At 61.9% G+C, this 57094-nt stretch carries 57 protein-coding genes, 1 tRNA gene and 1 riboswitch (2 of these 59 cut by a window edge); of the genes, 24 read left to right on the top strand and 34 right to left on the bottom strand.

Annotated elements, in window-relative coordinates; genetic code table 11:
- From CLV85_RS10515 to CLV85_RS10505, 3 genes are all read right to left on the bottom strand, one after another.
- Positions 1-22: the 5' end (the start) of an alpha/beta hydrolase family protein gene (locus tag CLV85_RS10515; RefSeq protein ID WP_100389580.1), read on the bottom strand. Its footprint begins 1829 nt before the window's first position; 22 of the gene's 1851 nt are visible here — the first part of the coding sequence; its start codon is at positions 20-22; the stop codon falls past the left edge of the window.
- 86 nt (positions 23-108) lie between these two features.
- Positions 109-1626 carry a glycerol kinase GlpK gene (glpK, locus tag CLV85_RS10510; protein ID WP_100389579.1) on the bottom strand — a complete coding sequence of 506 codons (1518 nt, stop codon included), beginning with the start codon at positions 1624-1626 and terminating at the stop codon, positions 109-111.
- Positions 1627-1694: 68 nt separating this feature from the next.
- On the bottom strand, positions 1695-3467 hold the full coding sequence (locus CLV85_RS10505; RefSeq protein ID WP_100389879.1) for a glycerol-3-phosphate dehydrogenase/oxidase: 1773 nt from the start codon (positions 3465-3467) through the stop codon (positions 1695-1697).
- 151 nt (positions 3468-3618) lie between these two features.
- Here CLV85_RS10505 and CLV85_RS10500 point away from each other — a divergent pair, with 151 nt between their 5' ends.
- A complete protein-coding gene (locus tag CLV85_RS10500) occupies positions 3619-4650 on the top strand; it encodes a sugar-binding transcriptional regulator (RefSeq protein WP_100389578.1) in 1032 nt (343 codons plus the stop codon).
- Here the strand turns inward: CLV85_RS10500 and CLV85_RS10495 are convergent.
- Complete coding sequence (locus CLV85_RS10495) at positions 4647-6083, bottom strand: NAD(P)H-quinone dehydrogenase (RefSeq protein WP_100389577.1); 1437 nt, start codon at positions 6081-6083, stop codon at positions 4647-4649. The genes CLV85_RS10500 and CLV85_RS10495 overlap by 4 nt on opposite strands.
- Positions 6084-6247: 164 nt before the next feature.
- Between CLV85_RS10495 and CLV85_RS10490 the strand changes: the two genes are divergently transcribed.
- Both CLV85_RS10490 and CLV85_RS10485 read left to right on the top strand, forming a co-directional pair.
- Entirely contained in the window at positions 6248-7084 is an 837-nt protein-coding gene (locus CLV85_RS10490; RefSeq protein WP_100389576.1) for a purine-nucleoside phosphorylase, read from the top strand.
- Positions 7081-8748 carry a phospho-sugar mutase gene (locus tag CLV85_RS10485; protein ID WP_100389575.1) on the top strand — a complete coding sequence of 556 codons (1668 nt, stop codon included), beginning with the start codon at positions 7081-7083 and terminating at the stop codon, positions 8746-8748. The genes CLV85_RS10490 and CLV85_RS10485 overlap by 4 nt, the downstream gene beginning before the upstream one ends.
- Before the next feature lie 59 nt (positions 8749-8807).
- Here the strand turns inward: CLV85_RS10485 and CLV85_RS10480 are convergent, their stop codons facing one another.
- The 5 genes from CLV85_RS10480 to CLV85_RS10460 are packed head-to-tail and all read right to left on the bottom strand — an operon-like array spanning position 8808 to position 12569.
- Positions 8808-9080 carry a PTS sugar transporter subunit IIB gene (locus tag CLV85_RS10480; protein ID WP_100389574.1) on the bottom strand — a complete coding sequence of 91 codons (273 nt, stop codon included), beginning with the start codon at positions 9078-9080 and terminating at the stop codon, positions 8808-8810.
- A complete protein-coding gene (locus tag CLV85_RS10475) occupies positions 9077-9526 on the bottom strand; it encodes a PTS sugar transporter subunit IIA (RefSeq protein ID WP_100389573.1) in 450 nt (149 codons plus the stop codon). Before CLV85_RS10475 ends, CLV85_RS10480 begins: the two co-directional genes overlap by 4 nt.
- A 2-nt stretch (positions 9527-9528) precedes the next feature.
- Positions 9529-10650 carry an adenosine deaminase gene (locus CLV85_RS10470; RefSeq protein WP_100389572.1) on the bottom strand — a complete coding sequence of 374 codons (1122 nt, stop codon included), beginning with the start codon at positions 10648-10650 and terminating at the stop codon, positions 9529-9531.
- A 57-nt stretch (positions 10651-10707) separates the two neighbouring features.
- A complete protein-coding gene (locus tag CLV85_RS10465; protein WP_100389571.1) occupies positions 10708-11391 on the bottom strand; it encodes an IclR family transcriptional regulator in 684 nt (227 codons plus the stop codon).
- The gene (locus CLV85_RS10460; RefSeq protein ID WP_100389570.1) at positions 11391-12569 is read right to left on the bottom strand and encodes an adenosylhomocysteinase; all 1179 of its coding nucleotides are present in this window, start codon (positions 12567-12569) and stop codon (positions 11391-11393) included. The genes CLV85_RS10465 and CLV85_RS10460 overlap by 1 nt, the downstream gene beginning before the upstream one ends.
- A gap of 48 nt (positions 12570-12617) precedes the next feature.
- On the opposite strand from CLV85_RS10460, the gene uriH reads away from it, so the two are divergent.
- Positions 12618-13565, top strand: a complete 948-nt coding sequence (gene uriH / locus CLV85_RS10455) for a uridine-preferring nucleoside hydrolase UriH (protein WP_100389569.1) — start codon at positions 12618-12620, stop codon at positions 13563-13565.
- 66 nt (positions 13566-13631) lie between these two features.
- Here the strand turns inward: uriH and CLV85_RS10450 are convergent, their stop codons facing one another.
- From CLV85_RS10450 to CLV85_RS10415, 8 genes are all read right to left on the bottom strand, one after another.
- Complete coding sequence (locus CLV85_RS10450; RefSeq protein ID WP_205030372.1) at positions 13632-15167, bottom strand: MFS transporter; 1536 nt, start codon at positions 15165-15167, stop codon at positions 13632-13634.
- A 68-nt stretch (positions 15168-15235) separates the two neighbouring features.
- A complete protein-coding gene (locus CLV85_RS10445) occupies positions 15236-16552 on the bottom strand; it encodes a thymidine phosphorylase (protein ID WP_100389568.1) in 1317 nt (438 codons plus the stop codon).
- The gene (locus CLV85_RS10440; protein ID WP_100389567.1) at positions 16545-16961 is read right to left on the bottom strand and encodes a cytidine deaminase; all 417 of its coding nucleotides are present in this window, start codon (positions 16959-16961) and stop codon (positions 16545-16547) included. The genes CLV85_RS10445 and CLV85_RS10440 overlap by 8 nt, the downstream gene beginning before the upstream one ends.
- A gap of 4 nt (positions 16962-16965) precedes the next feature.
- Positions 16966-18246, bottom strand: coding sequence for an ABC transporter permease (locus CLV85_RS10435; protein WP_100389566.1), 1281 nt, complete (start codon positions 18244-18246; stop codon positions 16966-16968).
- A complete protein-coding gene (locus CLV85_RS10430) occupies positions 18246-19517 on the bottom strand; it encodes an ABC transporter permease (RefSeq protein WP_189621922.1) in 1272 nt (423 codons plus the stop codon). The genes CLV85_RS10435 and CLV85_RS10430 overlap by 1 nt, the downstream gene beginning before the upstream one ends.
- A complete protein-coding gene (locus CLV85_RS10425; RefSeq protein ID WP_100389565.1) occupies positions 19514-21028 on the bottom strand; it encodes an ABC transporter ATP-binding protein in 1515 nt (504 codons plus the stop codon). The genes CLV85_RS10430 and CLV85_RS10425 overlap by 4 nt, the downstream gene beginning before the upstream one ends.
- A gap of 123 nt (positions 21029-21151) precedes the next feature.
- Entirely contained in the window at positions 21152-22249 is a 1098-nt protein-coding gene (locus CLV85_RS10420; protein WP_244899827.1) for a BMP family lipoprotein, read from the bottom strand.
- Positions 22250-22379: 130 nt separating this feature from the next.
- Positions 22380-23501 (bottom strand): mannose-1-phosphate guanylyltransferase, encoded by a 1122-nt coding sequence (locus CLV85_RS10415; protein WP_100389563.1) that lies wholly within the window; start codon positions 23499-23501, stop codon positions 22380-22382.
- Between the two features lie 89 nt (positions 23502-23590).
- Between CLV85_RS10415 and CLV85_RS10410 the strand changes: the two genes are divergently transcribed.
- The 6 genes from CLV85_RS10410 (at position 23591) to CLV85_RS10385 (ending at position 28872) form a co-directional block, all read left to right on the top strand.
- Entirely contained in the window at positions 23591-24721 is a 1131-nt protein-coding gene (locus CLV85_RS10410; protein WP_100389876.1) for a glycosyltransferase family 4 protein, read from the top strand.
- Between the two features lie 69 nt (positions 24722-24790).
- Positions 24791-25225: a MerR family transcriptional regulator gene (locus CLV85_RS10405; RefSeq protein WP_100389562.1), complete on the top strand. Its 435-nt coding sequence runs from the start codon at positions 24791-24793 to the stop codon at positions 25223-25225.
- A gap of 214 nt (positions 25226-25439) precedes the next feature.
- Entirely contained in the window at positions 25440-25850 is a 411-nt protein-coding gene (gene sdhC, locus CLV85_RS10400) for a succinate dehydrogenase, cytochrome b556 subunit (RefSeq protein WP_373296763.1), read from the top strand.
- Between the two features lie 2 nt (positions 25851-25852).
- Positions 25853-26299, top strand: coding sequence for a succinate dehydrogenase, hydrophobic membrane anchor protein (sdhD, locus tag CLV85_RS10395; protein WP_100389560.1), 447 nt, complete (start codon positions 25853-25855; stop codon positions 26297-26299).
- The gene (sdhA, locus tag CLV85_RS10390; RefSeq protein ID WP_189621923.1) at positions 26300-28114 is read left to right on the top strand and encodes a succinate dehydrogenase flavoprotein subunit; all 1815 of its coding nucleotides are present in this window, start codon (positions 26300-26302) and stop codon (positions 28112-28114) included.
- Complete coding sequence (locus CLV85_RS10385) at positions 28114-28872, top strand: succinate dehydrogenase iron-sulfur subunit (protein WP_100389559.1); 759 nt, start codon at positions 28114-28116, stop codon at positions 28870-28872. Before sdhA ends, CLV85_RS10385 begins: the two co-directional genes overlap by 1 nt.
- Before the next feature lie 185 nt (positions 28873-29057).
- Here the strand turns inward: CLV85_RS10385 and CLV85_RS10380 are convergent, their stop codons facing one another.
- Together CLV85_RS10380 and ptsP are read right to left on the bottom strand one after the other, a co-directional pair.
- On the bottom strand, positions 29058-30674 hold the full coding sequence (locus tag CLV85_RS10380; protein WP_244899826.1) for a sigma-70 family RNA polymerase sigma factor: 1617 nt from the start codon (positions 30672-30674) through the stop codon (positions 29058-29060).
- A 608-nt stretch (positions 30675-31282) separates the two neighbouring features.
- Positions 31283-32929, bottom strand: coding sequence for a phosphoenolpyruvate--protein phosphotransferase (gene ptsP / locus CLV85_RS10375; protein WP_100389557.1), 1647 nt, complete (start codon positions 32927-32929; stop codon positions 31283-31285).
- Between the two features lie 54 nt (positions 32930-32983).
- On the opposite strand from ptsP, the gene CLV85_RS10370 reads away from it, so the two are divergent.
- From CLV85_RS10370 to ribH, 10 genes are all read left to right on the top strand, one after another.
- Positions 32984-34111 carry a YihY/virulence factor BrkB family protein gene (locus CLV85_RS10370; RefSeq protein WP_100389556.1) on the top strand — a complete coding sequence of 376 codons (1128 nt, stop codon included), beginning with the start codon at positions 32984-32986 and terminating at the stop codon, positions 34109-34111.
- A gap of 71 nt (positions 34112-34182) precedes the next feature.
- Positions 34183-35043 (top strand): exodeoxyribonuclease III, encoded by an 861-nt coding sequence (locus CLV85_RS10365; RefSeq protein WP_100389555.1) that lies wholly within the window; start codon positions 34183-34185, stop codon positions 35041-35043.
- A gap of 12 nt (positions 35044-35055) precedes the next feature.
- On the top strand, positions 35056-36066 hold the full coding sequence (trpS, locus tag CLV85_RS10360; protein WP_100389554.1) for a tryptophan--tRNA ligase: 1011 nt from the start codon (positions 35056-35058) through the stop codon (positions 36064-36066).
- Complete coding sequence (locus tag CLV85_RS10355) at positions 36066-36632, top strand: GNAT family N-acetyltransferase (RefSeq protein WP_100389553.1); 567 nt, start codon at positions 36066-36068, stop codon at positions 36630-36632. Before trpS ends, CLV85_RS10355 begins: the two co-directional genes overlap by 1 nt.
- 10 nt (positions 36633-36642) lie before the next feature.
- Positions 36643-37230: a GNAT family N-acetyltransferase gene (locus CLV85_RS10350; RefSeq protein WP_157847492.1), complete on the top strand. Its 588-nt coding sequence runs from the start codon at positions 36643-36645 to the stop codon at positions 37228-37230.
- Positions 37227-37982 (top strand): HAD family hydrolase, encoded by a 756-nt coding sequence (locus CLV85_RS10345; RefSeq protein WP_100389551.1) that lies wholly within the window; start codon positions 37227-37229, stop codon positions 37980-37982. The genes CLV85_RS10350 and CLV85_RS10345 overlap by 4 nt, the downstream gene beginning before the upstream one ends.
- A gap of 101 nt (positions 37983-38083) precedes the next feature.
- A riboswitch (FMN riboswitch) is annotated at positions 38084-38238 on the top strand.
- Between the two features lie 100 nt (positions 38239-38338).
- Complete coding sequence (gene ribD / locus CLV85_RS10340) at positions 38339-39403, top strand: bifunctional diaminohydroxyphosphoribosylaminopyrimidine deaminase/5-amino-6-(5-phosphoribosylamino)uracil reductase RibD (RefSeq protein ID WP_100389550.1); 1065 nt, start codon at positions 38339-38341, stop codon at positions 39401-39403.
- Positions 39404-39405: 2 nt separating this feature from the next.
- Complete coding sequence (locus tag CLV85_RS10335) at positions 39406-40029, top strand: riboflavin synthase (protein ID WP_100389549.1); 624 nt, start codon at positions 39406-39408, stop codon at positions 40027-40029.
- A complete protein-coding gene (gene ribB / locus CLV85_RS10330; RefSeq protein ID WP_100389548.1) occupies positions 40026-41318 on the top strand; it encodes a 3,4-dihydroxy-2-butanone-4-phosphate synthase in 1293 nt (430 codons plus the stop codon). The genes CLV85_RS10335 and ribB overlap by 4 nt, the downstream gene beginning before the upstream one ends.
- Positions 41318-41791 carry a 6,7-dimethyl-8-ribityllumazine synthase gene (ribH, locus tag CLV85_RS10325; protein WP_100389547.1) on the top strand — a complete coding sequence of 158 codons (474 nt, stop codon included), beginning with the start codon at positions 41318-41320 and terminating at the stop codon, positions 41789-41791. The genes ribB and ribH overlap by 1 nt, the downstream gene beginning before the upstream one ends.
- A gap of 34 nt (positions 41792-41825) precedes the next feature.
- Here the strand turns inward: ribH and CLV85_RS10320 are convergent, their stop codons facing one another.
- From CLV85_RS10320 to CLV85_RS10295, 6 genes are all read right to left on the bottom strand, one after another.
- On the bottom strand, positions 41826-42407 hold the full coding sequence (locus CLV85_RS10320) for an SMI1/KNR4 family protein (RefSeq protein WP_100389546.1): 582 nt from the start codon (positions 42405-42407) through the stop codon (positions 41826-41828).
- Positions 42408-42429: 22 nt separating this feature from the next.
- Positions 42430-42945 (bottom strand): barstar family protein, encoded by a 516-nt coding sequence (locus tag CLV85_RS10315; RefSeq protein ID WP_100389545.1) that lies wholly within the window; start codon positions 42943-42945, stop codon positions 42430-42432.
- Positions 42942-43388, bottom strand: a complete 447-nt coding sequence (locus CLV85_RS10310; protein WP_100389544.1) for a DUF6188 family protein — start codon at positions 43386-43388, stop codon at positions 42942-42944. Before CLV85_RS10310 ends, CLV85_RS10315 begins: the two co-directional genes overlap by 4 nt.
- Complete coding sequence (locus CLV85_RS10305) at positions 43381-44016, bottom strand: T6SS immunity protein Tdi1 domain-containing protein (protein WP_121626141.1); 636 nt, start codon at positions 44014-44016, stop codon at positions 43381-43383. Before CLV85_RS10305 ends, CLV85_RS10310 begins: the two co-directional genes overlap by 8 nt.
- Before the next feature lie 75 nt (positions 44017-44091).
- Entirely contained in the window at positions 44092-44646 is a 555-nt protein-coding gene (locus tag CLV85_RS10300; protein WP_100389542.1) for a hypothetical protein, read from the bottom strand.
- 91 nt (positions 44647-44737) lie between these two features.
- Positions 44738-45010 carry a DUF7957 family protein gene (locus CLV85_RS10295; RefSeq protein ID WP_121626140.1) on the bottom strand — a complete coding sequence of 91 codons (273 nt, stop codon included), beginning with the start codon at positions 45008-45010 and terminating at the stop codon, positions 44738-44740.
- 217 nt (positions 45011-45227) lie between these two features.
- Between CLV85_RS10295 and CLV85_RS10290 the strand changes: the two genes are divergently transcribed.
- The 3 genes from CLV85_RS10290 (at position 45228) to CLV85_RS10280 (ending at position 48079) form a co-directional block, all read left to right on the top strand.
- The gene (locus tag CLV85_RS10290; RefSeq protein WP_197107834.1) at positions 45228-45608 is read left to right on the top strand and encodes a YidH family protein; all 381 of its coding nucleotides are present in this window, start codon (positions 45228-45230) and stop codon (positions 45606-45608) included.
- The gene (locus CLV85_RS10285) at positions 45605-45970 is read left to right on the top strand and encodes a DUF202 domain-containing protein (protein ID WP_100389539.1); all 366 of its coding nucleotides are present in this window, start codon (positions 45605-45607) and stop codon (positions 45968-45970) included. The genes CLV85_RS10290 and CLV85_RS10285 overlap by 4 nt, the downstream gene beginning before the upstream one ends.
- 237 nt (positions 45971-46207) lie before the next feature.
- Entirely contained in the window at positions 46208-48079 is a 1872-nt protein-coding gene (locus CLV85_RS10280) for an ABC transporter ATP-binding protein (RefSeq protein WP_100389538.1), read from the top strand.
- A gap of 127 nt (positions 48080-48206) precedes the next feature.
- On the opposite strand, the gene CLV85_RS10275 is transcribed toward CLV85_RS10280, so the two are convergent.
- Genes CLV85_RS10275 through CLV85_RS10255 form a run of 5 tightly spaced genes read right to left on the bottom strand, consistent with a single transcriptional unit; the run spans position 48207 to position 52373 of the window.
- Positions 48207-49007, bottom strand: a complete 801-nt coding sequence (locus tag CLV85_RS10275; RefSeq protein WP_100389537.1) for a TrmH family RNA methyltransferase — start codon at positions 49005-49007, stop codon at positions 48207-48209.
- 1 nt (position 49008) lies between these two features.
- Entirely contained in the window at positions 49009-49569 is a 561-nt protein-coding gene (locus CLV85_RS10270; RefSeq protein WP_100389536.1) for a hypothetical protein, read from the bottom strand.
- A gap of 7 nt (positions 49570-49576) precedes the next feature.
- Positions 49577-50161, bottom strand: a complete 585-nt coding sequence (locus tag CLV85_RS10265; protein WP_100389535.1) for an isochorismatase family protein — start codon at positions 50159-50161, stop codon at positions 49577-49579.
- Positions 50162-50213: 52 nt separating this feature from the next.
- Positions 50214-51638 carry a D-alanyl-D-alanine carboxypeptidase gene (locus CLV85_RS10260; RefSeq protein ID WP_100389534.1) on the bottom strand — a complete coding sequence of 475 codons (1425 nt, stop codon included), beginning with the start codon at positions 51636-51638 and terminating at the stop codon, positions 50214-50216.
- A gap of 45 nt (positions 51639-51683) precedes the next feature.
- Complete coding sequence (locus CLV85_RS10255) at positions 51684-52373, bottom strand: hypothetical protein (protein WP_229820552.1); 690 nt, start codon at positions 52371-52373, stop codon at positions 51684-51686.
- A 476-nt stretch (positions 52374-52849) separates the two neighbouring features.
- On the opposite strand from CLV85_RS10255, the gene CLV85_RS10250 reads away from it, so the two are divergent.
- Positions 52850-53032, top strand: a complete 183-nt coding sequence (locus CLV85_RS10250; protein WP_147433368.1) for a hypothetical protein — start codon at positions 52850-52852, stop codon at positions 53030-53032.
- Between the two features lie 176 nt (positions 53033-53208).
- On the opposite strand, the gene CLV85_RS10245 is transcribed toward CLV85_RS10250, so the two are convergent.
- The 4 genes from CLV85_RS10245 to CLV85_RS10230 all read right to left on the bottom strand — a co-directional run.
- Positions 53209-53281: transfer RNA gene (locus CLV85_RS10245), tRNA-Thr, on the bottom strand.
- A gap of 79 nt (positions 53282-53360) precedes the next feature.
- Positions 53361-54929: an alpha/beta hydrolase gene (locus tag CLV85_RS10240; RefSeq protein ID WP_100389531.1), complete on the bottom strand. Its 1569-nt coding sequence runs from the start codon at positions 54927-54929 to the stop codon at positions 53361-53363.
- Between the two features lie 16 nt (positions 54930-54945).
- On the bottom strand, positions 54946-56493 hold the full coding sequence (locus tag CLV85_RS10235; protein WP_100389530.1) for an alpha/beta hydrolase: 1548 nt from the start codon (positions 56491-56493) through the stop codon (positions 54946-54948).
- Positions 56490-57094, bottom strand: partial view of a DNA polymerase III subunit delta' gene (locus tag CLV85_RS10230; RefSeq protein ID WP_100389529.1) — the 3' portion only. 562 nt of this gene lie beyond the right edge of the window; the window shows 605 of its 1167 coding nt (coding positions 563-1167); its start codon lies off the right edge, out of view; its stop codon occupies positions 56490-56492. Before CLV85_RS10230 ends, CLV85_RS10235 begins: the two co-directional genes overlap by 4 nt.

Here is a 57094-nt window from a genome sequence, read left to right as displayed (position 1 = left end):
TCTTTACTAACGAGGTTTTCATTGATTCCCTACCCCTTCGTGGGTATCGATTGCTGTGTGGTTATGGACGTGACTGACAGCACGCCCGTCATGGGTAAATCAGGCAGATCAGGTCTCCACGTCCTCATCAACCCAGCCCATGGTCTTGGTTACCGCCTTTTTCCAGTTGCGGTAAAGCTGATCTCTCTCGAGGCGAGCCATTTGCGGCTTCCACCTCTTGTCTTCGTTCCAGGTGGAGAGCACGTCGTGCTCGCTGCCCCAAAACTCGACCGCGATGCCGGCCGCGAATGCTGCGCCGAGAGCGGTGGTTTCGGTGATGCGGGGGCGGATGACGTCCACGCCCAGCTGATCAGCCTGAAACTGCATGAGAAGTTCATTGGCCACCATGCCGCCGTCGACGCGGAGTTCCGCGAGGTCGACTCCGGCATCCGCATTCATGGCGTCCATGACCTCGCGCGTTTGGTACGCGGTGGCTTCGAGCGCTGCACGAGCGATGTGGTTCTTGGTGACGTAACGGGTGAGTCCGAGGAGAGCTCCCCGAGCATCCGGTCGCCAGTAGGGGGCGAAGAGTCCGGAGAAGGCGGGCACGAAGTAGGCGCCACCGTTGTCTTCGACTTCGAGAGCGAGGCGCTCGACATCGGGAGCGTCGGAGAACATGCCGAGGTTGTCGCGCAGCCACTGGATGAGCGATCCCGTGACAGCGATCGAACCCTCGAGGGCGTACACGGGAGCGGCGTCGCCGATCTTGTAGCAGACCGTAGTGAGCAGGCCGTTGTTGCTGTGAACGCGCTTGTTGCCGGTGTTCAACAGCAAGAAGTTGCCGGTGCCGTACGTGTTCTTGGCCATTCCCTCGCTAAAGCAGGCCTGGCCGAACGTCGCCGCCTGCTGGTCGCCGAGGATGCCCGCGATGGGCACTCCGGGCAGCGAACCGTGGTCGCGGCAGTGGCCGAAGATCTCGCTGGAGGAGCGAATCTCGGGCAGCATCGACATCGGAATACCCATGTCTGCTGCGATGTCTTCGCGCCACTGGAGAGTGTCGAGATCCATGAGCATGGTGCGGGAGGCGTTGGTCACGTCGGTCGCGTGCACTCCCCCATCGACACCGCCGGTGAGGTTCCAGAGCAGCCAGGTGTCGATCGTGCCGAAGAGTAGCTCGCCGCGGTCAGCGGCTTCTTGAGCTCCGTCGACGTAGCGCAAGATCCACGTGACTTTGGGGCCGGCGAAGTACGGTGCCAGCGGCAGTCCTGTGATGGCCTTGTACTTTTCGAGACCCTCGGAGCCCGCAAGCTCGGTAATGATGTGCTGGGTACGAGTGTCTTGCCAAACGATCGCATTCGTGACCGGAAGGCCCGTGGTCTTGTTCCACACCACCGTGGTTTCACGCTGATTGGTGATGCCGACGGCGCCAATGTCTTGGTAGGTCAGGTTGGCCCGCGAGAGCGACAGCCCGACGGTCTCTCGAACGTTGTCCCAGATCTCCATCGGGTCGTGTTCGACCCAACCGGCACGAGGGAAAATCTGTTCGTGCTCGAGCTGACCGCTCGAAACGATACGCGCGTCGTGATCAAAGATGATCGAGCGTGAGCTCGTCGTTCCTTGGTCAATCGACAGTATGTACTGTGTCATCGTCGGCGTATCTCCATTGATCGTCTGTACTTCGTGAGGCGCTTGCGCGCCCAAATCCAGTAGTTCGGTTACTTTGTTTCGAGTGCTGCGGGGGTCACAAGCGGCACGATCTGCGGTGCTGCTTCGCGCACGTCGGATGCGCTTTCGTCATCGCGGGTGAGCGCAGCAGCTGCTACGGCCTCCGCCATCTGGGTGTAGACAGCGACTTCGTGAGCGGTGGTCTGCTCATCCCAGCCGAGAAGCTTCGCGGCAATTTCTGCCACCTCGGGTACAGCGGCCATTGCCTCGTTGAGGTACTCGTAGTTCATGCGGGTGCGACGAACCATGAGGTCTTCGAGGTGCAGGGCACCTTCGTGGGTGATCGCGTAGGCGATTTCGGCACGGAGGTAAGCGGAGGCCTGCGCCAGCGGCTTGGCCATCTCAGGCTCGGCCTCAGCGATGGCGGCGATCTCGGAGATCTTCGCGCCGTAACGGTGCAGCAGGTGGTCGATCATCTGATCGCTCCAGCCGAACTTCGCTCCGAGTGCCGCAGCACCGGCGGTTGCTTCCTCGAGTCCTTCAGCGCCCAACAGTGCGACAGTTTCGGTGGTTGAAGGGTTGGCCTTGGCCGCGTCCTTACCGATCGCGAAGTCAACGGCATCCTTCGCCATCACGCGGTACGTGGTGAACTTTCCACCAGCGATAACCGTGAGGCCCGGGATGGGCGACGCAACAGTGTGCTCTCGCGAGACCTTGGCCGAGTTTGTGCCTTCCATCGTGCCCGGCTGCAGCAAGGGGCGAAGTCCCGCCCAGGTGCCGATAACGTCGGTGCGGTCGATGGGGTTTGCGAGCACTGCGTTGGCTTCAGCAATGACGTAGTCAATGTCATCGGCGGTTGCCGCAGGGTTGAGAAGGTTCTCTTTCCACGGAGTGTCAGTGGTGCCGATGACCCAATAGCGTGACCAGGGAATCACGAAGAGCACGCTCTTGGAAGTTTGCAGGATCAGGCCGGCTTCACCCTTGATGCGTTCGCGAGGAACAACAATGTGGATGCCCTTGGAGGCCAGAACTTTGAGTCCGCCGCTTTCGTGGGCGAGGGCTTGAGTCTCGCCGGTCCAGACGCCGGTGGAGTTGATGACGGCCTTGGCGCGAACGGGGAATGTCTTTCCCGTTTCGAGGTCAACCATGACGGCGCCGTTGACGACACCCTCATCGTTCTTCGTGATCTCGACGACCTGCATGCGGGTAGCGGCGCCTGCGCCGTGAGCCGAGGCGGTGCGGATGACGCTCACGACGTAGCGAGCATCATCGACGTTGGCGTCCCAGTATTCGATCGCGCCGACAGCGGCATCGTGAGCGAGACCGGGGAAGCGAGCAGCGAGCTGCTTGCGCGACATGTGGCGGTGCCACGGAACGCTGCGCTTGCCCGAAGTGCTCTTGACGGTAACCGAAGCGAGGAAGTCGTAGAGAGCAATTCCGGCGCCGACGAAAGCGCGCTCCCACACGTGGTGACGCAGCGGGTAGAGGAACGGCAGCGGACGCACGAGGTGCGGTGCCACGTTGTTGAGCAACAGGTCGCGCTCGGTGAGTGCTTCGTGCACGAGCTTGAAGTCGAGCATCTGCAGGTAGCGAAGCCCGCCGTGGATGAGCTTGCTGGCGCGGCTGGAAGAGCCGGCGGCCCAGTCTTGGGACTCAACAACGACGGTGTCGAGACCGCGCGTGGCGGCATCCAGAGCAATTCCGGCGCCGGTAATTCCACCACCGATGACGAGAACGTCAAGTTCACGCCCCGGCTCTGCGCTCTCCATAAGACGCTGGATGGCGCTGTCGCGGGTTTCGCGGGTGAGGGACTGGTCAGCCATGAACACTGCTCTTCTATCGTGTGGTGGTGGTTACCGCCGAGGGCGGCTGTGAATCTTCTGGGATGATCCACTGCTCAGCAGCGTATTACGCTAGCTAGGGTCAATGACAAACTGAGCAGCACATCTGCACGAACGTGCAAGGATGGACGTTATGGAACGCGAAGAGGCAATGCTGGCCGCATCGTCGATGTACTACTTGCAAGACATCAAGATGGACACCATTGCGAACCACCTACATATGTCCCGCTCAAGCGTGTCCCGATTGCTGCGGGATGCCCGCGATAGCGGCCTCGTAGAAATCACGCTTCGTCCCACTCCCACGCGGGGCCCGGGTCTGGCCAAAAAGATCGAAACGTGCTTCGGAATCGCCACCCATGTCGTGCCCGTCGCTGACCTTGCCGACGAGACAGAACGGCTCGAGCAGGTAGCGAAAGCCACCGCTCGAATGGTCACCGGCTGGTTCGATTCCGACATGATCATGGGCGTGGCCTGGGGCACCACGTTGGCCGCGATCTCGCGCCATTTGGGCAAGAAACCCACCCGCGGAAGCGCCGTCGTGCAGCTCAATGGAGCGGCTAACGTTCGCACCTCGGGCGTGGAATATGCCGGCAACCTCATCGCCAACTTTGGCGACGCGTTCGACGCCCAAGTGCACTTATTCCCAGTGCCGGCGTTCTTCGATTACGCCGAAACACGCAATGCCATGTGGTCAGAGCGGTCAATTGTGCGCGTGCTTGAGTACCAGCGTCGCGCGGATATTGCGCTCTTCTCGATCGGCGCCATCGCCGGTGAAGTGCCCAGCCACGTCTACTCCGCCGGCTACCTCGAAGCGGGCGACATCGAAACGCTCGACAGCGAAGGCATTGTGGGCGACGTGTGCACCATCTTCCTTCGCGAAGATGGCAGCTACGAAGACCTCTCGATGAACGCACGTGCAACCGGCCCCACCCCGGCAGAACTGCGTGCGATCCCCCGCCGCATCTGTGGCGTGGCCGGCGATAACAAGGTCGTTCCGCTGCTCGCAGCACTGCGGGCGGGCGTCATCACCGACCTCGTGATCGATGAACAGACCGCCACGAAGCTCGTTGAACACGTCATGGAGCTGAAAGAAGGAGCAGCGTCAGCCGAAGAGCTAGCCTTCCAAGAACGCCAGAGCGCGGCAGAGCCAGCGACCGCGGGCTAGTGAACGACGTGCATGGCGCGTGCGGCATCCGTAATGCTGCCTGTCAGTGACGGGTACACGGAAAAAGCGCGGGCAATCTGGTCGACCGTGAGGCGGTGCTCTACTGCGAGCGCCATCGAGATGATGAGCTCAGAAGCATTCGGCGCCACGACGACGCCACCGATAACGGTGCCAGAGCCGGTGCGAGCAAAGAGCTTCACGAAGCCGTCCTTGATGCCCATCATCTTGGCGCGCGGGTTGGAGGCCAGCGGCAGCTTGTAGATGGTGCCCTGAGCGAGGCCGTCTTCGATCTGCTTTTGCGACCAGCCGACGGTGGCAATCTCGGGCTGAGTGAAGATGTTGGATGCCACGTTGCGCAGTTCGATCGGCGTAACGCCGTCGCCCATGGCGTGGAACACCGCAGTGCGGCCCTGCATTGCGGCGACCGAGGCGAGCGGGAAGAAGTCTGAGCAGTCACCGGCCGCATAGATCGACGGCATCGAGGTGCGGGCAACGCGATTGACGCGGATGTGGCCGGATTCGGTCAGCTGTACGCCAGCCTCTTCGAGGCCAAGACCTTCGGTGTTCGGCAATGAGCCGACGGCCATGAGGCAGTGCGAGCCCTCTACGGTGCGTCCGTCGCTGAGCGTCGCGATGACGCCATCCTTGGTGGTCTTCACGGATTCGGCGCGCGACTTGGAAAGAACGGTCATGCCGTTGCGCTTGAAAACGTCTTCAATCACGCGGGCGGCATCTTCGTCTTCCCCCGGAAGTACGCGATCGCGGGAGGAAATCAAAGTGACTTTGGCACCGAGCGCGGTGTAGGCCGAAGCGAACTCGGCACCGGTGACACCAGAGCCCACCACGATGAGGTGCTTGGGGGTTTCGTCGAGTGTGTAGAGCTGCGTCCACGTGAGGATGCGCTTGCCATCGGGCAGAGCGGAGTCGAGCACGCGCGGGCGTGCACCCACAGAGACGATGACGGTGTCAGCATCCACTTCGTCGAAGTCGGTGCCCGACTTACCCTTGCCGGTCGAGACAACGAGGCGCTGGGGGCCATCGAGACGCCCCTCGCCTTCAATGATGCGTACGCCGGCCTTGATCAGTTGCGACTTCATGTCGTCTGACTGCTGCTGGGCAAGGCGCATGAGGCGCGCATTGACGGCAGCAAGGTTCACGGTGATGTCGGGGCGAACGGCCCGCCCGGAGTCGGAGCGTGAGTAGAACTGCACGCCCAGGTCGGCGGCATCCCGAATCGCGTTCGTCGCTTCTGCCGTTGCGATCAGCGTCTTCGAGGGCACCACATCGGTGAGCACTGCTGAGCCGCCGACGCCGGCGCGCTCAACGAGAGTTACTTCGGCTCCCAACTGGGCACCCGCAAGGGCTGCTTCGTAGCCACCGGGGCCACCACCGAGTACTGCAATTCGTTGGGTGCGCTCAAACTCATAGGCCATGCCCTTATTCTCGCGCGGTTCTGCCCCAGCGACAAACCGTCGACGCACCGATGTGCATGCGGCTCTCATCGGCGGCTCAACAGCAGCGACACGCGCGCTTCGCTGCTCACATTCGCGCTCAACCGCTCGGTGAGTTAACTGCCCCAGCGTTTAGAGTGGATGCCATGTCACAGTCGCCACTCACAAACCCCCTCGACGACCCCACTGCAGACCCGTTTGAGGTCGCTAAGGAAGCCGCTGCCGCAATCGCAGCCGCGACCGGAGTCGAGAAGCACGACATTGCCCTCACGCTCGGTAGCGGCTGGGGCAAAGCCGCCGATCTGATCGGCGAAACTACTGCCACGATCCCCGCCTCCGACATCCCCGGTTTCTCCAAGCCGGCGCTTGAAGGCCACGTCGGCACTCTGCGGTCGATCCTGTTGCCGAGCGGCAAGCGCGCCCTCGTCATCGGCGCACGCACCCACTACTACGAGAACCACGGCGTTCGCCGCGTTGTTCACTCCGTGCGCACCGCTGCTGCTACCGGCGCCACGACCATGATTCTTACCAACGGTGCCGGTGGCATCAAGGAGACGTGGAAGCCGGGAACACCGGTGCTCATCAGCGATCACCTCAACCTCACGGCCGACTCGCCCCTTGAAGGTGCGACGTTCATCGACCTCACCGACCTGTACAGCAAGCGCCTGCGCGAGATCGCGAAGTCGATCGACTCGAGCCTCGACGAGGGTGTGTACACGCAGTTCCGCGGCCCGCACTACGAGACTCCCGCCGAAGTTCAGATGGCTAAGACCATGGGTGGCCACATCGTGGGAATGTCCACGGCGCTCGAAGCGATCGCGGCGCGCCAGGCTGGCATGGAAATCTTGGGAATGTCGCTCATCACCAACTTGGCGGCCGGCATCCAGACCACTCCCCTCAGCCACGAAGAAGTGATTCAGGCGGGCAAAGACGCCGAAGTGCAGATCAGCAACCTTCTCGCCCAGATTGTGAGCGCCCTATGAGTGCAGCACCCCTTGGCACCGACGAACTGATTGCCGCCGCCAATGCTTGGCTGGAGCAAGACCCTGACGCGGTTACGCACACCGAGCTCGAAGCCTTGATCACGGATGCCACCCAAGGCGACGAGGCCGCTATCGCTGGCCTCCATGACCGCTTTGATGCGCGGCTCGCCTTCGGCACGGCCGGGTTGCGCGGCGAATTGGGTGCCGGCCCGAACCGCATGAATCGGGTGCTGGTCACTCAGGCGGCTGCGGGACTTGCCGCCTACCTGCTCACCCACGAGCTGAGCCCCAGCATTGTGATCGGCTACGACGGGCGGGTGAACTCCGAGGTCTTTGCCCGCGATACCGCCACGATCATGGCGGGTGCCGGAGTGCGCGCCATTCTGTTGCCACGCCTGCTGCCGACACCTGTGCTCGCGTTCGCTGTTCGTCACCTCAACGTAAGCGCGGGCGTGATGGTTACCGCTAGCCATAACCCGGCGATTGACAATGGCTACAAGGTCTATCTGGGCGGCGACAACCACGGCTCGCAGATCGTCTCCCCCGCCGACGCCGACATCGCCCACGCGATTGATGTTGTAGCCAAGGGATCAATCGCCGATCTGCCGCGTTCAACCGATTTCGTCACGACCGACGACGGCGTTGTCGATGAGTACATCGCGCGCACGGCAGCTCTCGCAGGCCCGGTCAAAGACATCACTTACACGTACACCGCGATGCACGGTGTTGGTTGGGAAACCACTCAGGCTGTGTACGCGAAGGCTGGCCTCCCTGCCCCCGCGCTCGTGGAGGAACAGGCTCAGCCCGACGCCGCGTTCCCCACCGTTGCCTTCCCCAACCCTGAAGAGCCGGGCGCCATGGATCTCAGCTTCGCGAAAGCTCGCGAAGCTGGTGCCGACCTGGCGATCGCTCATGACCCGGATGCCGACCGTCTTGCCGTCGCCGTTCCCGGTCGTGATGGTGAATGGCGCCGCCTGAGCGGAAACGAAGTCGGCATGCTGCTCGGGTGGCGTGCCGCAGAGCGTTCGAATGGAACGGGAAAGCTCGCCGCGTCGATCGTCTCCTCTCCTGCCCTGCGCGCCATTGCCGCCGATTACGGCCTCGACTACTCCGACACCCTCACCGGTTTCAAGTGGATCTCTCGCATCGATGGGCTGATCTTCGGCTACGAAGAAGCCCTCGGCTACCTCGTCGACCCCGACAAGGTTCGCGACAAAGACGGCATTTCGGCCTCGGTCGATTTCCTGTCGATGGCGGCCGAACTCAAAGCCGAAGGCTCGACGATCCTCGACCGCCTCGACGCGTTCACCGCACGCTTCGGAGCCTTTGCTTCGCGCCAGGTCTCACTGCGCTTCGCTCAGATCTCGGAAATCGGCGACACCATGACGCGCTTGCGTGCCGCGGCACCCACGAGCGTCGGCGGCCTCGCGGTCGAATCGTTCGATGACTTCGAGAACGGCGTCGACGGGTTCGCCCCCAGCAACATCATCCGCTTGCAGATTGAGGGCGGCGCCCGCGTGATTGTGCGCCCCAGCGGCACCGAGCCCAAACTCAAGTTCTATGTGGATGCCTCCAGCACGGCAGGCGACGGCGCCGAACGGCAGGCTGCCGCAGAAGCCGTTGCGAGCCAGCTTGAGGCAGGCATGCGCGAGCTTCTCAGCTAGCGCTAGCGCGAGCGCGAGCGCTTACGCACAATCAGACACTCTCAGAGGGCGTCCTTGGTCTAGCCGAGGGCGTCCTCGAGTTTTTGTGCCAGTTCAGACGTGTCGAAGAGATTCACGATCACGATGACGTCGGCGTTCGTCTTACCGATCGCTTCAACGAATTCTTGGCTGGTGAGGATGATCTGGGCATCAGCGGCAACAGTGCGCACGGTGCTGACGTCGGCGGCGACCACAGTCGCTTCGAGGTCAAGAGCCTTGAGGGCACGTTCCGCGTTGATCTTGAGAACACCAGAACTGCCGATACCAGCACCACAGATGGTCACAATCTTCATTCGGGGGTCACTCCCATAATGCGCTGAACTTCGGCGGGGGTTGTTGCGGCAGCCAACTGGTCGATTGCCGAGGAGTCGTTGAAGATGTTCGCGACGGCAGCAACCGCGGCGAGATGCGCACCGGCTTCGGTGATGGCAAGGCCGAGAACGACACGAACCGGGTCGTTGTGCGCGTGACCGAAGCGAACGGGTTCCTTGAGTGTCACGATCGACAGCCCGTTCGCAATTACTTGCGGGCCGGGGCGTGCGTGCGCCAAGGCCAGGCCGGGTGCGATCACAACGTAGGGGCCGTGGTCCTCGATCATGCGGATCATCTCGTGGGCGTACCCGGGATGGGCCGCTCCAGAACGCGCGAGTGCTTCGCCAGACAGCGCAACAGCGGCACGCCAGTCCTTGGCACCCACACCAATTTCAATCGCTGATTCGGGCAGCGGGGGAAGTGACATCACTACGCTCTCTCGAAACCGACGCTGATTGCCTCGGAAAGCTCGTCGCGTTCTTCGATGGGCAAGAACGCTGCCGCAGCAGCATTGATCTGGAAAACCTCAAGGTCGGTGAGGTCGTATCCGAACGCTTCGGTGAGCAACGCAAGCTCGCGGCTGAGGGTCGTGGCGCTCATGAGGCGGTTGTCGGTGTTGACCGTCACCCGGAATCCAAGCTGGTACAGCAGGTCGAAGGGGTGGTCGATCATTTCGTCGCCCCACTGCTCGATAGCGCCGGTCTGCAGGTTCGACGAGGGGCTCAGTTCGAGCGCGATCTCGCGATCCTTGACCCACTGCGCCAAATCGCCGAGTGTGACGTAGGTGTTCTCGTCGTCTTCGTTCGCGATCGTGATGTCTTCAGCCAGGCGCACCCCGTGGCCGAGGCGAAGCGCGCGACCGTCAAAAAGGGCGCTACGGATGCTGTCGAGGCCATCCGCTTCACCCGCGTGCACGGTGGCGGGCATGTAGTTGTGCGCGAGCAGGTCGAAGGCTCCACGCATGCGGCTCGGCGGGAATCCCGCTTCGGGGCCGGCAATGTCGAACCCGATGACGCCGCGGTCGCGGTGACGAATCGCGAGCTCGGCGATATCGGTGCCGCGCTCGGTCTGGCGCATGGAACTGAGAAGCTGGCCAACGCGGATGCTGCGGCCGCTTGAGCGCACGGCATCCACACCCTCTTCGAGGCCCTGCTGCACGGCGCTGACGACCTGATCGAGGTCGAGCCCCTTCTGCAAGTGCTGCTCGGGTGCCCAACGGATTTCGCCGTAGATGACGCCGTCGGCGGCGAGGTCGTGAACGAATTCGCTCGCGACGCGCTTGAGGCCCTCAGTTGTTTGCATGACGGCGATGGTGACGTCGAACGTTTTGAGGTAGTCGACGAGAGAACCGGAGTCGGCCTGACTCGAGAACCACGACGTGAGTTTCGCAGCGTCGTTCTCGGGAAGTTGGTAGCCGATTTCGTCAGCCAGCTCCACGATTGTCTGGGGACGAAGCCCGCCATCAAGGTGGTCATGCAGGGAGATCTTGGGTAGCGCAGTGATGCTAGCGCCGCCTCCGGGCATTACGAAATTCTCAACAGCGGCGTTCATACCTACAAATCTACCGTGCCGATCACTGAAAGCGCCCTGTGGCTTCGCTGGATGACGTTACGATCCTGTGAAAGCTTCCTCGCTGAGCAAATTCGAGATTTCTTTCACCGCTGCTGTCGTCAGCTTTCGCACGCTTTCGGGGTCGACTTCGCTGAAGGTCGTGGCGACGTATGGCACCGTGAGAGCTGCGACGACGAGCCCGTTGGCTCCGATGATCGGCGCAACGACATCCGTGATTCCTGGCTGCAAGCTGTCGGCGTGCACGGAGGCTTCGGGGCGTTGACCGGCGGGCGCTGATAGCACCCCACCCGTTGCGGTCGTCGTGATGCCGAAGCCGGCTCCGACGCGCACCCGGAAGCCAAAGTCTGCTGGTGATTCAACCTGAGCGATGACCCGTACTTCGGTGCCATCAATGACTGAGAGATTGCATGACTGGCGCGCTGCTTCAGCGAGCCCCTGCATGATCGGCAGTGCGACGCTGATGAGACCGCGCAGCGGCGGATGCCGGTGAGCCAGTTCAAACAGCTTCATCGCCAGCACATAAAGCCCCGACTGCTTGTCGCGAAACACGTAGCCGCGTCGCTCCAGCGTCGCGAGCACGCGGAAGATCTGGCCGGTGCTGCGACCGGTGGCTTCGGCGATCTCTGATTGGCTCAACGAGCCGGAGGTCGCGGCGAGAAGTTCCAGGATGTCCAGCCCCTTGTCGAGGGCGGGAGCGGTGTATTCGGGAGCCTTTGACACTAGCGATCCGCCTTCATCGTGGCGAGCATCCGCCGGGCAATCTCACGGTTGATCGAGTCGGGCACGGGCTGCGCTCCGGCGACGAGCGTGTCAGTGGCGGTGGCAACCTGTTCGAGTGAGAGCACTTGCAAGAGGAAGCCGAGATCCATTGACTCGATCGAGTTGCCCTTGGGCTCGCGGCCAGCAAGGTTCATCATGCGGCCGTCGGCAATGAGCGTGACGTGCCGCTCGCCCGGCAGATCGATGCGCTCGATGGCGGTGTCGATTTCGGTGCTGCCGGTGGCCAGCGCCCGCAGTGCCGGAACGTCGATCTCCCACGGGAAGTGACCGCAGTTCACGAGCATGGCACCATCGGCGACCCGGTCAAAGAACTCGGCGCCCAGAATTTGTGGATGCCCTGTAGCCGTAATGAACACCTCGCCCCAGTCGGCAAGGTCGAGCACGTTTGCCACGCGGTAGCCGTCAAGCGCGGCTTCGAAGGCTTTGATCTCGTCGACTTCGACGATCGCAACTTTGCCGCCGAGCGCTCTCAGGTAGTGGGCGACTCCGCGACCGCACCAGCCGTAGCCCGCGACCACGAAGCGGCGACCGGGCACCATGAGGTTCGTGATGCGCATAAAGCTTTCCACCACCGATTGACCGACGGCGTGCTTGTTCTCACCAATTGCTTTCAACGGACTGTCGTTGATCACGATGACGGGATACGGCACCTGATCAGCAAGTTCGTCGCGCAGGCGGTAACCGCCGGAGGTGGTTTCTTCGGTGCCGCCCACGATCTGCGCGCCGCGACCGGCAGCCACGATGCCTGCGACAAGATCAGCACCATTGTCGAGAAGGATGTCTGGCTCAGCGGCCACAACGCTCGCGACGTTGGCGTGGTGCTGCTCAAGGGTGTCATCGCGCGCACCAAAGATGGTCATCCCCTGGTCGCGCAAGAAGGCGACGATGTCGTCTTGGGTAGAACCGTGGTTGCCGGTGGCCACGATCTCGGCTCCCCCGACGGCGAGGGTTTCGAGAAGTACGGCTGTCTTCGGCTCAAGGTGAAGAGACATTCCAATGCGGTGGCCGGCGAAGGGCTGGCTCTCGGCGAACCGCTCGCGCACGTCGGCCAGAAGGGCCATGCGAGAGCGAATCCACGTGAGACGGGCAGCAGCGCGAGCGATCAGTTCGTCAGTCATATCGTCACTCTACATATATGAAGAGAGTTTTCATATATGCTTTTTGCTATGGCTGAAAAAATTATTCTCGACTGCGACCCCGGGCACGACGACGCGATTGCGATCCTGCTCGCCCACGGCAGCCCCAACATCGAACTGCTCGGCGTGACCACCGTGGTGGGCAACCAGACCATCGAGAAAGTCACCCGCAACGCCCTTGCTGTTGCACGCGTCATCGGCATGACCGATGTTCCTTTCGCTCGTGGCGCCCACCGCCCGCTCGTTCGCGAGGTAGAGGTCGCGGAGTCGATCCACGGCGAGTCCGGCCTCGATGGCCCCGTACTGCCCGAGCCCACGATTGAACTCGACTCGCGTCACGCGGTCGACTTCATCATTGACACTGTGATGTCGAACGAGCCGGGAACCGTCTCGCTCGTTCCCACCGGCGCACTCACCAACCTCGCCCTCGCCGTGCGCAAAGAGCCCCGCATTGCTCAACGCGTCAAGCAGGTCGTCATGATGGGTGGTGGAGTCAACGTCGGCAACTGGAACGCGACGAGCGAGTTCAACATCGTCATTGACCCCGAAGCTGCGCACATCGTGATCAACGAGAGCTGGCCGCTCACCATGGTCGGCATCGACGTCACCCACGATGCTCTCGCTACTGAAGAAGTAGCCGCAAGCATCGCCGCTGTCGGCACCGGCCCGGCCCGTTTTGTGGGTGAGCTGCTCGAATTCTTCGGCGCCACTTACCTTGAAGCTCAGGGCTTCGAGCATCCTCCCGTGCACGACCCCTGCGCCGTGGCCTACCTCATCGACCCCACCGTCATGGAAACCGCCAAGGTGCCGCTGGATGTCGAACTCACCGGTTCCATCACCCTCGGTATGACTGTGGCTGATTTCCGCGCGCCGGCTCCCGCCGACTGCACGACTCAAGTTGCACGCAGCATCGACGTTCCCAAGTTCTGGGGAATGATCGTGGACGCCCTCGAGCGCATCGGCGAACCCAAGCTCTAAATCGCGTGAGCGTGACGGATGCGGCGACCGACTTCGGTTCGCCGCATCCGTCGTTTCCGGCGTGCTCTACGCGGTTGCGAATGTTCGTTCGCGCCGCTTGCGGGCGCCGAGGTCAACAACGCCAATGAGAATAGCGATGGCAAAAAACACCGTCGTCGCGATCATGCCCATGCCGTACGCGTGGTGGTACAGCTCAACGGTGCTTTCGCCGCTGTTGCGCTCGTTGTAGAGCGTTGAGTAAAACAGTGAGAGCGCTACGGCGGTGCCGATCGCGGTTCCGATGCGCTGCCCCAGTTGCCCCACGGATCCCGCCAAGCCGCCTTCGAGCGGCGGGATGTCGTGCAGCGTTAGCGTCTGGTTGGGCGAGATCACAAGGCCGCCACCCGCGCCGCCAATGAACATCGCCGCCGCCATCACGAACGGTGTGAGCGCCGGCGGAGTAAGAATTGCCGCGGCCATGAGTACGCCGATTCCGATCATCAGAATCGCGAGCCCCACGACCACGAGTGAGCGACCGTAGCGTTCAACGAGAATACCGCCGCGCCACGACGAGAACGCGCTCGTCAAGGCGAAGCCGATCGTCACCGTGCCAGCGAAGACAGGCGCGAGCCCCAAGCCCAGCTGCAAGTACAGCGTGGTCAAGAGGAACATCGCGGGCATCGCCGCGAAGTACACGGTCGCGAGTAGGGTGCCGTTGCGGAACGAGCTGATGCGGAAGAGTGTGAGCGGCACGAGGGGCGCGCGTCCGCCAGCCGCGTAGCGGCGCTCCCACCAGATGAACGCCGCGGCAAAAAGTACAAACAGCACCAGCAGCCACCAGCGGTTGGGGTCATCCGTCGGCGCACCGGTCGTGAAGAGGAAGGGCCACATGAGCGCCAGCACCGTGACGCCGAAGATGGCAATCCCCACCGGGTCGAGGTCGAGGCGGGCGTAGGTGGTCTTGGCGGTCGAGGGCAGGATGCGCCAGGCCAACACGAGAGCGATGATGCCGAGCGGAACGTTCATCCAGAAGATGTAGCGCCAGCCGTCTTGGGCGCCGCCGATAGCGATCATGAGGCCGCCGAGCGTGGGTCCGAAGGCGGTTGAGATGCCGATCATGGCACCGAACAAACCAAAGGCTCGCCCGCGTTCCGGGCCATGGAACAACTGCTGAATAAGACCAATCACCTGAGGCATCTGGATGCCGGCCGCGACTCCCTGCAGCAAACGGAACACGAGCAACATGGCCGCATTCGGCGCGAGAGCACAGGCGATACTGGCAACGGTGAAGACCGTCAACCCGATCAGAAACAGGGTTTTGCGCGAGCGCTGGTCGCCGAAGCGCCCGGCCGGCACGAGAATCAACCCGAAGGTCAGCACATAGCCCGAGACGATCAGTTGCAGTTGAGTTGAGGTTGCGCCGAGGGCGTCTTCAATCGAGGGCAGCGCCACATTGACCTTCGACAGGTCGAGAATCGTGATGGCTGCGACCACGACGCAGACCCAGAAGGCGCGCCATTTGGTGGAGTGGTCGATGTCTGTATCGCCAGGGGCAGGAGTAGTGCGCCCGGCAGCGTTCCGCGCTGGTTCAGCGCTGGGAACTGTCTCATCCGCTGTCGTCATTTCAACAACTGTACGTCAGCGGATGAGACCCCTCGTTCAGACGCAGAGTTGCGTCATTAGTGGATTCGTTAGTCGATGCGTCCGGCGATCAGCGGACCACCATCGTGCACGGTATCCCCCTCATCGCCGATGCGGTAAGCACCCTCGAGAGACTCGAGTGCACGCTCGAAACGAGCGGGTTCGTCAGCGTGCATCGTGAAGAGCGGCTCGCCCTTGCGTACGGTGTCACCGGGCTTCGCGTGCAGATCGATGCCAGCAGCGTGCTGCACGGGATCCTGCTTGCGGGCACGGCCGGCGCCCAGACGCCACGCGGCGATACCGAACGGCAGCGCTTCTTGTTCGACGAGAACGCCGTCGCGGTCAGCAGTAACAACGTGGCTTTCCTTCGGCTGCGGCAGGGCAGCATCCGGGTCTCCGCCTTGCGCGCTGATCATGCCGCGCCAGGCATCCATTGCCTGTCCGTTGTCGAGAGCAGCCTCGACATCGGCATCTTCGTGACCGACCTGAGCGAGCATTTCGCGGGCGAGAGCAATCGTGAGCTCACGCACGTCAGCAGGCCCGCCACCAGCGAGAACCTCAACAGATTCGCGCACCTCGTTGGCGTTACCGATGGCAAGACCGAGCGGCACGTTCATGTTCGTGAGCAGGGCAACCGTCTTGACGCCGGCATCCTTGCCCAAGCGAACCATGGTCTCGGCCAGCTCGCGGCTACGGTCGGCGTCCTTCATAAACGCGCCAGAACCGAACTTCACATCGAGCACGAGAGCCGAAGTGCCCTCGGCGATTTTCTTGCTCATGATCGAGGATGCGATCAGCGGGATCGCCTCAACGGTTCCGGTGATGTCGCGAAGGGCATACAACTTCTTGTCGGCCGGAGCGAGACCCGAGCCGGCGGCACAGATAACGCCACCAACGCCACGCAGCTGCGCGTAGAACTCTTCGTTGGTGAGGTCGGCGCGCCAGCCGGGGATGCTCTCAAGTTTGTCGAGCGTTCCGCCGGTGTGACCGAGGCCACGGCCCGAAAGCTGCGGTACGGCGACGCCGAAGGACGCCACAAGAGGAGCGAGCGGCAGGGTGATCTTGTCACCAACGCCACCCGTGGAGTGCTTGTCGGTCGTCGGCTTACCGAGGCCCTCAAAGCTCAGGGTCTCTCCGCTGGCGATCATCGCGAGCGTGAGGTCGCGAATCTCTTCGCGCTCCATGCCGTTGATAAAGATGGCCATCGTCATGGCAGCCATCTGCTCGTCGCCCACGTAACCGCGAGTGTAAGCATCCACGAGCCAGTTGATCTGGTCTGTGCTCAGCACTCCCTTGTCACGTTTGGCGTGGATGAGGTCAACGACGTCGAAACGTTCGACCTGCTTGGCTTCTGCGCTGTTATTCACCGCGGTACTCCTCAAGGGTGCGTGGCCCGAACGCGTCGGGAATTACTTCGTCAATGGTTTTGATGCCCGATACCGTCTCCAGCAGCATGCCTTCGGCAGAGTGCTCGAAGAGCAGCTGGCGACAGCGGCCACACGGCATGAGGGCGTTGCCCTTGCCATCGACGCAGGTGAAAGCAACGAGCTTTCCACCGCCAGACATGTGCAGTGCCGACACCATGGAGCATTCGGCACACAGCGTGAGGCCATAGGAGGCGTTCTCTACGTTCGCGCCCGAAATTACCCGGCCGTCGTCGACGATTGCGGCGACGCCGACCGGGAACTTCGAATAGGGAACGTAGGCGTGAGTGAGGGCTTCTTTGGCGACGAGCCTCAGCGCATCCCAGTCAATTGATTGCGGCTCGATCGTCATAGCGTTACCCCTTGATGTACGGTGTTCCGGATGCTGCTGGCGGCCGCGACTTTCCGACCAGACCGGCAACGGCGATGATCGTCACGACGTACGGCAGCATGAGCATGAACTCGCTCGGCACCGGCGAACCGACAACGCTGAGCGCGTTCTGCAGGTTGCTGGCAAAGCCGAAGAGCAGTGCCGCGAGCGTGGCCTTGATCGGGTCCCAGCGACCGAAGATCACCGCGGCGAGGGCGATGAAGCCGGCTCCCGCCGTAACGTCCTTGCCGAACTGGCCTGTCTGGCTCAGCGTGATGAATGCTCCACCCAGACCAGCGATCGCACCGGCAAGGGCGACGTTCCAGAAACGGGTAAGCGTCACGTTGATGCCGACAGTGTCTGCAGCCTTGGGGTGCTCGCCGACGGCGCGCAGGCGCAGCCCCCAGCGAGTGCGGTACAGCGCGAAGGCCACAGCAGCAACGATGATGTACAGCAAGTACACGATCAGGGTCTGCTTGAACAGAACCGGTCCGATGATCGGGATGCCGCTCAAGATCGGAATCGCGAGCGTCGAGAACCCTTCGGGGTTGTTCAGCTGCTCGGGGTTGTCGGTAAGCCAGGTCGAGTACAGGAAGCCGGTAAGACCGGAGACCAGAACATTGATGACAACACCGACGATGATCTGGTTGACGAGGTACTTGATCGCGAAGACCGAGAGCAAGAACGACACGAGCATTCCGGCAACGGCGGCGGCGAACAAGCCGGCGAATGCAGAACCCGTCAGCGTTCCTACGACAGCGGAAACGAACGCACCGGCAAGCAACTGGGCTTCGATCGCGATGTTTACAACACCAACGCGCTCGGAGATAACGCCACCGAGGGCACCGAATACGAGCGGTACCGCCAGCACGAGCGAGCCAGCCAGCAGCTCAGGCACGCGGAGGGTTTCGTCAGCAGCAGCCCAGGTCAGGAAGCCGGTGAGAGCGAGAATCGCACCCACGATCGGAATCCACTTGGGAACCGTGCGGTCCTGAGAAATCATGAACGCCGAACCGAGCGCAATGAGGGCGGTCAGGATCGTGACGACGATTCCTGTGGCGAGTGCCGGCAGGTGAACGACCGGCAGCTGGATGAGGTCGCTACCCGTGGAGAGGTTGAATCCCGTGGGAGCATCCTCGGCGAAACCGACGAAGAGAACACCAGAGAAGACCGAGACAATCGCGAACGCAATCGGAAGCTTCCAACTGCGACGATCGATCTTCGTTCCCGTCAGGCTCTTGCCTTCAGAAGTTTTGGTGAGAGTCATTAGCTGACCACCTTCTTTGCGCGTGCGCCGGGTTGCGGCAAGCGGAATACAGCACGCACGAGTGGCGGCGCTGCAATAAACAGAACGATGAGGGATTGCACAACAAGAACGATGTCAATCGGGATGCCCTGCGACGCTTGCATCGTGAAGCCACCTGCCTTGAAGGCACCGAAGAGGAGGCCTGCGGCGAAGGTTCCCCACGGCGTCGAACGGCCGAGAAGAGCAACGGTGATGGCGTCGAAGCCGATACCGGCGTCTACTCCAGAGGTGAATCCACTCGTGGTCGTTCCGAGAACCTCGGTGCTCGCCGCGAGACCGGCGTAACCACCCGCGATCAGCATGACGTAGATGTAGATGCGCTCTACCTTGACACCGGCAACGCGAGCCGCGTGCGGGTTGAGGCCGACGGCGCGGAACTTGAAGCCCAAGCTCGAGCGGTCAATCAACCACCAAGCCAAGACTGTCGCAGCGACCACGAGCACGAAGCCCCAGTGAAGTTTAAAGCCGTCGCCGAAGATCGGCTGCAGGATTGCGGTCTCCGATGCCGGCGGCGTCTTCGGGTTATTCGATCCCGGGTTCTTCAGCAGGTCAGTGCGCAGCAGGAAGCTGATCAGGTAGTAGGCAACGTAGTTGAGCATGATCGTCACGATCACCTCGTGCGCACCGGTGCGGGCCTTCAGGAGTCCAGCGATAGCACCCCACAGGGCACCGCCGAGGATTCCCATGAGAACTGCAACGACAACGTGGATGACGATGGGAAGGTCCCACGCGAAGCTGGCGTAACCAGCGAATGCAGCACCGACGATGATCTGACCGCGGCCACCAATGTTGAACAGGCCAACGCGGAAGGCGATTGCTACGCCGAGACCAGCCGCGATAAGCGGTGTCGCGAAGACGAGCGTCTGGGTCAGCGGCTTGATGGCCGAGAGGAAGTCATCACGACGGAAGTCGTAAATAGAGCCTTGGAAGAGCGCGAGGTAGGCGCCACCCACAGCGGAGCCAATCGCGGCGAAGAAGTCGCCCGGACGAGCGAAGAAGTATCCGGCCGTCTCCTGCACATCAGAGTCGGTGAACGCAATGAGCACGCCACCGATCAGGATGGCCAAAACAACGGCGAGCAGTGACAAGACTGCGTTGCCCGAGGTGATCTCGCGGAACGCGTTTGTCCACCGAACGGTGTCTTGGTTGGTCTCAGAGTTCTTGGCAGTCTCAGCTACAACAGCCTCGTCAGAGTTCTGATCTTCGGGTTTCTGGGGTGTTGGCTCGCTCATGCTGCCTCCTCCGTAATGCGTTCGCCAGCCATCATGAGGCCGAGTTTTTCGCGGGGGGTATCCGCAGGCACGATTCCTACAATTTGGCCCTTGTACATGACCGCAATGCGGTCAGCCAAGGACACGACTTCATCAAGCTCGGTGGAGACGACGATCACGGGAACACCACGATCACGCACACCAACGATTTGCTCGTGCACGAACTCAATCGATCCGACGTCGAGTCCACGAGTCGGCTGCGAGACCACGAGCAGTGAAAGTTCGCGGCTCATTTCGCGGGCCAGAACAACCTTCTGTTGGTTACCACCCGAGAGCTTCGAAACGTGCTCGTGGATGCTCTGCGAACGAATGTCGTACGACTCGAGCTTCTCGGTCGCGAACTCGTTGAGCACATCAGTCTGCAGAGTGCCGAATTTTACGAACGGTTCCCCGTCGCTGCGGTCGAGCATGAGGTTTTCGGCAACGCTGAAGCCACCGACCAGGCCGTCGACCGTGCGGTCTTCCGGAACATAGCCGACGCCGGCGTCGAGAATCTGGCGGGCGTTGAGCCCGAGCAATTCGGTGCCGTTGAGCGTGATGGAGCCGGATGCGCGCTCTTGCATTCCGAGCAGCGCTTCGGCGAGCTCGGTCTGACCGTTGCCCTGCACACCAGCGATGGCGAGAATCTCGCCGCCCTGAACGGTAACGCTGAGCTCTCGTACGGAACGGTGGCCCGTCTCATCCGCGATCGACAGCTTGTCGATAACGAGCGAGTTGTCGGTGAGCTGCGCTGGCGCCTTGTCGATCGTCAGGTCAACAGCGCGCCCGACCATGAGCGATGCGAGTTCTTCCTTGCCCGCGTTGGGGTCGGCTTCGCCGACAACCTTGCCGAGGCGAATAACGGTGATGCGGTCGGCGACTTCGCGGACCTCACGCAGCTTGTGCGTGATGAAGACGATCGAGGTTCCCTCGCTCTTGAGCTGACGCATGATTGCCATGAACTCGTCAGTCTCTTGCGGGGTAAGTACCGCGGTGGGCTCATCGAAGACAAGCACCTTGGCTTCGCGAGAGAGCGCCTTGACGATCTCGACGCGCTGCTGCACACCAACAGGAAGGTCTTCGACGAGAGCATCGGGGTCGATGTCGAACCCGAATCGTGCGGAAATATCACGCACGAGGGTGCGGGCGGCATCCAAGTTCAGTAGTCCAGGTCCGTAAACCTGTTCGTGGCCGAGAGCCACGTTCTCAGCGACGGTGAAGACAGGGATCAGCATGAAGTGCTGGTGGACCATGCCGATTCCGGAGCGCATAGCGTCACCGGGGCCCGCGAAGTGGCGGACTTCATCGTCGATGAGGATATCGCCCTCTTCAGCCTGATACAGGCCGTAGAGCACATTCATCAACGTTGACTTGCCCGCGCCGTTCTCGCCGAGGAGGCAGTGGATTTCGCCCTCTTCGACAGTGAGATCAATATGATCATTCGCGATCAGGTCACCGAAGCGCTTGGTAATACCTCGCAGCTCAAGCTTCACAATCTCTCCTCATTGCTGTGATGGCGTCCTCGCCATCGTGGGATTCACAAGATTAGCCTCAGAAGACTAATCCAAAACGAAGGGGGCTGACCCTCTCGAGCCAGCCCCCTCAGTGCTATCTAACTAGTTGAGGTACGACTTCACGGCGATGTCGCCGGAGATGATGCCGTCCTTGACTGCGACGAGCTCAGCTTCGAGCCCTCCGTCAACCTTCGACTCGAAGTCGTGGAACGGCGAGATGCCAACTCCACCGTTCTCGAGCGTTCCGATGTAAGGAGTGGTGTCGAGCGAACCGCTCGATGCCTCGGTGACGACGTCTTCAACTGCAACGCCGATCTGCTTGAGGATCGAGGTGAGGAACAAGTCCGCAGCTGCGGTCTCGGTCTCGGTGAGGTCAGCGTCGACGCCGATCATTGCGATGTCCTTGCCGGAGTCGCGGATTGCCTCAACCGCGCTCTGGAAGATGGGTCCACCGGCGGGAAGCAGAACGTCTGCACCCTGGTCGATCAGGTTCTGAGCTGCTGCACGCGAGTCGGTTCCGGGAGCGAAGGTACCGATGAAGGTTCCGTCCTGCGCTGCGGTGTCCCAACCACGAACCGTAACGTCGGTTCCCTTTTCAGCGTTGTAGTACTCAACACCCTGAGCGGTTCCGTCGAGGAAGATCGAAACGGTGGGGAAGTTCATTCCACCGTACATGCCGACAACACCGGACTTGGAGTAGCTGGCTGCGGCGTAACCGGCGAGGAATGCAGCACCGGCGGTGTCGAAGAGGATCGGCTTGATGTTCGGAGCGTCGATCTCTCCGTCGAAGTCGTTGTCAGCTGCGTCATCAACGATGGCGAAGTTGATGTCGGGGTTGGCGAGCGCGAACTCGACGGTTGCTGCGGAGAGGTTGAATCCGACAGTAACGATCAGGTCGCAGCCCTCGGCTACGAGGCTCTCGATGTTGGGTGCGTAGTCTGCGTCGCTGGTCGACTCAACAGCGTTGAACTCGACACCGAGTGCGTCTGCTGCTGCTTCGATACCTTCGTAACCGAGCTGGTTGAACGACTTGTCGTCGAATCCGCCCGAGTCAGAAACCATGCAGGGAAGGTAGTCAAGCGCTTCGCCCGATCCGGCGTCGGTCTCTTCGGGTGCAGCTGCGCAACCGGCGAGTACGAGTGCGCTGGTGGCAACGAGCGCCATGCCGCTGAGTGCGCGGCCGTGAGTGCTGATTCTCAAGGTGTCCTCCAAGATGCTGTTCGACAGAAATTGTCGAAACATGATGAACCTACGGTACCGAAGAATCAAGTAAACGAATGTGCGAATATGAGCGCCGAAGCCGAATGGTTACAAACGCGAAATCACATCGTCACAAGACGTCGTTACGTCCGGAGATTTTTAGAGCATCCACCACAGATTTCACGCGCTGAGCGTTTGCAGTTGTCGTAACCAGCAAAGCGTCAGGCGTATCGACCACGACAATGTCGTTTACCCCAATTAGGGAAATAAGCCGGTCAGTCTGACTAATGACTACTCCGGTCGACTTGTCGGCCAAAACTCGAGCGTTCTCACCCAAGATCGCGAGGTCAGATTTGCGGCCGCCCGAGTGCAGTTTGGCGATGGACGCGAAGTCTCCGACATCGTCCCAATCGAAGTCGCCGGGCACGACGACAAGCTTTCCCTCTGCCGCTGCGGGCTCCGCAACCGTGTAGTCGATGGCGATTTTGGTGAGGTGGGGCCAGACGGCATCCACTACGGCACCACGCTGTGGGGTATCCCACGCTTCGGCGAGTTCAGTCAGGCCTTCGAGCAGTTCGGGCTCAGCCTTGCCCAGTTGCTCGAGCAGTACATCCGCGCGGGAAATGAACATGCCACCGTTCCACAGGTAATCGCCGCTGGCAACATACGACTGCGCGGTTGCGAAGTTGGGCTTCTCTACGAACGACTTGGCGCCGATCGCGCTCGGAGCACCCTCAATGTCGAGTGCGGCGCCGCAGTGAATGTAACCGAAGCCGATCGCAGGCTCGGTGGGAGTGATGCCGATGGCCGCGATGAATCCGGCGTTGGCGACGGCGATTGATTCCCGCACGCTGCGCCTGAACCCTCGGATGTCACGAATCACATGGTCAGCAGCAAACGATCCAATAATGACGTTGGGGTCGCGCTTGAGCAGAATCGCGGCCGCAAGCCCGATGGCAGCCGAGGAGTCTTTCGGCTCACTCTCGAGCACAACATTGGGGTCGCTGAGTTCGGGAAGCTGCTTTTCGACGGCAGCGCGATGCGCTCGCCCAGTGACAACCATGATCCGGTCGGGCCCAGAAAGCGGTGCGAGCCGATCCCACGTATCGCGCAGCAGGGTTTGCCCCGACCCGGTGAGGTCGTGCAGAAATTTGGGTGCATCCGCGCGCGAAAGCGGCCAGAGCCGTGATCCGATGCCGCCGGCAGGGATCACGCTATAGAAGTTGTCGAACGATGCCTCATGTTGGCTCATGCCTCCACCTTAGACTTCAGCACCCGTTAACTCGCCGGTTATCCACGCCTCGTACCGTCAGCACTACGAGACCGATTGAGGTGCTGATTGTGCGAGTCGTCATTGTGAGCGAAAGCTTTCTTCCCACTGTCAACGGAGTCACGAACAGCGTGCTCAAAGTGCTCGACTATTTGAGTGCCGAAGGCCACGATGCGATTGTGATTTGCCCTTCGGCCGGGGCACCGAAAACCTACGCAGGGTTTCCGGTTCACGCGGTACCGGCTCTGGCTTACCGCCAATTCCCCGTCGGGCTTCCCAATCCGCAGGTGCACAAGCTGATCGCCGACTTTCGGCCCGATGTTGTTCACGCAGCCGCCCCGTTCCTTCTCGGCGCACAGGCGATCTCCTCGGCCAACCGACTCGGCATTCCCACGGTTGCCATTTTTCAGACGGATGTCGCTGGCTACGCTCGCCGCCACCACCTCGGTCAGGCCACGAAACTGGCCTGGCGCATCGTGCGCTGGATCCACGATGGCGCGCAATTGACTCTCGCTCCCTCGAGCACAGCCATGGCCGACCTGCAGGCCATCGGCCTGACGAAGCTCGAGCGCTGGGGCCGCGGCGTTGATCTGGCGATGTATCACCCCGCCAAGAAGCTCTCCCCCGCCACCGCTCGACTGCGCAAACGGCTCGCCCCTCGCGGCGATGTGGTTGTCGGCTACGTCGGACGCATCGCTCCGGAGAAACAAGTGGAACGCCTGCGAGCTCTTCGCGGCCTCACCGGAGTGCGCGTGGCGATCGTGGGAGACGGTTCATCGGTACCTCTTGTTAAGAAGGAGCTTGCCGGCATCCCGGTCACGTGGCTTGGCAAGCTAGGCGGCGAAGAGTTGGCCACGGCGTATGCCGCTTTCGATGTGTTCGCTCACACGGGCACGGAGGAGACCTTCGGCCAGACGCTTCAGGAAGCTCATGCAGCCGGATTGCCGGTCGTGGCTCCCCGCGCGGGCGGGCCAATCGACCTCATCACGCACGGCACGAATGGTTTTCTTTTCGAGCCGGACAACGAGGATGAGTTGCGTGCCTATATCGAGGCGCTCTGCCTTGACCCGGCGCTTCGTGCACGCATGGGCGAGGCTGGCCGGCGAACGGTGCTGAGCAAGTCGTGGAGCGGCATCTGCGCTGAACTCGTCGCGCACTACAACGACGCAATCGCGACGGTGCCGGCGCAGCTCACACGCTAAGCCGGGCGCTCCTCGTTCTCCCAACCGCTTGACCTAGAGTGCACTTTAGGGAGAACAATGAACACCGTTATGACGAACCAGACTGAACAGGTACTCACGATCGGCGAAGTCGCCGCACTGACGGGCGTCACGGTGCACACGCTTCGCTACTACGAAAAAGCGGGGCTGCTTGAAGTGCCCCGCCTTTCGAACGGCCAGCGGCGCTATCGGGAGATGGATGTAAAAGCTGTCGAGTTCATCGGTCACCTTCGCCGCACCGGAATGCCGATTCGCGCGATCCTCGAATACGCCGATCTAGTGCGCAGCGGCAAAGACACTTCGGCAGAGCGGATGCGCCTGCTCGAGCAACACCGCGACAACGTTGCGCGCGAGCTCGCCGAGCAGCACAAGCACCTCGTCGGCATCACGGCGAAGATTGAGTGGTACCGCGCAGCACTCGACCAGGCTGACTCGTCGGATGCTCGCCTCACCGAAACTCTCACCGCAACTGCCTCTACGCCGTAATTATTCGGGCAAGCGCTCATTGGCGCTCCTTAAGTTCCGCAATATTCACGAAAACCTTCGCGAATTCTTGCTATTTAGGGTCGACTGGGAAGCGGCCGTCTATAAGCGGGAATAGAATGGGTAGGTCCGCTGTGCGGACACTCATCGGTCGCGGTGGACGCGACCCAAGACCGCAAGGAGGGTCCTCGTGCCAGAGAAGTCGGCGAGCAACCTAGTGGCGGAGCCGCAGTCGCCGCCCAAGATTCGCTCACCCAAGAGACCTGCTGGCACCCTGTACCGGGGTAACGAGGGCATGTGGTCGTGGGTGTTGCACCGTATTACCGGTGTTTCCATCTACTTCTTCCTCCTCGTGCACATCTTGGACACAGCACTCGTTCGCGTAAGCCCTGACGCCTACAACATCGTCATCGACTCCTACAAGACACCGCTCATGGGTCTTGCTGAGATCGGTCTTGTTGCGGCGATCGGGTTCCATGCGATCAACGGACTGCGCATCATCCTGATCGACTTCTGGGCCTTCGGCGCCAAGCACCAGCGCACCCTGTTCTGGGTCGTCATTGGTATCTGGCTGGTGCTGCTTGCCGGATTCATCCCCCGCCAGCTAATGCACGTCTTCGGAGGTTGAGCATGAGTCTCATCGAAGCCCCTCGCACTCCTACCCGTGGTCGCCGCACTGGCGGCATCAACTGGGAAAAATGGGGATGGATCTACATGCGCGCCTCCGGCGTAGTTCTTGTCGTTCTCATCTTCGGCCACCTTCTCGTCAACATGTTCCTGGGCGAGGGCGTTAAGGCAATCGACTTCGCGTTCGTCGGCGGAAAGCTCTCCGACCCGTTCTGGCAAGTCTGGGACGGCCTGATGCTGTGGCTCGCCCTCATCCACGGCGCCAACGGTATGCGCACGATCGTGAATGACTATGCGACCAACCCGAAGGTGCGCACGGTTCTGCTTGCTGGAATCGCCGTATCGACCATCATCCTGATCGCGCTGGGAACCCTCGTGATCACCACCTTCGACCCCTGCCCAGCCGGTGCTGACCCAGCCCTGCTTGCAAGCTTCTGTGAGGCGCTTTAATTGTCTACGATCAACACCGGCGACATCGCCGACGGAACCGTCATTGACGGAGTCCACTACCACCAGTTCGACATCGTGATTGTGGGCGCCGGTGGTGCCGGTATGCGTGCCGCTATTGAAGCCGGCCCGCACGCCAAGACCGCGGTGATCTCCAAGCTCTACCCCACGCGCTCGCACACCGGTGCAGCGCAGGGCGGTATGGCTGCGGCCCTCGCCAACGTCGAGGACGACAACTGGGAATGGCACACCTACGACACCGTCAAGGGTGGCGACTACCTCGTTGACCAAGACGCTGCCGAGATCCTCGCCAAAGAGGCCATTGACGCGGTCATCGACCTCGAAAACATGGGTCTGCCCTTCAACCGCACCGAAGACGGCAAGATCGACCAGCGTCGCTTCGGCGGTCACACTCGCGAGCACGGCAAGGCTCCGGTTCGCCGCGCCTGCTACGCCGCCGACCGCACGGGTCACATGATCCTTCAGACGCTGTACCAAAACTGCGTCAAGCTCGGCATCAACTTCTTCAACGAGTTCTACGTTCTCGACCTGGTCATGACCGAGGTTGATGGCGTCGAAGAACCCTCCGGCGTTGTTGCCTACGAGCTCGCTACCGGCGAGCTGCACGTGTTCCAGTCGAAGGCGATCATCTTCGCTACCGGTGGATTCGGCAAGATCTTCAAGACGACATCCAACGCTCACACCCTCACCGGTGATGGCGTCGGAATCATTTGGCGCAAGGGCCTTCCGCTCGAAGACATGGAGTTCTTCCAGTTCCACCCCACCGGGTTGGCTGGACTGGGCATCCTGCTCTCTGAGGCAGCTCGAGGCGAAGGCGCGATCCTGCGTAACGCCGAGGGTGAGCGCTTCATGGAGCGCTACACGCCGACGCTCAAGGACCTCGCCCCGCGAGACATCGTTGCGCGCTCGATGGCTACCGAGATTCGTGAAGGCCGCGGAGCTGGTCCCGACAAGGACTACCTGTTCCTCGACATCACTCACCTTGAGCCTGCCGTTATCGACGAGAAGCTGCCAGACATCACGGAGTTCGCCCGCACCTACCTGGGTGTTGAGCCGTACACCGAGCCGGTTCCCGTACTGCCCACCGCGCACTACGCCATGGGTGGCATCCCGACCAACGTTGAAGCTGAAGTTCTGCGCAACAACACGGATGTCGTCAAGGGCCTGTACGCCGCCGGCGAGTGCGCGTGTGTTTCCGTTCACGGTTCTAACCGCTTGGGCACCAACTCGCTGCTCGACATCAACGTCTTCGGAAAGCGCGCCGGAAAGTCGGCCGTTGAGTACGTGAAGACCGCTGAGTTCGTTCCGCTGCCGAAGGATCCTGCTGGAGGCGTCAAGCGCATCCTCGACATGGTCCGCTCCGGTGATGGCACCGAGCGCATTGCTGTGATCCGTAAAGAGTTGCAAGACTCGATGGACCGCAACGCACAGATCTTCCGTACGGATGAAAGCCTCGAAGAGGTTACCCAGCTCATCCAGAAGCTGCGCGCACGCTACAAGAACATTCAGCTCCACGACAAGGGCAAGCGGTTCAACACCGACCTGCTCGAAGCCGTTGAGCTTGGCTTCCTGCTCGACCTCGCTGAAGTACTCGTGTACTCGGCTCGGTCGCGCAAGGAAAGCCGCGGCGGTCACATGCGTGAGGACTACCCCAACCGTGACGACGAGAACTTCCTCGTGCACACGATGGCGTACCTCACCGGCGATCCAGAATCAGAGGAGGCGGGTGACCACATCCGCCTCGACTGGAAGCCGGTAGTGATCACTAACTACCCGCCGATGGAGAGAAAGTACTAATGAGCACTGCCGTCGCTGACAAGAAGCCTGCCGCAGCCGAAGAGATTCCTACCTTCACTGCGACGCTCATCATCCGTCGTTTCGACCCGGATGTTGACGAAGAGCCGCGTTGGGAAGACTTTGACGTCGAACTGTACGCCACTGACCGCGTGCTCGATGCCCTGCACAAGATCAAGTGGGAGCAGGATGGGTCGCTGACCTTCCGCCGCTCGTGCGCGCACGGTATTTGTGGTTCGGATGCCATGCGCATCAACGGCCGCAACCGCCTGGCCTGCAAGACCCTGATCAAGGATCTCGACATCACCAAGCCCATCTACGTGGAAGCCATCAAGGGCCTGCCGCTGGAGAAGGACTTGATCGTCGATATGGAGCCGTTCTTCGACTCCTACAAGGAGATCAACCCGTTCCTGATGGCTGGCGCCACCAAGGGCGGCAAGGAACGCAAGCAGAGCCCCGTTGAACGCGCTCGCTTCGACGACACCACCAAGTGCATCCTGTGCGCTGCGTGCACGTCGAGCTGCCCCGTGTTCTGGACGGACGGCCAGTACTTCGGTCCCGCCGCCATCGTGAACGCTCACCGCTTCATCTTCGACTCGCGCGATGAGGGTTCGCAGGTTCGCCTCGACATCCTCAACGACAAAGAGGGCGTGTGGCGTTGCCGCACCACCTTCAACTGCACCGACGCCTGCCCCCGTGGCATCCAGGTCACGCAGGCAATCGCTGAAGTGAAGCAGGCCATCATTAAGGGCAAGCCGTAACGGCGCACCCGCACTAAACAAGCTCGCCCCTGTCGCTACCTCGGTAGCGACAGGGGCGATTTGTTTGTGAGCGGCCGTCACCCACGGCGACCGCCCACACTGAGTATTCGGGTTACTCACTCAAAGAGACTGGTCTACCGGCACGTTATGACGGCACAACGGGCTGAACACCCCCGAACTGGGGTTTAGTTCAACAGTCGGATGTTGACGCCCTGGTTGGTTCCAGACGACAGGTTAAGCGGCTTGATGAGGTCGTTGATGAGACCGTCGACGACACCAAGGAGTCCTCCGAGAAGGCCACCCGTACCGACGATGCCGGCAAGGTAGTCGCGATCAACGGTCTGGACAAGGTCGAGTGACGAGAGACCTCCGGGGATACCCGTGACGTTGAGAGCGAAGGTTCCATTGCTCGAAACGGTGGTTGTCGCGTAGACGAGGCCGCCGGCCTGAAGAGAGAGATGGGCACCGGGTGTCGCAGTACCTACGAGGTTGAGGTCGATATCAGCGGCGACGACTCCGCCGGGAGCGGTGTGGCCCTCGGGAGGTGCTCCCCCAGTGACGGTGCCAACCACCGCATCCACGAGTCCACCCACTGCCCCACCAACGCCGCCTACGACGCCGCCAAGGCCAGTCCCGAGACCGCCGCCAGCAGATTCTCCAGCGACCGTCGCAGAGTCAATCGAAGGCACGGTAGGAATCGTGAGATTGCTGGGGTCTGCACGGTCGCCGCCGAGGTTGTCATTGACACTTGCCGCGGCTGAAGTGGCGCTGTCGGAGGAGTCGATCGATTGGCTTGATGAGGTGCCGTCGGCCGTTGTGGCCTCCGGGGCAACCGGCGCCAATGCAACGAACGATCCGGAGATCGCGATGGCGGCGGCAACGGTTCCCGCGATAGCGACCGGCATCGCGCCCGCACTCGCGCCGCCCACCGCAGTAACGGCGGTCGCTCCGGCCACGTGGGTTGACGCGACGACGGCTGCTGGCATGGCCGGTGCTGCTGCTGCAGTGAGCGACGCGGCGCCACCCTGCCCGAAGGCGCTCAGGAAGCCTCCGCCTGCAACGCCGCCCAGCAGCATCGGGATCATCACGAGTGCTAGGCGTGAACCAACTTCGTCGACTTCTTCACACACGATCGCGCAGCGAGTGCACGACTCGAGGTGAGCTGAAATTCTCTTTGCATCGCGGCCGCTGAGGCTCTGACGAGCATGCTCGCCAAACTTGGACATGGCCCACTGGCATTCACCGGATGCCGTGGCATCGTTGATGTGAGCCTGCAACCAGGCTTTACGAAGGCCTTCACGCGCACGGTACGACAGCGCAGCGACACTGTTGGCGCTCATCCCCATCAGCGGAGCCACTTCGTGAGGATCCATGCCCTCTACTTCGGTGTACCAGAGCACCGACTGCCAGCGTTCCGGTAGTTCACGGAAGGCTTTTGCGGTGAGCGTGTGGTCGAGGGCGATCGCAATTGGATCGTCAAGCGTGCTGGGGTCTTCGAAGTCTGCGATCTCATCCACTTGTACTTCGCGGGAGGCAGCGCCCCAGGTCGAAGCGAGGTTGCGGATGGTCGTATAGAGGTAAGGGCGGAAGGCTCCTTGCGGGCCGCCACCCGCCAGCACACGCTGGTAAATACGCGCGAACGACTCAGACACGAGATCGTCCGCGTCTATCGACGTGTACTGACGGGCAACACATATACCCGAGCGGTAGTGGCGACTCCAGAGCTCGGCAAAGGCGTTTTGTACCCCCGTACGCGCCTGTGCCAGCAGCTGCTCGTCCGAAGTGGTTAGCTTCGAAGCCACGATTCCGCTCATCCCCCTGATCCATTTCCCGGGCCTCTCTTTTGTCCCTTTGGGGCGAAGGTTATGGAGAAACAACCTTCTTACCCAAAGAGACCGAGTAACCCGTTCTCTATGACGCAGACTATCGAATATTTACAGAAATTTGTGACCCCACTAGGGGGGAACAGATCGTTCTGGCCCGAATAGTGCTGCGTTCTAGCGGCTTTCAGACTAGTGGCGGTGGGGGTGCCACCCGGGGCTCCGCTAGACCACCTACTTTCGCTGAAAGCGCTCTCATCACCGAGATCGCGAGGCCGGGTAGACAGAGCGCTGATCCACTCTTTGGCCGAGGCCCGCGCCCACTTTTGCCGATCAGCACCATTTTTGACCGCGTCGATGAGAGCCACATCGTTCGACAGTTTGTACCCCGATGGACCTTCAGGGCGTTACTGAGAAGCCATCATTTCCGTCGCGAAGACCCACCGTCGGCCGCAGGAATACACCTTTCGGGTGGACCACTTCACGGCATCGCACCCACGGCACGACGCCCGCCGCTCCAGCGTGAACCCCGTTAACGACGAAGTGCCGCCACCCGTTTTGGGGTGGCGGCACTTCGTGTGTTCTAGGTCTTAGGCAGCCTGTGCAGCAGCTTCGCGAGCCGTCGGCCCGGTCGTTGCGTTGATAGCAGCAGCAGCGCGAGCCTTAGCCTGCTCGAGCGTGACCGTCAGCAGCTCGGCGCGCACGTCGGCGAGCGCCGCGGGCGTCATCGAGAGGCTTGTGACTCCGAGGCCGACAAGAACGATGGCAAGCTGTGGATCTGCGGCAGCTTCACCACAGACTCCGACGGGCTTGCCTGCAGCAGCACCAGCGTCTCCGAGCAGCTTGACCATGCGGAGCACTGCAGGGTGCCACGGGTCTTGGAACTTGGCGAGGGTGCCGAGCATCCGGTCTGCCGCCAGCGTGTACTGGGTGAGGTCGTTGGAGCCGATTGAGACAAAGTCACTGCGTTCGGCGACCTGATCGGCGAGAACGGCGAGCGAGGGAACCTCGGCCATGACACCCACGGTGTTGAGGCCAAGTTCGCGGCCCAGGGCGACGAAGTATTCGGTCTCTTCGGCATCCGACACCATCGGGGCCATGACCCAGAGGTCGGCGTCGGTCGCGTTCTGAGCGTTCACGAGCGCGGTGAGCTGGTCGCGCAGGATGTTCTCGTTGACACGGAGCGAGCGAAGGCCGCGCTGCCCGAGGGCGGGGTTTACTTCTTCACCCATGTCCATGAAGCTCAGCGGCTTGTCGGCACCGGCGTCGAGGGCACGAACGACAACCTTCTTACCGGGGAAGTGCTGCAGCATCTCGGTGTATTCCTTCGTCTGCTCTTCGACCGTGGGGGCCGAAGTGGCATCGAGGAACATGAGCTCGGTGCGGAACAGGCCGACACCTTCCGCGCCGAGTTCGACTGCCTGCGCAGCCTCCGAGGGAGTGCCCAAGTTGGCGAGGAGCGGAACGAGGGTTCCGTCTGCGAGAGCACCATCAGTGATGGGAGCGTTTGCTGCGGCGGCAAGCTCGGCGATGCGGGCTTCTGCTGCGGAGACTTGCTCAGCGGTGGGCTCCGTCGTGATGGTGCCGGCACCGGCATCCACAATCACGAGCGTCTCGTCGGCAAGCTCAAGCGCTTCGGCAACACCCATGATGGCGGGGATCGCCTTCGAGCGAGCAAGAATTGCGGTGTGGCTGGTCGGCCCACCCTGGCGGGTAACGAGAGCGAGAACCTTGTCGAGTTCGAGCAGAGCGGTATCTGCTGGGGCGAGGTCGTCGGCCACGAGCACGAACGGCTCATCGCGCTGCGGAACGCCCGGGGCTTCAACGCCACGCAGGCGAGCAACCACGCGCTGGCTCACGTCACTGAGGTCGGTGGCACGTTCGGCCATCATGCCGCCCAGCGAAATCAACATCTCGCGGAACGAAGCGAAAGCCTCAAATACAGCGCGCTCGGCAGCCTTGCCGCCGTCGATCAGCTCGTTCACGCTGTCGAGAATCGAGGGGTCTTCAGCCATCAGGGCTGTAGCGGTAAGAACCTCGTTGGCCTCGGCATCCGCTTTTTCGGCGCGTGCACGCAGGTCAGCAGCCACGAATGTGAGTGCGGATGCTGCCGCTTCTTTTTCTGCTGCGGCGTCGCCTGAATGGCGAGCATCTTTCGGTTCCGGAAGGGGGTCGGGCATCCGCACGACTTTTCCAATGGCAACCGATCGTCCGACTCCAACACCCTGAAGTTCCATGTGATCTGACCTCTCCTCTGAGTTACGCACAGACAGCCTAGCTATTCTTAACGGATGCAGCTTGCGCAACGACTGAAACCGGCCATTGAGTGGGTACTCCAGCTACGCCCCGTGCGTGTCTTCATGCACTACGCGGACAAATTAGGACCACTCCTCTCATCGGGACTTTCCTACCAGGCGATCTTCGCCGTCTTCGCCGCAATCTGGGTTGGTTTCGCTGTCGCCGGCTTTATCGTGCAGGGCGATCCCGTTTTGCTCGATGCGGTCTACAACTTCATCTCCACGAACATCCCCGGCCTCATCGGTGACGGCAGCGGCAACGGGGCAATTAGCCGCGAGACCCTCGCCGATACCAGCATTCTTGGTATCACCGGTGTCATCGCTGCCTTCGGTTTGGCTTTCACGGCGCTGGGCTGGATTGCGTCGGGCCGCGACGCTGTGCGCTCGATGTTTGGGCTGGAAAGCTCCGAAACAAACTTTCTCATCCTGAAGCTCAAGGATGCCGGGCTTGCAATCGGTTTCGGTCTTGCTGTGCTCGTTTCGGCGGGCGTCTCGGTGCTCAGCTCCGCCGCGCTCAACTGGATTCTCGGCCTCGTGTCGATCAATGAAAACTCAACCGCCGGAGTGATCGCCACGCGCGGTGTTGCCCTCGTCATCGTGCTGATTCTCGACACCGCAACGCTAGGAATCTTCTACCGCGTCGTTTCTGGCATCAAGATTCCGTTCCGGATGCTCGCTCAGGGCACCATCATCGCCGCCGTCGCCCTGGGTGCGCTCAAGTTCGGTGGTGGCTTCTTGCTTGAAGGCGCAACCCGCAACCCTCTCCTCGCGTCCTTCGCGGTCATCATCGGTCTGCTGATTTGGTTCAACTTCATCTGCCAGATCATCCTGATTGGCGCTGCTTGGATCGCCGTGGCTGCCGATGATGCGGATCTCGACATCAGCGGTGCTCAGCGTGATGAAGATGCTCCGCGTGCGGTCACACCGACGAAAGCCACCGAAGATGCGAAGGCGAACAAGGCGCAAAAAGCCAACGGGCGACCGCAGCGCGATTCCGCCCGGTCATCTCAGCCGACGACAGCAACAGTGACGGATGACGACGCCCGCGAGCGCGACCGAGCCAATGAAAAGAAGTTCAAGCGCACCTTCTCTCGAATGATGAAGCGCAACAAGAAGAAGTAGCACCCGTTGCAGCGCGCCCGGCATTCACTTCCGGGTGCCGCACGGTCGGTGCGCGTCGGTAGTCTTGAGGCATGGCAACACGTCTTCGCATCGCATCCGTCAACGTCAATGGTGTTCGCGCCGCCTACCGCAAGGGCATGGGCGACTGGCTGGATGCCCGGGACATCGACATTCTGGCGCTGCAAGAGGTTCGCGCCGCCGACGCCGATATCGAAGGGCTGCTCGGCGATGGCTGGAACATCCTGCACGATGCCGCGACCGCAAAGGGCCGCGCAGGAGTCGCGCTGGCCTCACGCAAGGGGTCTGCGGCATCCGCCCCTCTTGCTCACCGCGTAGCGCTCGGCGCCGACGACTTCGACAGCGCTGGCCGCTGGCTCGAAGCCGACTTTGACGTCGACGGTACGACCGTCACTGTTGTCAGCACCTACGTTCACTCGGGCGTTGTTGACACCCCGAAGCAAGTAGAGAAGTACAAGTTCTTAGAGGCCATGCTCGTACGCCTGCCCGAGCTTGCCGCCCACAGCGACCACGCCCTTATCGTCGGCGACCTCAATGTTGGTCACCGCGAGCTCGACATCAAGAACTGGCGTGGCAACCGCAAAAAGGCCGGCTTCCTGCTCGAGGAGCGCGCCTACTTCGACCGCTTCTTCGGCGCCGCTGGCGAGACCATCGAATGCGTTGACGGCACGACCGCACCCGGCCTCGGCTGGGTGGATGTCGGCCGCCAGTTCGCTGGTGAAGTCGACGGGCCTTACACCTGGTGGTCGCAGCGCGGCCAAGCTTTCGACACCGACACTGGTTGGCGTATCGACTACCACGTCGCCACCCCCGCGCTTGCAGCCACCGTTGCGGATTACCGCATCGACAAGGCCGGCGCCTGGGATGAGCGCTGGAGCGATCACGCTCCCGTCGTTGTTGACTATTCGATCTGAAAGAATTAGCCCATGAGCACCACACCTCGCCTGTTTTCAGGCATGCAGCCGTCTGCCGATTCGCTCCACGTGGGCAACTACATTGGCGCGCTCATGCAGTGGCGCGAGATGCAGCAGAACTACGACGCTGTCTTCTGCGTTGTTGATCTCCATGCCATCACTGTTCCTCAAGACCCCGCCCTGCTGCGCCAGCAGACTCGTCGCACGGCCGCTCAGTACATTGCCGGCGGCATTGACCCCGAGCACTCGGTGCTCTTCGTGCAGTCGCAAGTGCCAGCCCATGCACAATTGGCGTGGGTGCTGAACACCATCACCGGTTTCGGTGAGGCTTCGCGCATGACCCAGTTCAAAGACAAGTCAGCCAAGCAGGGCAATGACTCTGCCTCGGTGGGGCTCTTCACCTACCCAATTCTGCAAGCCGCTGACATTTTGCTTTATGACGCCGCTGTTGTTCCCGTTGGCGAAGACCAGCGCCAGCACATCGAACTCACGCGCGACCTCGCCACCCGCTTCAACTCCCGGTTCGGCGACACCCTCGTGGTGCCCGAAGTGCAGATTCAGAAGGAAACTGCCAAAATCTACGACCTGCAAAGCCCTGAGTCGAAAATGAGCAAGTCCGCCACCGCTGACTCTGGGGTGCTGTGGATGCTTGACGAGCCATCCAAGACGGCCAAGAAGATCAAGTCGGCAGTGACGGATGCTGACCGCGAGATCCGCTTCGACCGCGGCGAGAAGCCCGGCGTCTCGAATCTGCTGACACTGCACTCGACGTTCAGCGGAACATCCATCGCTGATCTCGAAGCGCAATTTGAAGGCAAAGGCTACGGCGACCTCAAGAAGGAGGTTGCCGACGTAGTGGTGGCGGAATTTGCCCCCGTGCGTGAGCGAGCGCTCGAGCTATTGGATGACCCCGCCGAACTTGATCGCGTGCTCAGCCGCAACGCTGAACGCGCAAGCGACATGGCCGAAGCCACTCTTGCTCGGGTCTACGACCGCATCGGCTTCTTGCCGCGGGTGCGCTAATGCAGGTCTTTAGTCTCTCGAGCGAGCGCCTCACTCTCGACGCCCTCACCGGCGACGATGTCGAGCTAATGACCGCCTACTGCCAAGACCCGATCTTTGAGCACACGCTCACGATCCCCTGGCCGTATGTGAAGTCGGATGCCGAATTCTTCATCAACAACCTGGTGGCGCAGTGGTGGGAAGACGACGACGAATACACCTGGGCGATCCGCGAAACCGGCAAGCCCGAGCTGCTCGGCGTCATCAGCTTTCGCCTCTACAACGACACCATCGGCTACTGGATGGGCGAACCCCACCGCGGCAAAGGCTTCATGAAAGAAGCCGTCGCTGAGGTCTGCCGCTGGGTGTTCTCCACCGGCCGCCCCGAAGTGCGCTGGGAAGCCCTCGTGGGCAACAAAGCCTCCGCCGCCATCGCGAAAAGCCTCGGCTTCATCTACACCGGAATCGAGCCCGCCTCGAGCGAATACCGCGGCGGCACGCATCCGCCATCGTGGTGGGCAACACTCACCGCACCGGATGAGAACCCCACCTATGAGGTCGAGTCCGGCCAGCCGTGGCCGGTCTAGCGAGCACCACATGCAGCCCGTTGTCCTGACGACCGAACGACTCACCCTCGACGCGCTCACTGAGGCGGATGTCGACGTGATGACCTCGTATTGTCAGGACACCGTGCTCAAAGATGCGGTTCCTATCCCGTGGCCCTACGAGCGGGAGCATGCGGATGGATTCATCAATGAACTCGCACCACAGTGGTGGGCAGAGGGCTCCGAACTCACGTGGGCTATTCGTCGTACTGGGAACCCGCTGCTGCTCGGCGTTGTTGGATTTAACGTGAAGAGCGCCGCGATCGGGTATTGGTTGGGCACTCCCCACCGCGGTAACGGTTTCATGCCCGAGGCAGTCACCGCGGCCGTGAACTTGCTTCACTCGATGGGGCACGCTGAGCTGCACTGGGAGGCGGTCGTGGGAAATGTTGCGTCGGCGCGCGTAGCTGAGAAAGTCGGATTCGATTACACCGGCACCGCACCAGCATTGGGTCGATTTCGCGACGATACTCGCCCGCTGTGCTGGCACGCACACCGCGCTGCCGACAACGGTGAACTAGCCAAACCGACAGACGCGGCGCTGCCGTGGCCTCACTCCTTCGAAACGGACGTGCATTGACCATCACCGTCGCCCTCTTTGACCTTGACGACACCCTGTTTGCCCACCGGGCATCCGTGGATCTCGGCATTCGCAACCACCGACGCTCGTTAGGTGCGGCATTCGCTGCCGGCCCGAGCGCCGACGGCAGCGCGGTCTGGCCTGACGACGCCAGTGAAAGCCTGCGCTGGACAGAACTCGAAGAGCACCACTACCACCGCTACCTCAATGGCGAACTGACCTTCGAGGGCCAACGCCAAGCGCGCGCCCGCGGTTTCGTGGAGCCCTACGGCGTGATGCTCAACGACGCCGAATCCAGTCAGTGGTTCGACACCTACTTCGAGGCCTACCGTGCAGCGTGGCACCTGCACGACGACGCTCTCGCCTGCCTCGACGCGCTGGAGGCCCGCTCCCCCGCCACCCGCCTTGGCATCATCACCAACGGCGAACTCGACTTTCAAACCCGCAAGGTTGAGACCGTGGGGCTCACCCACCGCATCGAACACCTTGTCGCCAGCGGCGAATTCGGGCACACCAAACCCGACCCGCGCATCTTTCACCACACCTGCGAACTCTTCGGCGTCGAACCCGCCAACGCGGTCTACATCGGCGACCGGCTAGCGACGGATGCGCTGGGAGCCGCGAATGCCGGACTCACCGGAGTGTGGCTCGACCGCGAGCGCAGCGCAACCACCGAACAACTTGACGAAGCTCGCGCGGCCGGCGTTGCCGTCATCCACTCGCTTGATGAATTGGTGGCGCTGCTCGACTGAGACAGTGCTGCGCGCACGCCCGAATGCACCGCGTAACAAACTGAGAAGTTGAGGCGGGAATAGTTTGCGGCGAAACGCGTTGAGTAGACTAAGCAAAGCAAAACGTGCTCCGGGGCTCGGTGAGAATCCGAACCGGCGGTTATAGTCCGCGACCCGCGCCTAAGTGAAAACTTCGAAACGGTTGACCTGGTGAAACTCCGGGACCGACGGTAATGAGATCGCATGATCTCTCAGTCCGGATAAGAGGAAGCACGAGCCGAACCATCTGTTGTGCCCGAATTATGGGCGCCCAGAATGGACCGGCGGGTTTTTCGAACCCACTTTCCCGGAGCGCGTCCCACGAGACGAGAGCCCGGATGACCACACCAGAACAGCAGGCACAGCTGGAGAAGCTGATGCGCCATGCGCTGTCGTTGGCGAGCCACGGCCCGATCACGGGCGGCAACCCTCAAGTGGGTTGCGTGCTCGTGGATGCCGACGGCCAGATAGTGGCCGAGGGTTGGCACCATGGCGCGGGCACCCCACACGCTGAAGTGGATGCTCTCACCAAGCTTGGTGCCGGCGCTACGGCCTCCGGTGTTGCCGGCATCGCTGCCGGCCTCACCGCCGTCGTCACCCTCGAGCCGTGCAACCACCACGGCCGCACCGGTCCCTGCGCTCAAGCCCTGCTCGATGCTGGCGTGAGCCGCGTTGTGTATGCGGTGCCTGATCCCGGGCCGCATTCCGCTGGCGGCGCCGAACGGCTTCGCGCAGGTGGCGTCGAAGTGATCGCCGGCATCGCTCAGGCCGACGCCGAAGAGTTTTTGCACTCCTGGCTGACCGCCGCTCGGCTGCAGCGTCCGCACGTGACGGTGAAGTGGGCATCCACCCTCGACGGTCGCGCTGCCGCCGCCGATGGCACGAGCCAGTGGATCACCGGCACCGCCGCCCGCCAGCACGTGCACGAGCAACGAGCGCGCGCCGATGCGATCGTCGTGGGCACGGGCACAGTGCTCGCCGATGACCCGAGCCTGACCGCGCGGGGCGACGCCGGCGAACTGCTCGAGTGGCAACCGCAGCCGGTGGTGCTCGGTCGGCGCGAGATTCCGGCGGATGCACAACTGCGCCAGCACCCCGAGAAGCTGCGTCACATTGACGGCAGCGACCTCAACGCCGCACTGAGCGAATTGTTCGAGGCGGGCATCCGTCGCGTCTTCGTTGAAGGTGGCCCGACTATCGCGAGCGCCTTCATCGCTGCTGGGCTCGCGGATGAACTGCTCATCTACCTGGCTCCGAAACTGTTGGGCGGCCCGAAGGTGGCGCTCGGCGAGCTCGGGGTAATGACCATGGCTGAGGCGAAAGACCTCAGCATCACTGAACTTCGCCCACTGGGCAACGACGTGCTGATTGTCGCCCGCCCGGCGACAGAAACGGGAGCGTAACCATGTTTACCGGAATCATTGAAGAGCTCGGCGACGTCGTCGAGTTTGCCGCGACCGACGATGGTGCGCGACTGACCGTCCGCGCTCCGAATGCGGTGTCGGATGCCGGCCACGGCGACTCGATCAGCGTCAGCGGCGTGTGTCTCACCGTTGTCGAGCAGGGCGCCGATTGGTTCACGGCTGACGTCATGGGCGTCACCCTCGACATGAGTACGCTTGGCGCGCTCGCTGCCGGCGCCCGCGTGAACATCGAACGTGCCATGCAGGTCGGCGATCGCCTCGGCGGCCACATCGTGCAGGGTCACATCGATGGCACGAGCACCGTGCTGAGCGTCACCGATGAGGGCAGCTGGAGCATCCTGCGCTTCAGCCTCACCGAAGAGCTCGCCCCGCTGGTTGCCCGCAAGGGTTCGATCGCGGTGCACGGGGTCTCGCTCACGGTGAGTGCTGTGGGCCGCGACTGGTTTGAGGTCTCGCTGATTCCCGAGACCCTCACCGCAACAACGTTGGGAGCGCTCGCTGTGGGCGACTCCGTCAATATCGAAACCGACATTCTGGCACGCCATGTGGCCCGGATGGCCGAGTTCACCGACGCACCTTCGCGTCACGAAAGGACCGAGTCATGAGTCTCGCCACCATCCCCGATGCCATTGAGGCGATCCGCGCGGGTCGCCCCGTCATCGTTGCTGACGATGAAGGCCGCGAGAACGAAGGCGATGTCATCATCTCCGCCGAGCTCGCCAGCCAAGAATGGATCGCGTGGCTCGTTCGGCACTCCTCCGGCTTCATTTGCGCCCCGATGACCAACGAAATCGCCGACGCACTGGCGCTTCCGCCCATGGTCGCCGTGAACGAAGACCCCCGCGGCACGGCCTACACCGTGTCGGTGGATGCCGCGAACCGTCTCAGCACCGGCATCAGTGCCGCCGACCGGGCCCACACTCTGCGCGTGCTCGCCGACCCGCTCTCGATGCCGTCGAGCCTGCACCGCCCCGGCCACATCATGCCGCTGCGCGCTGTCGATGGTGGCGTTCGCGAGCGCGACGGTCACACCGAAGCTGCTGTTGACCTTATGAAGCTTGCCGGTCTCCGCCCGGTCGCCGCAATTTCGGAGATCGTGCATGACTCGGGCGAGATGATGCGCCTGCCCGAGCTAATCGAATTTGGTGCTCGCGAAGACGTTCTCGTGATTACGATTCTGGATCTCATGCACTGGCTCGAAGAGAACCGCTGCGACACCATCCCGGCACCGATTGAGCCAATCCCCGAAATGAGTCGGGTGCAGTTCGAGGTCGAAACTACGATCCCCACCGTTCATGGTTCCTTCACCGTTCGCGCCTACCGCGATAACTCGACGGGTGCCGATCACGTCGCTTTCATCGCGCCCGGAACGCTCGAGCACCTCGGCGACGGACCGACTCTGGTGCGCGTGCATTCTGAGTGCCTCACGGGTGAAGCGTTCGGCTCGCTCAAGTGCGAGTGCGGCCCGCAGCTCGACGCTGCACTGGAGACAATCCAGCGTGATGGTGGCGCTGTGATTTACCTGCGCGGTCACGAAGGTCGCGGAATCGGGCTCATCAACAAGTTGCGCGCCTACCGTCTGCAAGAAGATGGGCTCGACACTTTGGACGCGAACCTGGCCCTGGGCCTGCCTGCTGACTCCCGCGATTATGGGGCTGCCGTCGGCATCCTCAAGGATCTCGGCATTTCGACGGTCAGCCTGCTCAGCAACAACCCTGAAAAGAAGCGTCAGCTGGAAGAGCGTGGCGTTGTTGTCGGCGACCTCGTGCCGCTCGTTGTGGGTGTTGGCGCCAGCAACGAGGGTTACCTCGAAACTAAGCGTGACCGCATGGGTCACCAACTCCCCTCCACCGCCGTGCTCGATGAAGCACGACTTACCGCGAAAGGCCTCTGATGAGTGGCGCAGGATCCCCCGAAATTGTTACCGACGCAACTGGCCTCAAGGTCACGATCATCGCTGGGCAGTGGCATGAAGTCATTACCAACGGGCTACTCGCTGGCGCGCACCGCGCCCTCAAGGCAGCGAATGCCGAGGTGACCGAGGTGCGGGTTCCCGGCAGCTTCGAGCTGCCCGTCGCGAGCAAGGCAGCCCTGGATGCTGGGGCGGATGCCGTTGTTGCTCTCGGCGTCATCATCCGTGGTGGAACACCCCACTTTGAATACGTGTCGGATGCCGCCACCAGCGGCCTCACGCAGGTGTCAATCCTGACCGGCAAACCGGTGGGCTTTGGCGTGCTCACCCTCGACGACGAACAGCAGGGCCTCGATCGTGCCGGGCTCGAGGGCTCGAAAGAGGACAAGGGTGAAGAAGCCGCCAACGCGGCGATCGCGACCGCGGTTCTGTTGCGTCAGCTTCGCGGCGAGTAACTTCTCGGCGGGACGCCACGAAGCTAGGGCATGTTCAATTTTGCCACCAGTCGACGGCCGGATTGAGTTCGGCAGCGAGATCGTTGAAGGCGTAGTCGTCCATATCCAAGTACTTGCCCTGCTCGATAAAAAACAGTTTGCGCTCATACGCCTCACACAGAGTAGCGGTGAAGGACGTCAAGGACTCGTACTCGACCGGATGCTCTGCTTCCACCAGTCGAAATCGACGGACTGGTTGATTTTCTGAACCCTGCAAGTCGACGAAGTAGAAGTCCCCGCCTGCGTCAGTGAGAAACGGAAACCAGCTTGGCGACCATCTCGGGTCAACGACCAAAGCCCTGTAGTCCAGGAGGGCGTCGCCAAGCGCGCGCATAAAGAACCCGGGATAGATGGTAATTTCACCGATCGCGGCTCGGTTATCCGTTGTGACTCCATTTCGCCACCCGTAGAGTTCCTCCAGCTCTCGAGTGGACTGAAGCCCCGCGTCTGCGAGCAGCGATCGCACAGTCCCTGCTGCGATCCCCGGCTGCAGAGATTCCATAAATGCAGCTCGACCGAGGTTCCCTTGCACATTCTCAATGCGGTCAAGAAGCACGGAAAGGTCTCCGGTCGTCATGGGAGATAGACCTCAGTTCGGCTCACTCGGGCAACTCCTTCACATCGGCACCGGCGGCTGACCACCGGTCAGCAGCGAGCGTCAACGCTTTATCCTCACCGGCGAGCACGACATGAAACGGAATCGGCAATCGATCCCACCGCTCGCCGAGAGCGACCGTCTGGCTAAATTCTTCGAACGCGCTCTTCAACGCGCTAACCCAGATCTTGAGTTCCTCAGCTGTCCCCTCCAGCAAGATCTGGTCAGGCTCAGTGATGACGACGACGTAGCCGGCACCTGGCGGCAACCAACTAAGGTCGGCGATGCACTCGTCGAAAGCATCCCAGTTTTCACCGAAATACTCCGGGAATTGCAGAGCAGCCGCAACTTCATCAAACAGATCAATGGATGCGCGCATCTTACGGCCGCGGACGGTTCGAACCGTGAGTCCGGCATCTCCCCACAAAATTTCTTTGGGTCCGATCATCTGCGGATTGCCGCGCAACTGCAGCGGCGCGAAGTTCGCCGACACGCGCATGAGAGTCTCTACCCCGTTCATTCTGTCCCCTCGTCAGTCTTGGGCATCCAGATAGTTAGGCCTCCGTCAGGCACCGAGACAATGAGCAGACCGTGCGGACCGGCGAGCTGCCACGACTCGTAGGCCTGCCCTGCTGGCGCGACGAGCCGAGATCCGTCAGTGAATGTGAGCTCTAGACGGCCGTCTTTGAACGCCAGTCCCTCGCGCACCGTCGCCGTTTTCAATCGCAACAGCGGAACGAGCTGGTCGACATCCCCCTCGACCTCGATCACGCTGTCGCTGCTGCCGACGTCAGAACTGAGCGCGATCACTCCTTCCATTCTGACGTGGAAGTGCTCTTCGAAGATGAGCGTCACCGCAAAGTCAAAGCGTAATTGTGTGACCAGCAGATCAGCGATCGGGAGCACCCAGTGGTCATCGCCCTCAATCAGCTCGCCGACCGGGACAACCCCACCACTATTCAATGGTGACCTCGGTAATCACCGTTCCCTCGGCAAGCCCCGCTACTGCGGCACGCAACTGTGCGCAGATCGACCAATAGACTTCGAAGTCGGTTACTTCGAAGTTTTCGGGGCCATCTTGTCCACCAAGAAATAGCGGCACGATGTATCCGACACACTGGTCCCGCGCTAGAGGGATAGAAAGCGGGTTCGCCGCCGCCCAGTCTCGGAATGCAGAAAGAGCCAACGCCGCTTCGCTGTTGGTCACGAGAACGTCGTCGTGAAATTCCACGAAGGATGCAGGGATTTCCAACACCTCACCCGAGCACGGTTCCAACAGGAGCACTTGAGGATTCCCCTCGACCACGCGGGCTAGATCTACTGCGAACTGTCGCCCTAGCCAGTCGAAACCGAACGGGAACACTCGAGCCGCGAATTCAGGAAAAGCTTCTGCAATCAACGCAGTTGCGATCGGGCCCGATCGTTCACCGTGAACTCGATACAGGCCGCCGAAGAAGGATGCGCCGGCAAACTCTGCGGAGAATTCGCCATAACCTTCTATCCGCACCAGCGCGGGGTCGGCCCATGGCGTTCCGGCAGCCGCCGGTTGATCCCGCCGTACTGCGAATGTGGCCCGGAATCTCTCAAACATTATTGTTCCTCACTTCGACGACCTAATTCTATGACGACAACTCACGAAGTTGAGGCAGGCTTACGCGGCTGCTGCTCACCGGCCTATATCGCCACCACCGAGAACGCGACCTGTCGCCAATTCGATTGAGAAGGGATGCGGTTGGTCATCGTGTGGGTCGGCGATCCCTGTAATCCACTCGCCGTTCACCTCGGCAAGCCGCAGCCCCTCAACCGCGATCCTTTCGGTAGACCAGCGCACTCCAGCGGCGTCTATCGCGATGACTTCCCAGGGCGTCACGAGCAATAGCAGTGCCCCGTCGAGCAGCTGTCGCGCACCGACGATGGGGCTGCGAGTTTTTATGGCCTCAAAACTTGCGGGCCGCAGAGCGTCTCCCAAGAAGGCTGTGCCCCGCTCCACCACGCACAATGCTGTTGGCGTAGGCGTTCCCAGCACTTCAGTCAGGGCGCGAATGCCCGGCTCCGGTGCCGCAAACGACGCTGTCCAAGCACTCGCTCCATCAACGACGACTTCGATCGTGAGTGCGCGGCTGCCCGCCCGATCAGCAGCAAAGACGTGGTCAACCCCCGCCGCGGGAAGGTCGATGACCGAGACGTCACATCGTGAATCAAAGCTGGTGCGCGAGTTCACAGGTGCTCCTGTCATAAGACATGCGTGGTCAGTTGGTGTCGGGTTAGCTTCGATTCTGCACCTCGTTATCCACAACAAGGGCGGATCGTGCTCACTTCACAAATTCATAGCTCAGCACGATTCCCGTATCGCCAGCGAGAAGTACTCGATAGCCGCTCCATGTTGTTGCGACCACATTCGCGTCGGCATCCACCCCACAACTGACGTAGCAGTCCGCTGAATTCGGATGAGGGAGCTCTGCTCGCCAGATGATCTCGGCATTCCGATTCATTTTCACGAGATTGCGCACTGTACTGGCATCCAGTGGTGCCTCCAGCAGGACGATCGCACTCGATTCATCCTCCGTCGGCTGAAGCGCAATCACGGGATTCACACCAACGCAGCTCGGCCACCCAGCAGCGGGCTCACAGTTCGGGTCCTTCGGTCTCCGCGGAGCGTCTGGCTCACTCACTTTTCGAGAAGATCGAGAAATGGCGCGAGCGATCCACCGGGGTGATCGGAGCGTGTGGCTTGCATCCGTTTACGCTCCTCGTCAATCGACTCTCCTGCTCCCGATAGTATCGGGGCATGAAGGATCGCTCGTGACCGAACCAGTACAGCCGCCTCCTCGCCGCTTCCCGCGCCGCGTTTACGGCGTCGGCACTGAGCCGGATGCCCGTTTCAGCCTGGCGAACGAGCGCACGTTCTTGGCGTGGATTCGCACTGCCCTCGCGCTGATCGCTGCGGGCGTCGCGCTGGAGGCATTCGTGTTGCCGATCGCTCCCGGGTTCCGGCTCGGGGCATCCGTGCTGCTGATTCTGTTGGGCGTACTCGCCCCGATGCAGGCCTGGTTCGGCTGGATGAAGGCCGAGCAGTCGCTGCGACTCGGACGCCCGCTGCCCTCCCCTAACCTTGCTGGCCCCATCGGCGGCGGCGTTGTCGTGGCCGGCCTGCTGCTCGCGATCGGTATCCTCCTCCAGTGACGCGCGCCTTCGACCGCCCCTTCGATGCCGGCCTGCAAGCGGAACGCACCGCTCTCGCCTGGCAACGCACCGTGCTGTCGTTTGCCATCGCCGCGCTCGTCTCCGCGCGCCTCCTGCTCAACACCGTCAGCATCGGCAGCTACGCCGTTGCCGCTCTCGGCCTCATCATGACCGCCGTGCTGTTCTGGGTCGGGCATCGGAGATACCGCGCCGTGCATACGACGTTGGTTCAGGCATCCACCGACCGCATTCGACTGGCAAGTGCGGCGCCGCTGTTCCTGTGGGCGCTTGCCGTGTTTGTGCTCGCCGTCGTCGGCGCGGTGTTCGCCGCACTCGGCATCGTCGCGACATTGCCGTCGTAACTGGCTCGGCGACTTCCGCGCACCGCACATCGCGCACCGCACCCGCGCACAACGAACTCTCCCGACGACGCGTGCCCTGACCGCCCAACGGCGTAGCAACATCCGCACAGATACACCGGATGTTGTACGCAGCGCCCAGACAGAAGGCTTAGTGTTTTAGAGGCTGATTGCTGATGCCGATGTCGCTGAACACTCGCGGCACCTTCGCCCTACATTTTTGGGACAACGAGAAACTTCATGAGCTCGACTTCACACACCTCTGCACCTCGTCGCGGACGTTCTGGATCACGCGACAACCCCGACGACGGCCCCCGCGCCAAGTTCAGCGAGCTGCTCCCCTACCTCTTCGAGCACCGCAAGGTGATGATCTTCGTGATCATCCTCAGCATCCTCGGCGCTGGCGCTTCTCTCGCCCAGCCGCTGCTCGTCAGCCAGGTCATCACGATCGTTGAGGCTGGCGAATCCCTCGGCACTCTCGTGTGGCTGCTCATCGGCCTCGTCGTCATCTCGGGCCTCATCAGCGGCTACCAGCACTACCTTCTGCAGCGCACCGGTGAGGGCGTCGTGCTCTCGAGCCGTCGTCGACTGGTGAGCCGGATGCTCAACCTCCCCATCTCAGAGTTCGACCGTCGCCGCACCGGCGACCTCGTCTCCCGCGTCGGCAGCGACACGACCCTGCTGCGCGCTGTGCTCACGCAGGGACTCGTCGAAGCAATCGGTGGCTCGATCACTTTCATCGGTGCACTCATCGCGATGCTCATCATCGACCCCGTGCTGCTCGGCCTCACCGTGCTCGTGATCGCCATCGCCGTCGTCACGGTTACGACGCTCTCGAAGCGCATCCGCGTGGCCAGCCAGCGGGCTCAGCGCAAGGTCGGTGACCTGGCCGCAGCCGTGGAACGCGCAATCTCCGCCGTGCGCACGCTGCGAGCATCCAACGCCACTGAGCGTGAAATCGAGGCCGTGAACGACGATGCTCTTGGCGCCTGGAAGATGGGCATCAGCGTTGCCAAGATCTCGGCCCTCGTTGTTCCGATTGCCGGAATCGCGCTGCAGGTATCGTTCCTCGTTGTGCTCGGCGTCGGCGGCTACCGCGTCGCCAGTGGCGCTATCGAGATCGCCGACCTTGTCGCGTTCATCCTCTTCCTGTTCCTCATGATCATGCCGCTTGGGCAAGCCTTCGGCGCGGTGACCGCGGTCAACCAGGCACTCGGTGCGCTCGGCCGCATCCAAGAAATCATCAAGCTGCCCAGCGAGCTCGAATCCGACGTCAACTTCGTCGCCGTTCCGAGCATCGAATCGGATGCCGCGATCACGTTCGAGAACGTCGAATTCTCCTACCCCGACGACTCCGTTCTCGTGAAGGTCGAAACCGAACTCGCCGAGCTCAAGCACGGCGGCACCGAAGCTGCCGCAGACGAAATCGACCTCACCGTGCTGCGCGGCGTCAGCTTCACCGTGAAGCGCGGCGAACGCACCGCCATCGTCGGCCCCTCGGGCGCTGGCAAGAGCACCATCCTTGCCCTCATCGAGCGCTTCTATGACCCGACGGCGGGCGTGCTGCGCTTGGGTGGCGATGACCTTCGCGCCCTCAATCGTGAAGAGCTCCGCGCCCAGATCGGTTACGTCGAGCAAGACGCTCCCGTGCTCGCCGGCACGCTGCGCCAAAACCTTCTCATCGGCGCCCCCAACGCGACCGACGAAGAATGTATCGCGGTACTCGCGTCGGTAAACCTCACAGGTGTGCTCGACCGCAACCCTGCTGGTTTGGATGCCGCTGTCGGCGAAGACGGCGTGATGCTGTCCGGTGGAGAGCGTCAGCGTCTCGCGATCGCCCGCACCTTGCTCGCGGCTCCCCCGATTCTGCTGCTCGACGAATCGACCTCCAGCTTGGATGGCCTCAACGAGCAAATGCTCCGCGAAGCCATCGACGCTGTCGCCGAGAACCGCACGCTCATCGTGATCGCGCACCGTCTCTCGACCGTCGTCGATTCCGACCAGATTGTCGTGCTCGACAAGGGCAAGGTTGTGGGCGTCGGAACCCACTCCGAGCTCGTGAAGTCGACCCCGCTCTACAAGGACCTCGCCAAGCACCAGCTGCTTGTCTAGCGGCTCGCGGGTGCGCTGCCTCGGCAGTGTGCCCGCCCGCTAGCGCGCGGCCCGCTGCCGCTGCTGTGCGGCTCTGATACAGCCCTGCAGCTACTGCGGGCTCTGTGCTGCTGCTGCCGTGCTGCCGCTACTCGACCGCGAGCGCGAACATCGCGACCGCAGCGGTCGCAGCTACGTTGAGCGAGTCGATGCCGTGACGCATCGGAATCTGCACGATCGAATCGGCGGCATCGATGGCTTCGCGAGTGAGACCGTGCCCCTCGGTGCCCAGCACGAGCGCAACCTTCTCGGGAGCATCCGCCGCATAGTCGCGCAGCGACACCGCACCATCCTCGAGAGCTAGCGCCGCGATCTGAAAGCCGGATGCCGTGAGCAGCGCGCGAGTGTCTGTCCAGTTGCCGATGCGAGTCCACGGCACCTGCAGCACCGTTCCCATCGAGACTCGGATTGCGCGCCGGTAAAACGGGTCGGAGCACTGCTCGGTGACGAGTACGGCATCCGCCCCGATGCCGGCAACCGAGCGGAAGATCGCACCCACGTTGGTGGGATCAACAACGTTTTCAAGAATAACGATGCGGCGAGCATCCGCCAATAGGGCTTCGGGCGTCGGAAGTGGCGGGCGGTGCATCGATGCGATGACGCCGCGGTGCAGCACGTAGCCGGTCAGCTCGGCGAGCAGCGAGCCGTCGCCCGTGAAGATCGGAACATCGTCGCCCACGAGCTCGACGATCTCGTCAACCGAGGTGCCGAGCGCGAGTACCGATCGCACGCGGTGGCCGGAGCGCAGCGCCCGTTGAAGCACGAGCGTCGATTCGGCCAGGTAAAGGCCATGCTCGGTGCCCTGCGCTTTCCGCAGTGCCACGTCAGTCTGGTGCGAATAGTCAGCGAGCCGCGGATCGCTGAGCTCGGTGACGGGGATAACCGGCACGCTACAGCTCCCGGTTCACGCGAATGAGAATCACGGTGCGGCCGTCGGCGCGCTGCCCGCTTGCAGCCTCGAATCCGAGGCCAGTGACCGACTCGACGCCCTGATAGAGCAGGAGGTTATCGAGCCCGAGCGCATCCGCTTCGGCTGCCCACGACAGCGTCGGCGCCACCCGGTAATCACCGGACCGCAGCGGGTCGGCAGCACCCTCCGGCAACACGACAGTGGCGTAGAGCAACCCGAAAGAGCCGTCAACCGTGGCGTATTGCACGCTCTCGACTTCGGTTTCTGCGGGAAGGTCGATCTTCGAGAACTCGGCGATCTGTTCGAGAGACACATCGCTGCAGGTTCCGTCGGAGGTATCGGAGGAGGCATCGCACAGGGATGCGGTCGTGGGCCAGAGAGCCGTAAACAGCGCGGCACCACCGGCCACGGCGATCCCGATAAGGAGCCCAAGACCGACGAGCAGCGCCAGTAGTCGCCAGCCCAAACCTTTGCCGGGCGGGAGAACTTCAGACTCGGCTATGAAGCCGGGCAGGTGAAGCTCTTCGGGAGAATCTGTCATGCGGCGATCACGCTTCGGGAGAGACGAGCGTGATGCCCGACTCCGCCATCGTCGCGAGAGCGGCCGTGCTCGACTCCGGGTCGACACCCGCCACCAGCTCTGTCAGCACCGACACTTCGCGGCCGCTGCCGGCGGCATCCAGTGCAGAGGCAAGCACGCAGTAGTCAGTGGCGATGCCAGCGACATCGATCGTGTCAACGCCGAGTCGCGCCAGCAGAGCCGGGAGCGTCTCATCATCGTCGGTCGTGCCCTCAAAGATGGAATAGGCCGGAACGCCCTGGCCCTTGCGCACGTGCTCGTTCACGAGCGAGGTATCGAGAGCGGGGTGGTACTCCGCGCCGGGCGTGCCGGCCACACAGTGAACCGGCCACGTGTCGACGAAGTTGGGGGCAGCATCCGTCGCAAAGTGGCCACCGTTGCTGTTGTCAGCATCGTGCCAGTCGCGGGAGGCGATCACGAAGTCGTAGCGGTCGGGATTCGCCCGCAGATAGTCGCTGATTCCGGCCGCCACAGCGGCACCGCCGTCGACGCCTAAAGCGCCACCTTCGGTGAAATCATTCTGGACATCGATGATGAAGAGTGCAGCAACCACGCTGCCAGTCTAAGTCGCGGCAGCATCCGCCCACAGCGCCTGCGTCACAACCTCAGTAGTTAGAGAGGTTACTCCCGCAGGAATACACGCCCGCGACAAGGTTGTCGATCGCTGTGCGGGCATCGGTCGAGATGCCTTCCCCAATGGAGTAGAACGCGAACGCGAGCTGGGTGCCGTCCTTGGCATTGACTACGCCAGCGAGCGAATGCTCTTGGTTGGTCCAGCCCGACTTCGCTGCCACGTTCCCGGATGCCGCAGCGGCATCCCCCTCAAATCGGCTGTACAGGTCTCCGCTTTTGCCCCCGACCGGAAGCATCCCGTAGACAGTGCCTACCGCACCGCTACCCGAGGCACCCTGGGCCATGAACTGGGCGGCGAAGAGCGGGGAAACCTGGTTCTTGGGGCTGAGGCCCGAGCCATCGGTGATCGTGATCGATCCAGCGTCGGCGAGACCGGCATCCGCTAAAGCACCCTGCATTGCTTGAGTGAGGGTGCTGGCAGCACCGCTGAAGCCCAGCTTCTTGGAGACGAGGCGGGCCAACGATTCGGCTATCGAGTCATCACCGCTGTTGAGCATTTGTTCCACGAGCACGCTGACGGGTTGCGATTTCACCTCGCCGAGAACGGTGTTGCCTACAGCGGCACCGTTCGAGAACGTGACCGCAGGCAAACCGGCTGCCTGCGCGAACGCTTGTCCGGCCGACTTCACGGGGTCGGTGCCACGAGGGCTGATGGCAATCGTGGGATCAGCGCGATCGCCGTTCACCATCAGAGCGGTGACATAGGAGTGGTAGCCGCCAGTGCGTTCGCGCTCGGGCCAGTTGGGATCCCACGCGTCAGCGGTGGTCCACAGGGTGGAGTCGAGCACGATCTCGGTGATCGGTACACCGGGGTGGAGTTCTTCGTACCGCGTCATGGCCTGCGATGCGAGCTCAGAGATCTGCGGTGCATCGCGGTAGTACGAGGCATTTGTGGTCGCCAGCGTCGGGTCTCCCCCGCCAACCAAGACGATCACTCCCGGCTGCGAGCCATCGACGACTTTCGTGCTGATACGAGTATCGGCGCCCAACGTTTGCAGTGCAGCGGCCGCCGTGAACGCGGTCACTATGTGGGCGGGGCTCGAGGCGTCCTCTGCCGAACGGTCCCAGAGAACATCGCCGCTAGAGACATCAGTCACAACACCAACGAGCGACGGGAAGGTCGCGACGGTTGCTAACGGATCTACAGAACAGGTGCGCACAGAGACCGAACCGGGTGTAACATCCGGTTGGCTCCGCTGTTCAACAGTGACTTCGTCTGGGGTGACATCAACTGCCGAACTAGCGGAGCCAACCGAAATTCCGGCGAATACTGCTACTCCTGCGAGCAGTGCGAATACCACCGCCGCAACCGTCACCGTGGATGCGGTGGGGTGCTCGGCAATAAACGCTCGTATTCCTCCCGGCGCTTTCGGCTCGCTGCTGGCTGAATCAGTCACCCGGTTATAGTACCCGGATGCCTGGACTCAGTGCCCGCATGCGGCCTAGCAGTACGTCCAACGTGCTGCTGCGCGGGTAAAGCTGTAGGGCTCATCGATTCCACCGTGGGTCATCGCAAACGCGATGCATGCACCGCCGGTGCTAGCACCGGGGCGGTAGAGCGATGCGCGATGTGCACTGGATGCCCACCACTTGGATGCAACGGTGGCTCCGCTGTTTCCCGAACCTCCTGCGAGGTTTCCGTCGCAACCGCGAGCGGCGACACCGTCAGAGCGAGTGGTGCCGTTGTGGCCCCACCCGTCGAGCGGGTTCGAACTGGGCGATTCTGCCATCCAGAACAAGCGCTCTTCCATGCAGGAGTCGTAGCGGAAGTTCGAGAGCGGAATCGGCTGCAAGCAGTTGGCGACGCGAATCGAGTTGTAGGCGTAGGCGAACGATGAGAGGTCACCCGAGGTGGTTCCGGCAACGCCCTGAGAAGAGCTGCGGCTCGGTGCGCCAGGTACGCCACCGCCAACGTTGCCCGGACAGGACTGGCCTGCGGCAGCGTAGGCTGCGCGAATCTGAGTGACGGATGCCGATCCACCGGTCACCGATTCAACAACGATCGGCTTCGGCTTCGGCACGGCCTTCTGAGCCAAGTGCTCGGAGTCAGACGTGAGTGACTTAGCTTCAGCCTTGAGCTGAGCTGCCAGCGACTCTTCAGTGATGCGTTCGACGCTGGCTACAGCGACCACGTCGACAGCCTGCTCGACCGGACCAGTAGCGGTCGATGCGAACAGCGGCGATCGCGCTGCTGAGTTAGCGGTTGCGCTCTCGGTGAGCCCTGGTCCGCCTCCCCCGACGAACGGTACTACTCCAACAATTACTACGGTTACTAAGGCCGTTAAAAACGGAACTCTCCCCATGAAAAATCGCCCCCCAGACGAATAAATAGGATGCAGACCCCTCTGCTTCCTGTTGCTAAAACTAGGGGCGAAATCACAGATATACAAGGGAAAAACCCCGGAAACATGCGGAAATACCCGTTAATGGGGGGTCTGGGTGACGGGTCTATCCTCTGTTTGGGGGACACCAACGTAGCCCGAAATTGAGTTTTTCGAGAGTTCGAGAGGCTCGCATTCGCGGCCTCAAATGATCCCAGCTGCGGGCGTTTGCATATCGTCACCAAGAGGTCGATACTTGAGGAAATCTAACTCTTTGGGGGGTCGTGTTGCCTGAGCTTACAACCGATCAGTACAGCACCATCTTCGTGCTGTCGATCGCCGCCGGCACCGTCGCCCACGTCATCGGCGCAGACCTACTGCTCGTAGTTGGCATCGCTCTAGGCTCGTTCGCTGTCGGCCTGATCGTCACGATGGTTGCCAACAAACGCACCGTTGACCCTGGCGAGTAGCTAGCCTGCGTCTGCGAAACAGACGCAACGCATCAAGAGTGCCGCTGCTCCCTCCGTCGAGAACGTCGAGGACAATGACGACGCGGACATCGACAACTGCATGCCCAGAGGCTGCAGGCCCAGAGGGCGAATCTAGGTCGCGAAGGAAGCGTTGGCGAAACGCATGCGGAGAACGGAGCCGCCTATCAGAATCGAACTGATGACCTTCTCATTACGAGTGAGATGCTCTACCGACTGAGCTAAGGCGGCCGGCCACATTTTCATGAGGCACAGCATGAAAGCTTAGCCGAAGTTTTGGGGTTCCATGACCCACTCGACGAACTCAGGCTTATGCACCGCAATTCGGGTCGTCATTGGGCACCACTCCGTTGATGAAATACGCGTCAACGGCGCCATCCACACAGCCCACACCACCGTTGTAGGCAGTGTGGCCCTCACCGTTGTAGGTGATCAACTGAGCGCTCTGCAGCTGTTCGCTGAGCGCGACGCCCCACTCGTAGGGCGTTGCCGGGTCACCGGTCGTGGAGATGATGAGAACGGGCGGGGCACCCTCTCCCGTGAGCTCAGTGATCTCTGGCCCAATGTATTGGTACGGCCAGTTGATGCACGTGAGGTCACCGGTCGGCGGGAAGTCACGATACGTCGCCGGCGAGGCCGCCTGCATCAGCTTCTGCTGCTCGATAAGCACTGCCGGATCAGTTTCTACGGGGTAGTCAACGCAATAGATCGCGATGAACGCTTCAAGCGAGTTGTCGGCGTAAGTTCCGTCAACATCCCGGCTGTAATAGAAGTCAGCAAGGAAGAACGCGGTGTCGGTCTCGCCGCGTGCGGCTTCGGAATAAAGGTCGTTGAGGAACGGCCAGGAATCCTGAGAGTAAAGAGCCGTGCTCATGGCGATGTCGAGCACGCCAGCATCCATCATGCGACCGTCGGCACCCGGGATCGGGGTGGCGTCGTAGCGATCGTAAAGTTCCCGGATCGTCGTCAACGCGGCATCCACCCCACCAGTGAACGGGCAATCGTCGAACATCTCGGGGCACGCCGCTAGATAGTTCTCCAGAGCGCGCTGGAACCCCGCCGACTGAACCAGCCCTACCTCGAATACGGAAATAGAAGAATCGGTCGCGCCGTCGAGCACAATGCGGCCCACATTCTGGGGAAAGTTTTCGATGTAATACGAACCAATGTCGCTGCCGTAGGAGTAACCCAGATACTGCAGCTTCTCGTCGCCGACGATCGCACGCAGCATGTCGAGATCGTGAACCGTGCTCTGCGTGTCGATGAACTGCAACACCGGTCCAGTGTTCTCGAGGCAAGCCTGGCCGAAGTCAATCGCCGCCTGCTCGCTCGTGGCGAGCCACTCATCGCTGCCCACAGAAGCCTCCGGAATGCCGAAGATGAACTCATCGAGGCCGTCATCATCAAGGCACGTCACGGGAGTCGAACGACCGACACCGCGGGGGTCCCAACCGATCACGTCATAGTTCTCGCGAAGGTTCGAACTCACCGCAAAATCGACGTCATCGTGGATGAGATCGAAGCCAGAGGCACCCGGCCCGCCTGGATTCACAAACAGTGACCCCAGGCTCTCTCCGGTGGCCTCATGTCGAGCCATAACAATCTCGATGTCGGTCTCCGGCGACGGGTTCGCCCAATCCATCGGGGCAATCGCCGTGGCGCACTGAGCGCCATCGCCGCAGTCAACCCACGTCAGAATTTGCTCATAGTAGGGAGCGAGTTCCGCCGAAACGGTCTCCCCTGTCGGCTGCGAACGCTCGCCCAGAAAGTTGTTCAGCAGGTTCACGCACCCGCTCAGCAGCAGGGTGAGAGCGAGAGCTGGCACCACGAGGGCAAGCCTGCGAGCGCGAGAAGCGGGGGCAGCAGCGATGGAGTTCACGGCCCGAGCCTAGCGGTTAGCAGTTCGGGTCGTTGGCCGGAACCTCTCCCCTAAGGAGAAAGTCTTCCACCGCGCTATTCACGCACTCGTTGGATTTGTTGTACGCCGTGTGGCCCTCACCGTTGTAAGTGATGAGGTGGCCAGTATCGAGATTGTCGGCCACCGTCACCGCCCATTCGTAGGGCGTAGCGGGGTCGTTCGTGGTGCCGATCACGAGCATGTCTGCGGCACCCGGAGCCGCGATCGCGGTGCGGTCACGCTTCGCCTCCACCGGCCAGTTCGCGCAACCGGGGTCGCCATACGACATCTGCGGACCAAAGATGGGAGCCGCGAGCGCCAGCTCGGCAGCCTGCTCACGCATGCGTTCGTTGTCGGCGGGCTCGCGGGCATCCAGACAGTTAATGGCTATGAACGCTTCGGTTTGATTCTCGGCATAGGTGCCATCGGCAGTACGGCCGTTGTAGTTGTCGGCAAGGTCGAACGCGATCGACGCATCGCCCTGCATCACGGTCGTGAAGAGCTGACGCAGGTACGCCCAATTGGATTGGCTATACAGCGGCAGGATGATCGCTGTGAACATGGTGCCGCTGCCGAGCTTGCGGCCGTCAGCGTTGGTGAGCGGGCTCTTGTCGAGGCGGTCGAGCAGAGTGCGGATCGTGGTGCGCGATTGGTCAACGGACCCGGTGAAGGGGCAATCGCTTGCGCTGGCACAATCCTCAAGGAACGCATCCAGTGCACCTTCAAAGCCTTGAGCCTGCGCCTTCGTTGCTTCAAATTCGGATGCCGCGGGGTCGACCGCTCCGTCGAGAACGAGTCGCCCCGTCTTCTCGGGGAACAATTCGGCGTACACCTGACCGAGCAGGGTGCCGTAGGAGTAACCCAAATAGTTGAGCGTCGTATCGCCGAGAGCGGCACGCAGCATGTCGAGGTCACGAGCAGCACTCGGGGTATCAACGAAGCCCAGGAGCGGGCCCGTCTCTTCGCTGCAGCGCTGAGCGAACTGGGCCGAGGCTTCAGTAGCGGCGGCGATCCATTCGTCGCTGCCCTTCTCCCCGGGCGTGATGCCGTAAATGTACTCATCAAGTTCAGCCGGGTCGGAGTAACACGACACCGGCGTTGAACGATTGACCCCACGAGGGTCGAAACCGACCACGTCGAATTGCGACTGCAGCGCCTCACTCGTGGCGTAATCCACGCTGTCCGCGATGAAGTCGAAACCGGAGCCGCCGGGACCTCCGGGGTTCACGAGCAATGAACCGATGCGATCGTTACCCCGAGCGGTCTGACGCACTAGGGCCAGATCGATCGTGTCGCCCTCGGGAGCATCCCAATCAACGGGCGCAATCGCGGTGGCGCACTGCAGGTTGTCACCGCAGCTGTTCCACTCCAACACCTGCTGATAGAACTTCTCGAGGTTCGGCGCAACGGCCTCTTCCGTTGGTGTCGAGGTGGTCGATGACTCGGGCGGGAAGAACCATGACACACAGCCGCTCAGCAGCAGCGAGGTTGCGAGCGCAGTGGCAACCACTGCGGTAGCGCGAGTGCGGGTGCGGCGCCGGCTCATGCTCCACGCCCCGACACAGCCACCTTGACGAGCATGGCTTCGAGCGCGAGCGCCGGGGCGACATTGCTCTCGATGCGGCGACGAGCCTCGGCGATACCGTCCATGATGGCCAGCGTTGCCGGAGCCGTCGTGCGGTTCGCGACCGCCGTGAGATTGTCGACAATGCTGAGGTTAATGAGCTCTCCCGGCGCACCGATCTGGGTCAACAAGATGTCACGGTACAGCGACAACAGGTCGACCATGATCCGGTCGATGCCATCACGCAGGCTTCGCGTCGCGCGACGCTTCTGGTCTTCTTCGAGGTTCTTGAGTTGCACGCGCAGGGCGGGAGGAACTGTTCCGCCTGGGGCGACACCGAGCGAGCGAAGGGCGCTTTCGCGCTCCTGCGCATCTTTCTCTTCGGTGATGGCTGCGGCATCCGCCTTCGACAGTTCAAGCAGCGACGTCGCCGCGATCACGGCGTCAGAAACGGTGCGGATGTTGAGCACGGTAGTGAGCGCCCGTTCGCGTCGTTCGCGGGCCTCCGCATTGGTGGCAAGGCGGTGAGCCATGCCGATGTGGCTTTGCGCTTCTCGCGCGGCACGCAACGCAATATCGGGGG

Source organism: Salinibacterium amurskyense, from assembly GCF_002797685.1.
GTDB lineage: Bacteria > Actinomycetota > Actinomycetes > Actinomycetales > Microbacteriaceae > Rhodoglobus > Rhodoglobus amurskyensis.
Note: the sequence above shows the minus strand (reverse complement) of the source record. Positions and strands in the feature narration are given on the sequence as shown.

What these genes read in the sequence shown, in the direction of transcription:
- glpK (WP_100389579.1), bottom strand. Translation starts at nt 1,626, where the DNA reads ATGACACAGTACATACTGTCGATTGACCAAGGAACGACGAGCTCACGC.
- CLV85_RS10505 (WP_100389879.1), bottom strand. Translation starts at nt 3,467, where the DNA reads ATGGCTGACCAGTCCCTCACCCGCGAAACCCGCGACAGCGCCATCCAG.
- CLV85_RS10500 (WP_100389578.1), top strand. Translation starts at nt 3,619, where the DNA reads ATGGAACGCGAAGAGGCAATGCTGGCCGCATCGTCGATGTACTACTTG.
- CLV85_RS10495 (WP_100389577.1), bottom strand. Translation starts at nt 6,083, where the DNA reads ATGGCCTATGAGTTTGAGCGCACCCAACGAATTGCAGTACTCGGTGGT.
- CLV85_RS10490 (WP_100389576.1), top strand. Translation starts at nt 6,248, where the DNA reads ATGTCACAGTCGCCACTCACAAACCCCCTCGACGACCCCACTGCAGAC.
- CLV85_RS10485 (WP_100389575.1), top strand. Translation starts at nt 7,081, where the DNA reads ATGAGTGCAGCACCCCTTGGCACCGACGAACTGATTGCCGCCGCCAAT.
- CLV85_RS10480 (WP_100389574.1), bottom strand. Translation starts at nt 9,080, where the DNA reads ATGAAGATTGTGACCATCTGTGGTGCTGGTATCGGCAGTTCTGGTGTT.
- CLV85_RS10475 (WP_100389573.1), bottom strand. Translation starts at nt 9,526, where the DNA reads ATGTCACTTCCCCCGCTGCCCGAATCAGCGATTGAAATTGGTGTGGGT.
- CLV85_RS10470 (WP_100389572.1), bottom strand. Translation starts at nt 10,650, where the DNA reads ATGAACGCCGCTGTTGAGAATTTCGTAATGCCCGGAGGCGGCGCTAGC.
- CLV85_RS10460 (WP_100389570.1), bottom strand. Translation starts at nt 12,569, where the DNA reads ATGACTGACGAACTGATCGCTCGCGCTGCTGCCCGTCTCACGTGGATT.
- uriH (WP_100389569.1), top strand. Translation starts at nt 12,618, where the DNA reads ATGGCTGAAAAAATTATTCTCGACTGCGACCCCGGGCACGACGACGCG.
- CLV85_RS10450 (WP_205030372.1), bottom strand. Translation starts at nt 15,167, where the DNA reads ATGACGACAGCGGATGAGACAGTTCCCAGCGCTGAACCAGCGCGGAAC.
- CLV85_RS10440 (WP_100389567.1), bottom strand. Translation starts at nt 16,961, where the DNA reads ATGACGATCGAGCCGCAATCAATTGACTGGGATGCGCTGAGGCTCGTC.
- CLV85_RS10435 (WP_100389566.1), bottom strand. Translation starts at nt 18,246, where the DNA reads ATGACTCTCACCAAAACTTCTGAAGGCAAGAGCCTGACGGGAACGAAG.
- CLV85_RS10430 (WP_189621922.1), bottom strand. Translation starts at nt 19,517, where the DNA reads ATGAGCGAGCCAACACCCCAGAAACCCGAAGATCAGAACTCTGACGAG.
- CLV85_RS10415 (WP_100389563.1), bottom strand. Translation starts at nt 23,501, where the DNA reads ATGAGCCAACATGAGGCATCGTTCGACAACTTCTATAGCGTGATCCCT.
- CLV85_RS10405 (WP_100389562.1), top strand. Translation starts at nt 24,791, where the DNA reads ATGACGAACCAGACTGAACAGGTACTCACGATCGGCGAAGTCGCCGCA.
- sdhD (WP_100389560.1), top strand. Translation starts at nt 25,853, where the DNA reads ATGAGTCTCATCGAAGCCCCTCGCACTCCTACCCGTGGTCGCCGCACT.
- CLV85_RS10385 (WP_100389559.1), top strand. Translation starts at nt 28,114, where the DNA reads ATGAGCACTGCCGTCGCTGACAAGAAGCCTGCCGCAGCCGAAGAGATT.
- ptsP (WP_100389557.1), bottom strand. Translation starts at nt 32,929, where the DNA reads ATGGAACTTCAGGGTGTTGGAGTCGGACGATCGGTTGCCATTGGAAAA.
- CLV85_RS10370 (WP_100389556.1), top strand. Translation starts at nt 32,984, where the DNA reads ATGCAGCTTGCGCAACGACTGAAACCGGCCATTGAGTGGGTACTCCAG.
- CLV85_RS10365 (WP_100389555.1), top strand. Translation starts at nt 34,183, where the DNA reads ATGGCAACACGTCTTCGCATCGCATCCGTCAACGTCAATGGTGTTCGC.
- trpS (WP_100389554.1), top strand. Translation starts at nt 35,056, where the DNA reads ATGAGCACCACACCTCGCCTGTTTTCAGGCATGCAGCCGTCTGCCGAT.
- CLV85_RS10355 (WP_100389553.1), top strand. Translation starts at nt 36,066, where the DNA reads ATGCAGGTCTTTAGTCTCTCGAGCGAGCGCCTCACTCTCGACGCCCTC.
- CLV85_RS10350 (WP_157847492.1), top strand. Translation starts at nt 36,643, where the DNA reads ATGCAGCCCGTTGTCCTGACGACCGAACGACTCACCCTCGACGCGCTC.
- ribD (WP_100389550.1), top strand. Translation starts at nt 38,339, where the DNA reads ATGACCACACCAGAACAGCAGGCACAGCTGGAGAAGCTGATGCGCCAT.
- CLV85_RS10335 (WP_100389549.1), top strand. Translation starts at nt 39,406, where the DNA reads ATGTTTACCGGAATCATTGAAGAGCTCGGCGACGTCGTCGAGTTTGCC.
- ribB (WP_100389548.1), top strand. Translation starts at nt 40,026, where the DNA reads ATGAGTCTCGCCACCATCCCCGATGCCATTGAGGCGATCCGCGCGGGT.
- ribH (WP_100389547.1), top strand. Translation starts at nt 41,318, where the DNA reads ATGAGTGGCGCAGGATCCCCCGAAATTGTTACCGACGCAACTGGCCTC.
- CLV85_RS10320 (WP_100389546.1), bottom strand. Translation starts at nt 42,407, where the DNA reads ATGACGACCGGAGACCTTTCCGTGCTTCTTGACCGCATTGAGAATGTG.
- CLV85_RS10315 (WP_100389545.1), bottom strand. Translation starts at nt 42,945, where the DNA reads ATGAACGGGGTAGAGACTCTCATGCGCGTGTCGGCGAACTTCGCGCCG.
- CLV85_RS10305 (WP_121626141.1), bottom strand. Translation starts at nt 44,016, where the DNA reads ATGTTTGAGAGATTCCGGGCCACATTCGCAGTACGGCGGGATCAACCG.
- CLV85_RS10280 (WP_100389538.1), top strand. Translation starts at nt 46,208, where the DNA reads ATGAGCTCGACTTCACACACCTCTGCACCTCGTCGCGGACGTTCTGGA.
- CLV85_RS10270 (WP_100389536.1), bottom strand. Translation starts at nt 49,569, where the DNA reads ATGACAGATTCTCCCGAAGAGCTTCACCTGCCCGGCTTCATAGCCGAG.
- CLV85_RS10235 (WP_100389530.1), bottom strand. Translation starts at nt 56,493, where the DNA reads ATGAGCCGGCGCCGCACCCGCACTCGCGCTACCGCAGTGGTTGCCACT.